Here is a 56,869-nt window from a genome sequence, read left to right as displayed (position 1 = left end):
GCCGGTGAACGGGTAGTGGTGCGTCTCCGCGCCGCCCTTGCCGGTCAGCGACTTGGCGATCACCGAGCCGTTGACCGGTCCGCCGCTGCCGAGGTCGAAGGCGGCGTTCGGCGCCAGCACGGTGCCGGCCCAGGCGGCCTGGCTGTTCTTGACCACCTTGGTGGCGGTCGGGAAGTTCCAGAGCAGCTTGGCCCGGACCGCCCCGCCCGACGCGCTCTGCAGCTTGTCGTCCAGGACGTAGGCCTTCTTGCCCTCGTCCCACAGGTGGAAGCCCGTGGTCCGGGCGGCGGCCATGTCGTAGCTGTCGCCGGTCACGGTGACGACGGTGACCGATCCGACCGGCACCTTCACGAAGACGTCGGTGGCGCCCTGGAGCGTCGCCGCGCTGACGGTGAAGCTGTTGAGCGTGGCGTCGGCGCTGCTCAGGTAGAGCTGCGCGCCCTTCGCCTCGACCTTGGCGCCGGCGGTCTGCGCCCCGGCCGCGAGGGCGGTGGCGGCCGAGCGGAGCTTGGCGAACTCGGCCTTGAAGTCGATCGGGGAGGCGCCCTGGCTGATCTTGCCCTGGTGGGCGTCCACCACGGCGCCGGGGGCCTTCGAGCCGTAGACGCCGTTGCCCTTCATCACCTGGGTGTTGTGCCCGGTGATCTTGCCGGCGACGACCAGCGCGTTGCCGCCGGGAAGCGCCGCGACCTGGTCCGCGGTCAGTTCCTGGCCGACCGAGAAGCCGCCGGTGAAGTCCGCGTTGCCGCCGACCGCCACCGCGCCCTCGGCGTCCGGCGTGTGGGTGTCGTCGCCCTCGATGAACTCCCCGTAGAGATTGGCGACGCCGAGGCTCTGGCACTGCCGGCCGGGCTCGGCCGCGTGCGCGGCCGGGGCGATCAGACCGGCCAGGGCGAGGGATCCGCCGAGTGCGAGCGCTGCGGCGGGTGTGGGTATGCGCATGTGCAGGATCTCCGCTTACGTGCGGGGGTGGGAGCGGTCCCGGAAAAAGGTATGGACCAAGCCGCACTCTTTCGGCCACCGAGTGATTGGTCAAGACCAATGTCCGCCTTGCCCGAACAGTCCCGTTCGGGCCGAACGGCCCGCCCGGGACCCGCCGGACGGCCCCCGGCGCGACGGACCGGACGGCACCCGCCCGGCGCGACCCCTCCCCGCCCCAAGATCGGCTGTAAGGCCGCCTACGATTGACCCCGTGCCTACCCCCTTCTCCCTGCTCGCCGACCGCTGGCAGCCGTCCGCCGCCATGGTCCGGCGCGCCGCGTTCGCCGCGCTGGTGATGAGCGTGGTGATCGTCGTGACCGGCGGAGCCGTCCGGCTCACCGCCTCCGGCCTCGGCTGCACCACCTGGCCCCGCTGCACCGGCGAGAGCATCACGCCGACGCCCGAAATGGGCCTCCACGGCATCATCGAGTTCACCAACCGGATGCTGACCTACGTGCTGAGCGCCGCGGTCGGCTGGGCGATCCTCGCCGCCCGCTGCCACCGGCCCTGGCGGCGCGGTCTGAGCAGGCTCGGCTGGGCCCAGTTCTGGCTGGTGATGAGCAACGCCGTGATCGGCGGCATCACCGTGCTGACCGGCCTCAACCCCTACACGGTCGCCGTCCACCTGATCTCCGCGATGGCCCTGGTCTGGGTCGCGCTGCTGATGTGGGAGCGCTCGCGCGAGGGCGACGGCCCGCCGCGGCCGGCGGTGGCCGGTCCGATCGTCCGGCTCTCCTACGTCCTGGTCACCGTGATCGGCCTGCTGGTGGCGGCCGGGACGCTGGTGACCGGTGCCGGGCACCACCCCGGGACGCCCAAGGACAACAAGCTGGTGCCGCGGATCCCCCTCGACTACGACCGCCTCGCCCAGGTGCACGCCGACCTGGCGTTCGTCTCGGTCGGCCTGGCGGTCGCGGTGCTCTTCGTGTTCGCCGCCGTGAAGGCCCCGCCGGCCGCCCGCGCGCGGGCCCGCGAGCTGCTCGCGGTGCTGCTGCTCCAGGGCGTGCTCGGCTTCGTCCAGTACTTCACGGACGTCCCGGAGCTGCTGGTCGGCATCCACATGCTGGGCGCCACGCTCACCTGGATCGCCGTCCTGCGCATCCCGCTGGCGCTGCGCGTGCGCGAGGGCGCCGCGCCCACCGCGCCGCTGCCCGCGCAGGCGCCGCGGACCGCCGCGGTCTGAGCGTGCGAGAGGGGCCCCGGGGAAACCCGGGGCCCCTCTCGCGCACTCGGCGCGGCCTCAGCCGCCGATCTGGATACCGGCCATCCGCTTCCACTCGTACGGGCCGGTCCTGACCTTCAGGCCCAGCTCGCCCTCGAAGCTGTCGTGCAGGGTGACCCCGGCCAGCTCGGCGGCCCGGCGGCCGACGGCGTAGCTCGGGGCGACCTGGTCGCCCCAGGCGCCGTCCGCGCCGACCACGACGATCCGGGTGGCGACGGTGCCCACGTACTCGACGACGCCGTCGGCGCTGCCGCCGTGCTGCTTGGCGAAGGCGGTCAGGTGCTTGGCGATGCGCTTGGCGCGGCGCTCGACGCGGGCGTCCGGCGCGGCGGGGGTGGCGGTCTCTGCGCTGCTCATGCCCGCATGCTACCGATCGGTAGCGGAGCTGGCGACGGGACCGGGCTGTGCACCGGACCACATACTGGAGCGGTGACCTTCCAAGGCTGGCCGGCCGAGGCCCTAGAGTTCTACGAGCACCTGGAGACCGACAACTCCAGGACCTTCTGGCAGTCCCACAAGGACCGGTACGAGCACGCCGTGCGGGAGCCGATGGAGCGACTGCTCGCCGAGCTGGAGCCAGGGTTCGGGCCGGGCAAGATCTTCCGCCCCAACCGGGACGTCCGGTTCAGCGCCGACAAGTCCCCGTACAAGACGCACATCGGCGCCCACCTGGAGGGCGGCGGCTACATCCAGCTCTCCGCCGACGGCCTGGCCTGCGGCAACGGGCTGTACCGGCTCGCCCCGGACCAGCTGGCGCGCTACCGGGCCGCCGTCGCCGAGGAGGTCGGCGGCGCCGAGCTGGAGCGGGTGATCGCCCGGGTCCGCGCGGCCGGGCCGGAGGTGGTCGGCCGGGACAGCCTCAGGTCCGCGCCGCGCGGCTACCCCCGGGACCACCCGCGGATCGAGCTGCTCCGCCACAAGGGGCTGGTCGCCTGGCAGGAGTGGCCGCCGGCGGCGTGGCTCGGCACCCGGGCCGCCCACGACCGGATCACCGGCTTCCTGCGGGCCTCCCAGCCGCTGCGGGACTGGCTGGACGACCGGGTGGGACCCTCCGAACTGCCCCCGCGCTGAGACGCGGAAGGGGCCCCGGTCCGAAGACCGGGGCCCCTTCTCCGCGTCGGCGGCTACTTCACGAACGGATCCACCGCGATCACCACGAACAGCAGCGTCAGGTAGGTGATCGACCAGTGGAAGAGGCGCATCTCCTTGAGCTTCGCGCCGACCACCCCGGCCTTGGCCCGGGCGTACAGTCCGTGCGCCTCCTTCAGCCAGGCCGCGCCCAGCACGACCGCCGAGACGGGGTACAGCCAGCTGGTCTCCGCCAGCGGCCAGAGCGCCAGCGAGACGGCGACCATCACCCAGGAGTAGAGGACGATCTGCTTGGCGACCGCCAGGTTGCCCTTGACCACCGGGAGCATCGGCACGCCGGCCCGCTCGTAGTCCTCGCGCACCTTCATCGACAGCGGCCAGTAGTGCGGCGGTGTCCAGAAGAAGATGACCAGGAAGAGCACCAGCGCCGACCAGGACACCGAGCCGGTGACCGCCGCCCAGCCGACGAAGACCGGCATGCAGCCGGCGATCCCGCCCCAGACGATGTTCTGCGCGGTGCGCCGCTTCAGCCCCAGCGTGTAGACGAACACGTAGAACAGCAGGGCCGACAGCGCCAGCAGCGAGGAGAGCGCGTTGACCAGGAAGCCGAGCCAGAGCGTGGAACCGACCGCCAGCGCGATGCCGAAGACCAGCGCCTCGCGCGGTGACACCATCCCGGTGACGAGCGGCCGCCGCTCGGTGCGCGACATCACCGCGTCGATGTCGCGGTCGATGTACATGTTGAGGGCGTTGGCGCCACCGGCCGACAGGTAGCCGCCGATGACCACCTTGAGGACCAGCAGCGGATCCGGGACACCGCGCTGCGCCAGGAACATCACCGGGACGGTGGTGATCAGCAGCAGTTCGATGATCCGAGGCTTGGTCAGTGCGACGAATGCGCCGACACGGGCCCCGAACGGCCGGTGCGCAGGCGTCGCCCCGGTGACCCCGGCGGGACGGGATTCGACGGCGGTCACTAACACCCCAACTGAAGATGAATCTTCGCAGGCGTCCACCGGAACGATGTTCCCGAATCGTCCGCTCTGCGCGTACCACGCCACCTTAGACGCTCCATATCTCCCCACCGGCTCCGGGGTCCCCCGGGCGGGGCGGAACGCACACCCCTGGGTGAACCCCTGGGCGAACACACGAAGCCGACCTGCTGCGATACCTGTCCCCCGCCCCGGCCCCCGAACGGGCAGAGGCCGTGAAACCGGGAGAGGCTGGGACAAAAGAACCCTTCGAACCCTCGTGGGAATCGCCATACGGAAATGCCCGTTGTCTCAGCACGGAGGGTGATCCCCGACCCGGACGGTAGGCTCGCACCGAGAAGCGGGATCTACCCTCCGTGACCGGCACCACCCAGCGTCCGGCCCCATCGACGTGGCCGACCCGGTCCCCTTCACGGGGTCACTCTTCACAACGGAAGGAGCCCTGAGACAGGGTGAGCACGACGCCGACGAATGCATTCGAGTGGTCCGAGCTGGACGAGCGGACGGTCGACACCGCCCGCGTCCTGGCCATGGACGCGGTCCAGAAGGTCGGCAACGGACACCCCGGGACGGCCATGTCGCTGGCCCCGGCGGCGTACCTGATCTTCCAGCGCTTCCTGCGCCACGACCCGACCGACCCGGCCTGGGTGGGCCGCGACCGTTTCGTCCTCTCTCCCGGGCACACCAGCCTGACCCTCTACACGCAGCTCTACTTCTCGGGCTACGGCCTGGAGCTGGACGACCTCAAGGCGTTCCGGGTCGCGGGCAGCCGCACCCCGGGCCACCCCGAGCACGGTCACACCGCGGGTGTCGAGACCACCACCGGCCCGCTCGGCCAGGGCATCGGCAACGCCGTGGGCATGGCGATGGCCGCCCGCTTCGAGCGCGGTCTGTTCGACCCGGACGCCCCCGCCGGCGAGTCGCCGTTCGACCACACCATCTGGGCCATCGTCTCCGACGGCGACCTGGAGGAGGGCATCTCCGCCGAGGCCTCCTCGCTGGCCGGCCACCAGAAGCTGGGCAACCTGGTCGCGCTCTACGACGACAACCACATCTCGATCGAGGGCGACACCGAGACCGCCTTCTCCGAGGACGTGCTCAAGCGCTACGAGGCGTACGGCTGGCACGTGCAGCGGGTCGCCCCGAAGTCCAACGGCGACATCGACGTGGCCCTCGTGGCCGAGGCGCTGGCCGCGGCCAAGGCCGAGACCTCCCGCCCGTCGATCATCGCGATGCGCACCATCATCGCCTGGCCGGCCCCGGACGCGCAGAACACCGCCAAGGCGCACGGTTCCGCGCTCGGCGCCGCCGAGATCGCCGCCACCAAGAAGGTCCTGGGCTTCGACCCGGAGAAGACCTTCGAGGTCAGCGACAAGGTCATCGAGCACGCCCGCCAGGTGATCAAGCGCGGCAAGGCCGCCCGCGACGAGTGGCAGCGCTCCCTCGACGCCTGGCGCGCCGCCCACCCGCACCGCGCCGCCGAGTTCGACCGTATCCAGGCCGGCGAGCTCCCCGACGGCTGGAAGAAGGCCGTCCCGGTCTTCGCGGCCGGCAAGGACGTCGCCACCCGCAAGGCCTCCGGCGAGACCCTCAAGGCGCTCGGCGCGGTGATCCCGGAGCTGTGGGGCGGCTCGGCCGACCTCGCGGAGTCCAACCTCACCACCATCGACGAGGACAGCTCCTTCCTCCCCGAGGGCAACCCGCTGAAGTCGGCCAGCCCCTACGGCCGGACGATCCACTTCGGCATCCGCGAGCACGCCATGGGCTCGACCATGAACGGCATCGCGCTGCACGGCGGGACCCGGGTCTTCGGCGGCACCTTCCTGGTCTTCGCCGACTACATGCGCCCGGCCGTCCGCCTGGCCGCGCTGATGAAGCTGCCGGTCACCTACGTCTGGACGCACGACTCGATCGGCCTCGGCGAGGACGGCCCGACCCACCAGCCCGTCGAGCACCTCGCCTCGCTGCGCGCCATCCCGGGCCTGTCGATGGTCCGCCCGGCCGACGCCAACGAGACGGCCGTCGCCTGGCGCACCATCGTCGAGCGGCACAGCAGCCACCCGGGCCCGGTCGGCCTGGCGCTCACCCGCCAGAACGTCCCGACCTTCGACCGCGAGGTCTTCGGCTCCGCCGAGGGCACCGCGAAGGGCGGCTACGTCCTGGCCGAGGCGTCGACCGGCGACCCGCAGCTGATCCTGCTCGCCACCGGCTCCGAGGTCCAGCTGGCCGTCAGGGCCCGCGAGGTCCTGGAGGCCGAGGGCGTCGCGACCCGCGTGGTCTCGCTGCCGTCCTTCGAGTGGTTCCAGGAGCAGGACCAGGCCTACCGCGACAGCGTGCTGCCGCCGTCGGTCCGGGCCCGCGTCTCGGTCGAGGCCGGCATCGCCCAGGGCTGGCGCGAGCTGGTCGGCGACCACGGCCGGATCGTCTCGCTGGAGCACTTCGGCGCCTCCGCCGACTACCAGGTGCTCTTCGAGGAGTTCGGTCTGACCGCCGAGCGGGTCGTCGCGGAGGCGCACAACGCCCTGCGCTCGCTCGAAGCCGTCAACCGCTAGTACCGCCTGGGCCGCGTGCCCGCCCGCACAGCGGGTACGCGGCCCGTCTGACGACCCCACAGACAGATGAAGACAGAAGAAGGACTGAGCACCATGACTGACGCACTGAAGCGCCTCAGCGACGAAGGCGTGGCGATCTGGCTGGACGACCTCAGCCGGAAGCGACTGAACACCGGCAACCTCGCCGAGCTGGTACAGAACAAGCACGTGGTGGGCGTCACCACCAACCCCACCATCTTCCAGAAGGCCATCGGCGGCGGGGACTCCTCCTACGACGGCCAGCTGCGCGACCTCGCCGTCCGCAAGGTCACCACCGACGAAGCCGTCCGCATGATCACCACCTCGGACGTCCGGGACGCCGCCGACGTGCTGCGCCCGGTCTACGACGCCTCCAACGGCCGCGACGGCCGGGTCTCCATCGAGGTCGACCCGCGGCTGGCCCACGAGACGGCCGCGACCGTCGCCGAGGCCAAGCAGCTCTGGTGGCTGGTCGACCGCCCGAACGTCTTCATCAAGATCCCCGCCACCGAGGCCGGCCTGCCCGCGATCGCCGAGGTCATCGGCAAGGGCATCAGCGTCAACGTCACGCTGATCTTCTCGCTGGAGCGCTACCGCGCGGTGATCGACGCCTTCCTGACCGGTCTGGAGGCCGCCAAGGCCAAGGGCCTGGACCTCTCGCAGATCGAGTCGGTCGCCTCCTTCTTCGTCTCCCGCGTGGACACCGAGATCGACAAGCGCCTCGACGAGGTCGGCGGCGACGCCAAGCAGTTGCGCTCCAAGGCCGCCCTGGCCAACGCCCGCCTGGCCTACCAGGCGTACGAGGAGGTCTTCGGCAGCGTCGACGGCAAGACCGCCGGCAGCGACCGCTGGAAGGCCCTGGAGGCCGCCGGCGCCAAGCCGCAGCGCCCGCTCTGGGCCTCCACCGGCGTCAAGGACCCGGCCCTGCCGGACACCCTCTACGTCACCGAGCTGGTCGCCCCCGGCACCGTCAACACGATGCCCGAGGCCACCCTGGAGGCCACCGGCGACCACGGCGTGATCACCGGCGGCACCATCGTCGCCAACTACGCCGACGCCACCGAGGTGATGGCCGCCATCGCCGCCGCCGGCGTGGACTACGACGACGTGGTCCAGGTCCTGGAGGACGAGGGCGTCCAGAAGTTCGAGCAGTCCTGGAACGAGCTGCTCGACACCGTCACCGCCTCGCTCGCCTCGTTCGCCGACGAGAAGTGACCCCTGCTCACAGCCAGCGCACGAAAGCGGAGCACATCCAGTGAGCACTGATTTCCCTGAGTTGACGTCGGACTCGGACCCGAGCGACGCTCCCGCCGCTCCCGTCAACCCGCTTCGTGACCCCACCGACCGGCGGCTCCCGCGCATCGCGGGGCCGTCCGGCCTGGTCATCTTCGGGGTCACCGGCGACCTGTCCCGCAAGAAGCTCATGCCGGCCATCTACGACCTGGCCAACCGCGGCCTGCTGCCGCCGGGCTTCTCGCTCGTCGGCTTCGCCCGCCGCGAGTGGAAGGACGAGGACTTCGCCAAGGAGGTCCACGACGCCGTCAAGGAGCACGCCCGGACCCCGTTCCGCGAGGAGGTCTGGCAGCAGCTCGCCAAGGGCATGCGCTTCGTCCACGGCACCTTCGACGACGACGACGCCTTCGACAAGCTCCGGGCGACCATCGAGGAGCTCGACAAGGCCCAGGGCACCGGCGGCAACTTCGCGTTCTACCTCTCGGTACCGCCGAAGTTCTTCCCGACCGTCGTCCAGCAGCTGAAGAAGCACGGCCTGGCCGACCCGCCCCAGGGCTCCTGGCGGCGCGCCGTCATCGAGAAGCCCTTCGGCCACGACCTGGAGAGCGCCCAGGAGCTGAACCGGATCGTCCACGAGGTCTTCCCCCGTGACGAGGTCTTCCGGATCGACCACTACCTGGGCAAGGAGACCGTCCAGAACATCCTGGCGCTGCGCTTCGCGAACCAGATGTTCGAGCCGATCTGGAACCGGTCGTACGTCGACCACGTGCAGATCACCATGGCCGAGGACATCGGCATCGGCGGCCGGGCCGGCTACTACGACGGGATCGGCTCGGCCCGCGACGTCATCCAGAACCACCTGCTCCAGCTGATGGCGCTCACCGCCATCGAGGAGCCGGCCTCGTTCCACCCCAAGGCGCTGGTGGCCGAGAAGCTCAAGGTGCTCAGCGCCGTCAAGCTCCCGGCCGATCTGGGCAAGCACACCGTGCGCGGCCAGTACGCGGCCGGCTGGCAGGGCGGCGAGGAGGTGCTCGGCTACCTCGACGAGGACGGCATCAACCCGGACTCCAAGACCGACACCTACGCGGCCATCAAGCTGGAGATCAACAACCGGCGCTGGGCCGGGGTGCCGTTCTACCTGCGCACCGGCAAGCGGCTCGGCCGCCGGGTCACCGAGATCGCGGTGGTCTTCCAGCGCGCCCCGTACCTGCCGTTCGACTCCTACGCGACCGAGGAGCTGGGGCAGAACGCCCTGGTCATCCGGGTCCAGCCGGACGAGGGCGTGACGGTGCGGTTCGGCTCCAAGGTGCCGGGGACCTCCTTCGAGGTCCGGGACGTCACGATGGACTTCGCCTACGGCGAGTCCTTCACCGAGTCCAGCCCGGAGGCCTACGAGCGGCTCATCCTCGACGTGCTGCTCGGCGACGCCAACCTGTTCCCGCGCCACCAGGAGGTCGAACTCTCCTGGCAGATCCTCGACCCGATCGAGAAGTACTGGGACGACCACGGCAAGCCCGCCCAGTACCCGGCAGGGACCTGGGGTCCGGTCGAGGCCGACGAGATGCTCGCACGAGACGGCAGGAGCTGGCGCCGGCCATGAAGATCGACCTCACGGACACCACGTCCAGCAAGATCAACGCAGCCCTGATGGAGGCGCGCCGCGCCAGCGGCTCCACCGCCGCCGGCATGGTGCTCACCCTGGTGATCGTGACCGACGAGGGCAGCGCCTACGACGCCCTCAAGGCCGCCAACGACGCCTCCCGCGAGCACCCCTCGCGCACCCTGGCGGTCATCAAGCGCGCCGGGCGCTCGCCCCGGGCGCGCGCGGAGACCCGTCTGGACGCCGAGATCCTGGTCGGCACCGCCGCCGGCTCCGGCGAGACGGTCGTCCTGCGCATGCACGGCGAGCTCGCCGCGCACGCCCAGTCGGTCGTCCTGCCGCTGCTCCTGCCGGACGCCCCGGTGGTGGTCTGGTGGCCCGAGAATGCGCCGCTGCACCCGGCACAGGACCCGCTGGGCTCGATCGCCCAGCGCAGGATCACCGACGCCGTCACCGCCGAGTCGCCGGTGGGCCAGCTCGCCCAGCGGGCCCAGAGCTACACCCCGGGCGACACCGACCTGGCCTGGACCAGGATCACCGGCTGGCGCTCGATGCTGGCCGCCGCACTGGACCAGCGACCCTCCGAGGTCACCTCCGCGGTGGTCGAGGGCGAGTCGTACAACCCCAGCGTCGAGCTGCTCGGCCTCTGGCTGCACAACCGGCTGCACGTGCCGGTCGAGCGGGTCGTCACCGGCGGCCCGGGCATCACCGCGGTGCACCTGCGCACCAAGGACGGGGACATCACCCTGGACCGCCCGGACGGCCTGATGGGCACCCTGTCGATGCCCGGCTCGCCGGACCGCCAGGTGGCGCTCAAGCGTCGCGAGACGTCCGAGCTGATCGCGGAGGAGCTGCGCCGGCTCGACCCGGACGACATCTACGCGACGGCCGTCCGCACGCCGGTCGAGCGGCTGAGCCAGCCGGACACCGCCGAGACCGAGGCGGCCGAGGAGGCCACCCGGGCGGTGGTCTCCGAGGCCGCGGTGGCCAACCCGACCCGGGTGACCGCCAAGGTCCAGGACGCGTCGGAGCCGGCCGGGGAGGCCGCCCCGGCGAAGAAGGCCCCGGCCAAGCGCACCGGCAAGAAGGCGTCCTCGTGACGGCGGCGACCCCGCAGTTGGTCGTCCACCGGGACAAGGAGCTGATGGCCCAGGCGGCCGCGGCCCGGCTGATCACCCGGATCGTGGACGCCCAGGCCGCCCGCGGCACCGCCTCGGTGGTGCTCACGGGCGGGCGCAACGGCAACGCGCTGCTCGCCGCCATCGCCGCCTCCCCCGCCCGGGACGCGGTCGACTGGGCCCGGCTGGACCTCTGGTGGGGCGACGAGCGCTTCGTCGCCGCCGACAACGCCGAGCGCAACGCCGTCCAGGCCCGGGCGGAACTGCTCGACGCCGTCCCGCTCGACCCGGCCCGGGTGCACGAGATGCCCGCCTCGGACGGCGTCGACGGCTCGGACGTCGAGGCCGCCGCGGCCCGGTACGCGGAGGAGCTGGCCAAGGCCGCCGGTCCGGGTGACCGCCTCGGCGTGCCCGCCTTCGACGTGCTGCTGCTCGGCGTCGGCCCGGACACCCATGTCGCCTCGCTCTTCCCCGAGCACCCGGGCGTCCGGGAGACCGGGCTGACAGTGGTCGGCGTGCGCGGTGCGCCCAAGCCCCCGCCGACCCGGATCTCGCTCACCCTCCCGGCCATCCGGGCGGCCCGCGAGGTCTGGCTGCTGGCGGCCGGCGAGGACAAGGCCGGCGCCGTGGCACTGGCCCTGTCCGGCCCGGGCGAGCTCCAGGCGCCCGCCTCGGGTGCCCACGGACGGAGCCGGACCTTGTGGCTGCTGGACCGCGCGGCGGCGGCTCAGCTCCCGCCGCAGCTGTACCCGCCGGCCTCGGCCTGACCGCGTTCGGCCCGACGGCATGACGAAGGGCGCCACCGTTCTCCACGGTGGCGCCCTTCGGCGTCGGTCAGGTGCTCAGATCTCACCGCGCAGCTTGGCCAGCGCCTCGGCGAGGATCGCCTCGCCGTCGGCGTCGGTGCGCCGCTCACGGACGTAGGCGAGGTGGGTCTTGTAGGGCTCGTTGCGCGAGGGGGCCGGCGGGTTGTGCTCGTCCTGACCGGCCGGAAACCCGCACCGCGGGCAGTCCCAGGTGTCCGGGATGACCGCCTCCGCGGCGAAGCTGGGACGGGTCTCGTGCTTGTTGGCACACCAGAAGGAGATCCGGTTGCGGGGGGCGGATTCGCCGCGCTCCGCCTCGCCCATCGGGCCGGCTCCGACCCTGCTGCCACGGATGGCGTTGCCACTTGCCACGGTCTGACTCCCTGCGTGCTGGTGCGCCGACCCGCCGCGGTGCGCGTCGGTGGCTAAAGTCGTCCTAGTGTAAGCAGGAGTTAAGGATGCACCGTCACCGACTCCGCCCCGGACCGTTCCAGCATAGGCCGCGGGGCGACAGGCCGTCAGAGATACGTCAGCTCTTGTACTTGAGCACCAGGCCGAGCACGATGATGCACGCGAACCAGGCGAAACCCACGATGACCGTGATGCGGTCCAGGTTGCGCTCGGCCACGGCCGAGCCGCCGCCGGTGGACATCGCGCCGCCACCGAACATGTCGGACAGGCCGCCGCCCTTCCCCTTGTGCAGCAGCACCAGGAGGATCATCAGCAGGCTGAAGATGATCAGGGCAATCGAGAACCCGAGAACCACGGCGGGACCAACTCTCTCGTATCTTCGGCGAAGGGGCCGGGCCGCACGATGCGGTCCGGCCCCAAAGCCTACGTTGCTGCGGCGGCGTTAGCCTACTGCCTGGTCACGGTACCGCACGATCTTGACGAACTCGTCGGCGTCCAGGGAGGCACCGCCGATCAGGCCGCCGTCGACGTCCGGCTTGGCCATCAGGCCGGCCGCGCTGGAGGACTTGACCGAGCCGCCGTAGAGCACCCGGACCTTCTCGGCCAGCGGGGCGTCGTACAGCTCGGCGATCCGCTTGCGGATGGCCGAGCAGACCTCCTGGGCGTCCTCGGGGGTCGCCACCTCGCCGGTGCCGATCGCCCAGACCGGCTCGTAGGCGACCACGACGGACTCGGCCTGGTCGGCCGGGACGTCCTGCAGGGCGCCGTCGAGCTGGGCCAGGGTGTACTCGACGTGGGTGCCGGCCTTGCGGATCTCCAGCGGCTCGCCGATGCAGAGGATCGGGGTGACCCCGCTGCGGTAGGCGGCCTTGACCTTGGCGTTGACGATCTCCTCGTTCTCGCCGTGGTACTGGCGGCGCTCCGAGTGGCCGATCACCGCGTAGGTGCACTTCAGCTTCGACAGCATCGGGCCGGAGATCTCGCCGGTGTAGGCACCGGAGTCGTGCTGCGAGATGTCCTGCGAGCCGTACTTGATCTTCAGCTTGTCGCCGTCGACCAGGGTCTGCACCGAGCGCAGGTCGGTGAACGGCACCAGAACGGCGACCTCGACCGACTCGTAGTCCTTGTCGGCCAGCGCGAACGCCAGCTTCTGGGTGTGCTGGATGGCCTCAAGGTGGTTGAGGTTCATCTTCCAGTTGCCCGCCATCAGCGGGAGACGCTCAGTCATTGCCTCAGCCTTCCAGGGCGGCGAGACCGGGGAGCGTCTTGCCCTCCAGGTACTCAAGGCTGGCGCCACCGCCGGTCGAGATGTGCCCGAACTTCGTCTCGTCGAAGCCCAGGATGCGGACGGCCGCGGCGGAGTCGCCGCCACCGACCACGGTGAACGCGTCGCTGTCGAGCAGGGCCTGCGCGACGGCCTTGGTGCCCTCGGCGAAGGTCGGGTGCTCGAAGACACCGACCGGACCGTTCCAGAACACCGTCTTGGCGTCGGCCAGCTTTGCCGCGAACAGCTCCCGGGTCTTCGGGCCGATGTCCAGGCCCTCCTTGTCCGCGGGGATCTTGTCGGCGTCGACGACCGCGAAGTCCTCGACCGGCTTGTGGGTCTTGGTGTCGGGGAACGACCCGGAGACCGCGATGTCCACCGGCAGCACGAACTCGACGCCGTTCGCCTTCGCCCGCTCCAGGTAGTCCAGGACGACCGGGATCTGGTCCTTCTGCAGCAGCGAGATGCCGACCTCGTGCCCCAGGGCCGCGAGGAAGGTGTACGCCATGCCGCCGCCGATGAGGATGCGGTCGGCCTTGCCGAGCAGGTTCTCGATCACGCCGACCTTGTCGGACACCTTGGACCCGCCCAGGACGACCACGTACGGCCGCTCGACCTCCTCGGTGAGCCGCTTGAGCACGGCCACCTCGGCGGCGATCAGGTCGCCGACGGCGTGCGGCAGGCGGGCCGGCAGGTCGTACACCGAGGCGTGCTTGCGGTGCACGGCGCCGAAGCCGTCGCCGACGTACAGCTCGGCCAGCGCGGCCAGCTCGTCGGCGAAGGCGCCGCGCTCGGCGTCGTCCTTGCTGGTCTCACCGGCGTTGAAGCGCAGGTTCTCGAGCAGCGTGACCTCGCCGTCGGCCAGGGCGGCGACGGTGGCCTTCGCGCTCTCGCCCACGGTGTCGGTCGCGAACGAGACCGGCGTGCCGAGGATCTCGCCGAGGCGGGCGGCCACCGGCGCGAGGGAGAACTGCGGGTCGGGCTCGCCCTTCGGGCGGCCGAGGTGGGAGGCGACGACGACCTTCGCACCGCGCTCGACGAGCTTGGCGATGGTCGGGGCGACGGCGCGGATCCGGCCGTCGTCGGTGATCGTGCCGTCGGACAGCGGGACGTTGAGGTCGGCGCGGACGAACACGCGCTTGCCGGCGACGTCGAGGTCTTCGATGGTCTTCACGGTCTTCGGTCTCCTGGGGAGATGGTTGCGCTGTTGGCAGCGGCACAACGGCGGGCCGCCTGGGAGTTGAGTTTCGAGGGTGCGCAGACGGAGGGCCCGGACGGCGTGCGGTGTCCGGGCCCTCCCCCCTACTTCACGTCAGCTCCCGCTGCGTCAGAGCTGGCCGCCGACGAGGGTGGTCAGGTTGACGAGGCGGTTCGAGTAGCCCCACTCGTTGTCGTACCAGCCGAAGACCTTGACCTGGTTGCCCTGGACCATGGTCATCAGCGAGTCGAAGATCGTGGAGAACGGCGAGTTCACGATGTCGGAGGAGACGATCGGGTCCTCGGTGTACTGCAGGATGCCCTTGAGGGAGCCCTCGGAGGCCTTCTGGAAGGCCGCGTTGACCTCCTCGACGGTGACGTCGCGCTCAAGGGTGACGACCAGGTCGGTGATCGAACCGGTCGGGACCGGGACGCGCAGCGAGGTGCCGTCCAGCTTGCCCTTCAGCTCCGGCAGGACCAGCGCGGTGGCCTTGGCGGCACCGGTGGACGTCGGGATGATGTTGAGGGCCGCGGCGCGGGCGCGACGCAGGTCCTTGTGCGGGAAGTCCAGGGTGACCTGGTCGTTGGTGTACGCGTGCACCGTGGTCATCAGACCCTTGACGATGCCGAAGTTCTCGTTGAGCACCTTCGCCAGCGGCGCCACGCAGTTGGTGGTGCAGGAGGCGTTGGAGATCACGTCGTGCTTGGCGGCGTCGTACTTCTCGTCGTTGACGCCCATCACGATGGTGACGTCCTCGTCGGTGGCGGGCGCCGAGATGATGACCTTCTTGGCACCGGCGGTGATGTGCTTCTTGGCCGCCTCGGCCTTGGTGAAGATGCCGGTGGACTCGATCACGATGTCCACGCCCAGCTCGCCCCAGGGGAGGTTGGCCGGGTCACGCTCGGCGATGACCTTGAAGGTCTTGCCGTCGACGGTGATGCTGTTCTCGGTGTGCGAGACCTCGCCCGGGAAGGTACCCAGGATCGAGTCGTACTTGAGCAGGTGCGCCAGGGTCTTGGTGTCGGTCAGGTCGTTGACACCGACGATCTCGATGTCCGCGCCCTGAGCCTTGACCGCACGGAAGAAGTTGCGGCCGATGCGGCCGAATCCGTTGATGCCTACCCGGATCGTCACGAACCGATCTCCTCGTTAGGTACGCCGGAGCTATGCCGACGGGGTGGAATTTGGGAGGTCCCCGACCGCCTATGACCCTACCTCTCCCAGGCCTGGGAGGGCACATCAGGCCGGGTCGGACGCCTTGGCGTGGCGTGTCAAGAGGGTGCGAGCAGGGCTTCCGTCCTTGCCGTCGGGGGCAGTTGGTCGCGGCCCGCGCGGACCGGTCCGAAGCCCCCCGGCCGCACCGTCCGGACACGGCACAGCCGGTGCCCGGAATCCGGACACCGGCTGGTCTGTCGTCACTGGCTGTGATCGCTAGTTGAGCGCCATCTCGTCGGTCAGATTGGCCTCGGTGCTCGGCAGGCCGAGCTCGGAGGCGCGCTTGTCGGCCATCGCCAGCAGCCGGCGGATCCGGCCGGCCACCGCGTCCTTGGTCAGCGGCGGGTCGGCCAGGGCGCCCAACTCCTCCAGCGAGGCCTGCTTGTGCTGCATCCGCAGCTGGCCGGCGGCGGCCAGGTGGTCCGGCACCTCCTCGCCGAGGATCTCCAGCGCGCGCTGCACCCGGGCGCCGGCCGCGACCGCGGCCCGGGCCGAGCGGCGCAGGTTGGCGTCGTCGAAGTTGGCCAGGCGGTTGGCGGTGGCCCGGACCTCGCGCCGCATCCGCCGCTCCTCCCACGCCAGCACCGACTCGTGGGCGCCGAGGCGGGTCAGCAGCGCGCCGATGGCGTCGCCGTCCCGGATCACCACCCGGTCGACGCCGCGCACCTCGCGGGCCTTGGCCGGGATGCCGAGCCGGCGGGCCGCGCCGACCAGGGCGAGGGCCGCCTCGGAGCCGGGGCAGGTGATCTCCAGCGAGGAGGAGCGGCCGGGCTCGGTGAGCGAGCCGTGCGCCAGGAAGGCGCCCCGCCAGGCCGCCTCCGCGTCACAGGTCGCCCCGGAGACGACGGCCGGGGGCAGGCCCCGGATCGGCCGGCCGCGGCCGTCCACCAGACCGGTCTGCCGCGCCAGCAGCTCGCCGTCCTTGACCACCCGCACCACGTAGCGGCTGCCGCGCCGCAGACCGCCGGGCGCCATCACCACCAGGTCCGAGGAGTGTCCGAAGATCTCCAGGAGGTCCTTGCGCAGGCGTCGCGCTGCCGCCCCGGTGTCCAGCTCCGCCTCGATCACGATGCGGCCGCTCACGATGTGCAGCCCGCCCGCGAAACGCAGGATCGCCGAGACCTCCGCCTTGCGGCAGCAGGCCCGGGTGACCGGGAGCCGGCTGATTTCGTCCTTCACCGCTGGAGTCATCGCCATGGCCCGATCCTTCCATGTGTCCGGAAAATCCGGTCGTACGCGGCGGCCAAGAGCTCCGGGTCGTGTCGCGGCGTGCCGTCGGTACGGGCGACCCGGCCGAGCACCAGGGCCGCGCCCATCCGCTCCGCGGCCTTCTCCAGGCCGGCCAGGTCCGCCTGGCCGAAGGCGCCGCCGGTGACGGCGCGCTCGTCCACCAGGATCGCATCCACCGCGAGGGCGGGTGCGTGGTCGGCGATGACCTCCAGGTGGCGCTGCGGGGTGAAGCCCTCCGTCTCGCCGGGCTGCGGGGCCAGGTTCAGGGTGAGCAGCCGGCGCGCGCGGGTCTCGGTGAGCGCCTCGGCGAGCTCGGGGACGAGCAGGTGGGGCAGCACGCTGGTGAACCAGGAGCCGGGCCCGAGCACCACCCAGTCCGCCTCCCGGACGGCCGTGACGGCCTCCGGGACGGCCGGCGGCCCGTCCGGCAGCAGCCGGATGGACTGCACGGTGCCGGGCGTCACGGCGACGCTCGCCTGGCCCCGGACGGCGGACAGCTCGCCCGGGCTGGCCGGGTCGTGGCCGCGCACGACCGCCTCGATGTCCAGCGGTACCGCCGACATCGGCAGCACCCGGCCCTGGACGTTCAGCAGCCGGCCCACCCAGTCCAGGGCGGCGACCGGGTCCCCCAGCTTCTCCCAGAGCGCGACGATCAGCAGGTTGCCGACGGCGTGGCCGCCCAGGCCGCCGGAGCCGGTGAAGCGCTGCTGGATCACCTCGGACCAGGTCCGGCCCCAGTCGTCGTCGCCGCAGAGCGCGGCCAGCGCCTTGCGGAGGTCGCCCGGGGGCAGCACCCCGAGCTCCTCGCGCAGCCGGCCGCTGGAGCCGCCGTCGTCGGCGACGGTGACCACGGCGGTGAGGTCGGTGGTGAGCCGGCGGAGGGCGGAGAGCGAGGCCGAGAGCCCCTGACCGCCGCCGAGGGCGGCGATCCGGGGCGCCTGGTTGCCGCGGGGTGCCTGGTTGGTACGGGCCGGGCTGGTGCGGACCTGGCCGGTCCGCGGCCGGTTGGGCGACGCGCCGCGCGACGGGACCCCCGTCCGGTCGGCGGTCTTGTTCTGCGGCTGCCGCCCGGGCACGTATCCCGTCACACCTACCTCGCGTTCCTCTTGCCCGCCGCCGGCCTCCACCGGCGGCCCGGCAGGGGGTGAGGCGGCTACTCCCGTCCCATGTCACGGTGGACCAGCACCGTTTCGACGCCGTCCGCGATCAGACGCTTGGTCAGCCGCTCGGACATCGCGACGCTGCGGTGCTTGCCACCGGTGCAGCCTACGGCAAGGGTCATGTAACGCTTCCCCTCGCGGCGGTACCCCTCGGTGATGATGCGCAGCAGCTCCGCGTAGCCGTTGAGGAACTCGTTGGCACCGGGCTGCTGGAACACGTAGTCGGCGACGTCGGCGTCGGTGCCCGTCCGGGCGCGGAGCTCCGGCACCCAGTGCGGATTCGGCAGGAAGCGGCAGTCCACCACGAGGTCGGCGTCGACCGGCAGGCCGTACTTGAAGCCGAAGGACATCACGGTGGCGCGCAGCTCGGGCTCGTCGTGGTCGGCGAACTGGGCGTCCAGCTTGGCCCGCAGCTGGTGCACGTTGAGGTTGGAGGTGTCGATCACCAGGTCGGCCTCGCCGCGCAGCTCGCGCAGGAGGTCGCGCTCCTGGGCGATGCCGTCCACGATCCGGCCGTCGGCCTGGAGCGGGTGCGGGCGGCGCACGCTCTCGAAGCGCCGGACCAGGGCGTCGTCGGAGGAGTCCAGGAAGACCACGCTCAGCCGGACGCCGCGCTTCTCCAGCTCGTCCAGCGAGGTGAGCAGGTCGTCGAAGAACTGGCGGCCGCGGACGTCGACCACGGCGCCGATCCGGGCGACGTTCCCCTGGGAACGGGCGCCGAGGTCGACCATGGTCGGGATGAGGGCCGGCGGCAGGTTGTCCACCACGAACCAGCCCAGGTCCTCCAGGCACTTGGCCGCCGTCGACCGGCCGGCTCCGGACATCCCGGAGATGATCACCAGCTCCGGCACGTTCTCGCCCGCGGCCAGTGGTCGGGCGGTGCCGCCATCGTCGGACATCGTCACTTCGGTTCCCCGCTCTCGGTGGTTCTGCTGTGGAGAACGCGCGCGGCACGGCCACGCTTCCCCTGCTCACTCGGGCGAGTGAACGCGGGGCGCGCCGGCTGACGGACGGCGTCGGCCGTCATGGCGTCTCCTGGAATGGTGCGGTCTGGGGTGCGGCGTCGGTCCCGGGGCCGGCCGCCGGGCCGGCCGCCGGGCCAGCCGGGACGGCGCCGTCATCGATGATCTCGCCGGTGGCGGTGTTCACGGCGGGTGTCGCGGATGGACGGGACGACAACGCCGCCGCAACAGTCTCCGCCGTCCGGCGTCCGATGCCGGGGACGGCGCAGAGTTCGTCGACGGTGGCCAGCCGGAGCTTCTTCAGCGAGCCGAAGTGCTTGAGCAGCGCCTGGCGGCGAGTCTCGCCGAGGCCGGGGACGGAGTCCAGCTCCCCGGCGGTGAGTCGCTTGGACCGCTTGCTGCGCTGGTAGGTGATGGCGAACCGGTGCGCCTCGTCGCGGACCCGCTGGAGCAGGTAGAGGCCCTCGCTGCTGCGCGGCAGGACCACCGGGTCCTCCTCGCCGGGCAGCCAGACCTCCTCCAGCCGCTTGGCCAGGCCGCAGAGGGCGACGTCGTCGATGCCGAGCTCGTCCAGGGCGCGCTTGGCGGCGGCGACCTGCGGCTGGCCGCCGTCGACGACCAGCAGCTGCGGCGGATAGGCGAAGCGGCGCGGGCGGCCAGTCTCCGGGTCCACCGGGCCGACCACGACCTCCGGGCCGTCGGGGTCGTCGGACCCGCAGGCGGCGCCGTGCGGCCCGGGTGCGCCGGCCTCCGCGGGCGCGCCGGGGTCGTCCGCCTCGGGAACGGCCCACTCCCCGGTCTGCTCGCGCTCCTGGAGGTAACGGCGGAACCGACGGCCGATCACCTCGTGCATCGAGCGGACATCGTCCTGGCCCTCGAAGCCCTTGATCTGGAACCGGCGGTACTCGCTCTTGCGGGCCAGGCCGTCCTCGAAGACCACCATCGAGGCGACCACGTCCTCGCCCTGGAGGTGCGAGATGTCGAAGCACTCGATCCGCAGCGGGACGGAGTCCAGCTCCAGCGCGTCGGCGATCTCCTGGAGGGCGCGGCTGCGGGTGGTGAGGTCGGAGGCGCGCTTGGTCTTGTGCAGCGCCAGCGCCTGCTGGGCGTTGCGCTGCACGGTCGCCATCAGGTCCTTCTTGTCGCCGCGCTGCGGGATCCGCAGGTCGACCTGGCTGCCGCGCAGGCCGGTCAGCCACTCCCGGACCGGTTCGGCGGGCTCCGGCAGCGCGGGCACCAGCACCTCGCGCGGCACGGCGCCGTCGCCGCCGCCGTAGAGCTGCTGCAGGGCGTGCTCGACCAGGGCCGCGGTGTCGACGTCCTCGACCTTGTCGGTGACCCAGCCGCGCTGGCCGCGGACCCGGCCGCCGCGGACGTGGAAGATCTGGACGGACGCCTCCAGCTCGTCCTCGGCGAGGGCGAGCAGGTCGGCGTCGGTGGCGTCGGCGAGGACGATGGCGTTCTTCTCCATCGCGCGCTTCAGCGCCCCGATGTCGTCCCGCAGCCGGCCCGCCTTCTCGTACTCCAGGTCGGCGGCGGCCTCCCGCATCTGCTCTTCCAGCCGGCGCAGGTAGTTGCCGGTGCGGCCGGCCATGAAGTCGCAGAAGTCCTCGGCCAGCTCGCGGTGTTCCTCGGCCGAGACCTTGCCGACGCAGGGCGCGGCGCACTTGCCGATGTAGCCGAGCAGACAGGGCCGGCCGACCTGGCGGGCCCGCTTGAAGACGCCGTTGGAGCAGGTGCGGACGGGGAAGACGCGCAGCAGCAGGTCGACCGTCTCGCGGATCGCCCAGGCGTGCCCGTAGGGGCCGAAGTAGCGCACGCCCTTCCTGTGCGCCCCGCGCATCACCTGGACCCGCGGGTACTCCTCGTTGAGGGTGACCGCGAGCTCCGGATAGCTCTTGTCGTCGCGGTACTTGACGTTGAAGCGGGGATCGAACTCCTTGATCCAGGAGTACTCCAGCTGGAGCGCCTCGACCTCGGTGGCGACGACCGTCCACTCCACCGAGGCGGCCGTGGTGACCATCGTCGCGGTCCGCGGGTGCAGCCCGGCGAGGTCCTGGAAGTAGGACGACAACCGGGGCCGCAGGCTCTTGGCCTTGCCGACGTAGATGACCCGCCCGTGGGCGTCGCGGAACTTGTAGACGCCCGGCGAGGTCGGGATCGCGCCCGGTGCGGGGCGGTAGGTGGACGGGTCAGCCATGGGTCCACCGTACCGAGTCGGGCCGGGGCTGCGGAGGGGAGATCAACTGGTTCAGCTCGGGGTCACCTTGAGGTTGCCGCCCTCGACCGCCACGGAGTAGGCGGGGAGCGGGGTGGGCGCAGGTCCGTCCAGCACCGCGCCGTCGGTGATGGCGAACATGCTGCCGTGACAGGGGCATTGGATCTTCTGGTTCTTGACCTGGTCGACGATGCAGCCGGCGTGGGTGCACGTGGCGCTGAACGCCTTGTACTCACCGGCGTTGGGCTGGGTCACCACGATCTTCTTGTCCCGGTAGACGGTGCCGCCGCCGACCGGCACGGCGGTGGCCGGGCCGACGTCCACCGGGGTCTTGGGCCCGGAGGAGGTGGAGGTGGAGGAGGACGACGAGGAGCAGCCGGCGACCGCCAGCGTGCCGCCTGCGGCGAGGACGGCCGCGGCACCGCAGAGCAGGGTGCGGCGGGAGGTGGCGGGGTTCTCGCCCAGCGGGCTCTCGGGGGCCTCGGACATGTGGTTCGCTCCTGGAGTCGCTGCGGTTCGCCGCGGGTCCCCCCGCGGCGCCGGTCGGCGGTGATTCTATGCGGCCCTTACCCGGCCGCCCCCCGAACGGGGGTCGGCCGGGCCGATGTCGTGCCGCCGACCTCGCGGCGCTACTTCTTCTTGGCGACCGCCCGCTTGCGCGGGGCCTTCACCGGCGCCGGGGCGTCGGTGAACTCGCCCGGGAGGATGTCCCGGAGGAACTTGCCGGTGTGGCTCTCGGAGACCGCCGCGATCTGCTCCGGTGTGCCCTCGGCCACCACCATGCCGCCGCCGGAGCCGCCCTCGGGGCCCATGTCGACGATCCAGTCGGCGGTCTTGATCACATCGAGGTTGTGCTCGATGACGATCACCGTGTTGCCCTTCTCCACCAGACCCGAGAGCACCTTGATCAGCTTGCTGATGTCCTCGAAGTGCAGACCGGTGGTGGGCTCGTCCAGCACGTAGACCGTCCGCCCGGTGGAGCGCTTCTGCAGCTCGGAGGCGAGCTTGACGCGCTGCGCCTCACCGCCGGAGAGGGTCGGCGCGGACTGGCCGAGCCGGACGTAGCCGAGGCCGACGTCGTTGAGCGTCCGCAGGTGCCGGGCGATCGCCGGGACGGCCTCGAAGAAGTCCATCGCCTCCTCGATCGGCATGTCCAGGACCTCGGCGATGGACTTGCCCTTGAAGTGGACCTCCAGCGTCTCCCGGTTGTACCGGGCGCCGTGGCAGACCTCGCACGGCACGTAGACGTCCGGCAGGAAGTTCATCTCGATCTTGATGGTGCCATCGCCGGAGCAGTTCTCGCAGCGGCCGCCCTTGACGTTGAACGAGAACCGGCCGGGCAGGTAGCCGCGGACCTTGGCCTCCTGCGTCTCGGCGAAGAGCCGCCGGACGTGGTCGAACACGCCGGTGTAGGTGGCCGGGTTGGAGCGCGGGGTGCGGCCGATCGGCGACTGGTCGACGTGCACGACCTTGTCCACCTGGTCGGTGCCGGTGATCCGGGTGTGCCGGCCCGGCACGCTGCGGGCGCCGTTCAGCTCCCGGGCGAGGTGGGTGTAGAGGATGTCGTTGACCAGCGTCGACTTACCGGAGCCGGAGACCCCGGTGATCGCGGTGAACGTCCCGAGCGGGAAGCCGACCGTGACGTCCTTGAGGTTGTGCTCGCGGGCGCCGTGGACGGTCAGCTGGCGCTTCTTGTCCCGCTCGCGGCGGGTGGCCGGGATCGGGATGGACCGCTTGCCGGAGAGGTACTGGCCGGTCAGCGACTCCTTGTTGGCGAGCAGCTGCTTGAGCGAGCCGGAGTGCACCACCTTGCCGCCGTGCTCACCGGCGCCCGGGCCGATGTCGACCACCCAGTCGGCCATCTTGATGGTGTCCTCGTCGTGCTCGACGACGATCAGGGTGTTGCCGATGTCCCGCAGCCGGACCAGGGTCTCGATCAGCCGGTGGTTGTCCCGCTGGTGCAGGCCGATCGAGGGCTCGTCCAGCACGTAGAGCACGCCGACCAGGCCGGAGCCGATCTGGGTGGCGAGCCGGATCCGCTGGGCCTCGCCGCCGGACAGGGTGCCGGCCGCGCGGTTCAGCGAGAGGTAGTCCAGGCCGACGTCGACCAGGAACCGCAGCCGCTCGTTGACCTCCTTCAGGACGCGCTCGGCGATCTGCTTGTCCCGCGCGTTGAGCTTCATCGCGCCGAGGAAGTCCGAGCAGTCGCTGATCGACATCGCCGAGACGTCCGCGATGGACCGGCCCTCGACGGTGACGGCCAGCACGACCGGCTTGAGTCGGGTGCCCCGGCAGGTCGGGCAGGGCACCTCGCGCATGTAGCCCTCGAAGCGCTCGCGGCTGCTGTCGCTCTCCGCCTCGGTGTGCCGGCGCTGGATGAACGGCACCGCGCCCTCGAAGCCCGTGGTGTAGGAGCGGTCCCGGCCGTAGCGGTTGCGGTAGCGCACCTCGACCTGGTGCTTGTGCCCGTACAGCAGCGCCTTCCTGGCGCGGGCCGGCAGCCCGGCCCAGGGGAGGTCCGTCCGGAAGCCCAGCTCGCCGGCGAGGGCGTCGATCAGGCGCTGGAAGTACTCCTTGGTGTGGCCGCCGGACCAGGGGTGGATGGCCCCCTCGTCCAGCGACTTCTCCTCGTCGGGGACGACCAGCTCCGGGTCGACCTCCATCCGGTTGCCCAGGCCGGAGCAGTCCGGGCAGGCGCCGAACGGCGAGTTGAAGGAGAACGAGCGCGGCTCCAGCTCCTCGAACGACACGTCGTCGTACGGGCAGTAGAGGTGCTCGGAGTACATCCGCTCGCGCTCCGGGTCGCCCTCCGGGAGGTCGACGAAGTCGAGCACGACCATGCCGCCGCCGAGCCGCAGGGCCGTCTCCACCGAGTCGGTCAGCCGGCGCTTGGCGCTGCTCTTCACGGTGAGGCGGTCGATGACCACCTCGATGGTGTGCTTCTCCTGCTTCTTGAGCTTGGGCGGCTCGGCGAGCTGGACCGTCTCGCCGTCCACCCGGGCCCGGGCGTAGCCCTTGGACTGGAGGTCGGCGAAGAGGTCGACGAACTCGCCCTTGCGCTCGCGCACCACCGGGCTGAGCACCTGGAACCGGGTGCCCTCGGTGAGCTCCAGCACCTTGTCCACGATCGCCTGCGGGGACTGCTTGGCGATCGGGCGGCCGCAGTGCGGGCAGTGCGGCTTGCCGATCCGCGCGAACAGCAGGCGCAGGTAGTCGTAGACCTCGGTGATGGTGCCGACGGTCGAGCGAGGGTTCCGGTTGGTGGACTTCTGGTCGATCGAGACGGCCGGGGAGAGGCCTTCGATGAAGTCGACGTCGGGCTTGTCCATCTGCCCGAGGAACTGACGGGCGTAGGAGGACAACGACTCGACGTATCGGCGCTGGCCCTCGGCGAAGATCGTGTCGAAGGCGAGCGAGGACTTGCCGGAGCCGGAGAGGCCCGTGAAGACGATGAGGGAGTCGCGGGGCAGGTCGAGCGAGACGTTCTTGAGGTTGTGCTCGCGAGCACCGCGGACGATGAGGCGGTCGGCCACTGCTTCTGGCGCCTTTCTCCGGGGCGAGATGGCTTTGCGTGAGAGATGTACTTCTTCCAGGATGCGCCTGCCAGCCTATAGCTCAGGCGTTCGATTCTCGACCTTGTCCAGCTGAGTCCACCCGATCGAGTGAGAGACCTGCTCGACGTTGACCGGGCCTGTTCGAGAAAAGCCCTGCTCAGCCGTGACATCGGAGATAGCGTCACCCTCGTCAACGAGCGAGTGCCCGTGCGGGCAACGCTGCCGACCACTCCGACGGAGGCCGCCACCGATGACCGACCCCCAGACCGCCGCCGACCTCGCCGACGAGCGGCTCCGGCTGGTCGCCACCAGCACCGGGCACCTGCTGCACACCGTGGCCGGACTGAAGCCCGAGGCCCTCGCGGAGCCCTCCGCCCTGCCGGGCTGGACCAGGGGCCACGTCCTGGCCCACCTGGCCCGCAACGCGGACTCGCTGGTCAATCTGCTCGACGGCGCCCGGACCGCCACCGACATCCCGCAGTACCCCAGCGACGAGGCCCGCGACCAGGGCATCGAGGACGGCGCCGACCGCCCGCTCGACGTCCAGCTCGACGACCTGCGCGACTCCGACGAGCGGTTCGCCGCGGCCGCCGCGGCGCTGGCGCCCGGGGCCTGGACGGCCTCGGTGCGCCACCGCACCGGCTACGTCTTCCCGGCCGCCGACATCCCGTGGAAGCGGCTGATGGAGGTCGAGTACCACCACGTCGACCTGGCCGCCGGCTACTCCCCCGCGCACTGGCCGGAGCTCTTCGCGGTGGCCGAGTTCCGGCGCCTGTCCGACCGGCTGGCGGGCGCCGAGGGCCTGCCCGCGGTCGAGCTGGTCGCCGACGACACCGAGGACCGGGCCGTGATCGGCACCGCCGGCGAGGGGCCCGGACTGACCGCCGAGGGCCCGGTGCGGGCGCTCGCCGCCTGGCTCTCCGGCCGCTCCGACGGCGACGGCCTGCAGGTCCACCGCGGCGGCGACCAGCTCGCCGACGGCCGCGCCGCGCTGCCCGCGCTCCCGCCGCTGGGCTGACGCGGGGCGGGCACCCGCACCGGGCCGGGCCCCGGCGCGGGAAGATCCACAAGACGCGGCCCGGCCGCGCGACGATGCTGGCAGCAGGGGCGATGCCGACGGCGGCCCCGGAACGACGAGGAGCGGACGGATGACGTACCACGGAGCGGTCAAGGTCGGCGGGCCGCCGGACGTGCGCGAGCTGGCCCACCTGATCATCACCAAGGCGGCCGTCGGCCCGTACGACAACAACGCCTACCTGCTGCGCTGCCGGGCCACCGACGAGCAGCTGCTGATCGACGCCGCCGCCGACGCGCCGGTGCTGCTGGAGACGGTCGGTGACGAGCTGACCACCGTGGTCACCACGCACCGCCACCACGACCACTGGGGCGCGCTCGCCGAGGTGGTCGCGGCGACCGGCGCCCGCACCGCCGCCGGGCGGTACGACGCCGAGGGCATCGACGTCCCGACCGAGCTGCTGCTGGAGGACGGCGAGCCGCTGCGGTTCGGGCAGATCGAGCTGACCGTCCGGCACCTGGTCGGGCACACCCCCGGGGCCATCGTGCTGGTCTACGACGACCCCCAGGGCCACCCGCACGTCTTCACCGGCGACTGCCTCTTCCCCGGCGGCGTCGGGAACACCTGGGACGACAGGGCCGCCTTCGAGAGCCTCTACCGGGACGTCAACGAGAAGATCTTCGACGTGCTGCCGGACGAGACCTGGGTGTACCCCGGCCACGGCAAGGACACCACCCTCGGCGCCGAGCGCCCGCACCTCCAGGAGTGGCGCGAGCGCGGCTGGTAGCCCCGGTACGACGAACGGCGGGCCCGCGACCACTGCTCGGTCGCGGGCCCGCCGCCCTGGACCCCGGGGGTCCCGGGGATCAGGGGATCAGGCGTCGATCTTCTCCGGGGCCTCGTCGGCCCGCTCCTGCTTCTTCGCGGCGATCAGGCTGGTCACCGTGGTGACGGCCAGCACCACCACGATGAAGCCCAGCGAGAACGGAATGCCGATCTCGGGGACGTGCACACCCTGCTCGTGCAGCGCGTGCAGCACCAGCTTCACGCCGATGAAGCCGAGGATCACCGACAGGCCGTAGGAGAGGTGGACCAGCTTCTTCAGCAGCCCGCCGATCAGGAAGTACAGCTGGCGCAGCCCCATCAGGGCGAAGGCGTTCGCGGTGAAGACGATGTACGGGTCCTGGGTCAGGCCGAAGATCGCCGGGATCGAGTCCAGCGCGAACAGGACGTCCGTGGTGCCGATCGCGAGCATCACGATCAGCATCGGCGTCATCAGCCGACGGCCGTTCTCCCGGATGAAGAGCGAGGTGCCGTGGTACTTGTCGGTCGACGGGAAGCGCTGCTCGATCGACTTGAGCAGCCGGTTCTCCTCGAACTCCTCGTCCTCCTCGTCGGCCCGGGCCTCCTTGATCAGCTTCCAGGCCGTCCAGACCAGGAAGCCGCCGAAGATGAAGAACACCCAGGAGAACTGCGCCACCAGGGCCGCGCCGCCGGCGATGAAGACCGCCCGCAGCACCAGGGCGATGATCACACCGAACATCAGCACGCGCTGCTGGTAGATCTTCGGCACCGCGAACTTGCCCATGATCAGGATGAACACGAACAGGTTGTCGACGCTGAGCGACTTCTCGGTGATGTACCCGGCGAAGAACTCACCGGCCGGCTTGGAGCCGGAGTGCCACCAGAGGAACCCGCCGAAGACGGCGGCCAGCACGATCCAGACCGTGGTCCAGACACCGGCTTCCTTGACCGACACCTCGTGCGGCTTGCGGCCGCCGATGAAGAAGTCGGCCACGATCAGGGCCAACAGCACACCGATCGTGCCGATCCACAAACTTACGGAAACGTCCACTACTGCTCCTCCGGCAGGTAGGCGAGACAGTCATCGTCACTGCCGGAGGTCTCTTCCGCCCGCCGGGCGCATGTGCGGCGCCCGCGGACCAGCGCCCCGGGACGCCGCCAGGTGGGCGCCCGTGATGACGGGACAACTGCGAGGGAATACTCCCCTCCGCTCCCACGAGGCTAACAGAAGAACCAAGAGAAGGTAAAGAAGGTAAAGAACGACCCGGGGCGCCTGCCGCCGGCCGGGGCCCCGCCCGCTAGAGGAAGGGCTCGATGGCCGGCAGCAGGTCCTGGAAGGTCCGGCCCCGGGCCGGCGCGCCGATCGCCTGCATCCCCCAGCCACCGGACGGCTCGCGGAACACCTTCGCCATGATCTGCCCGGTGTGCGGGCCGCCGCCGGCCAGCTCGTAGCGGGCCAGCTCCAGCCCGGTCGAGTCGTCCACCAGCCGGCAGTACGCGTTCTGCACCTCGGCGAAGGTCTGCCCGGTGTACGAGCTGACCGTGAACACCACCTGGGTGATGTGCACCGGTACGTGGGCCAGGTCGACCAGGATCGACTCGTCGTCCTCGCCCGCCCCGGTGCCGCCGACCAGGTTGTCCCCGGTGTGCCGGACGGAGCCGTCGTTGCTCTCCAGGTGCTGGAAGAAGACCACGTCGGACGGGGTCTGCTCGGCGTACAGCAGCGCCGAGGCGTCCAGGTCGATCTGTCGCGTCCGGCTGCCGAAGAGGCCGCGCTTGGGCGCCGCCTTCCAGCCCAGCCCCATCCGGACGACCGTCAGCGACTCGCCCGAACCCTTCTGCAGGCTGACCTGCTGCCCCTTGGCAAGGTTCACCGACACGGCCTTGTCCTCTCTGCCCAGCCGGGCGGTCGGTATCCGCGCCGGCTTCACGGTGGAACACCCCCTTGCCGTCCCCCGGCTGAGGCCCCCTGATGCGACCGCCCGTCCCGGGCGGCACCGCAGGCCAGCCTAGGGCCTGCGGTCGGCCGCGTCCGTCAGCGTCTACCCGTTTGTGGCAAGGCTGAGACACCGCCGGGCTTGACCGGTACCGGATCCGGCCAAGCCCGGCGCGGGCCGCGACCGGCGCTACGCGATACCCGCCTCGCGCATCTGGCGGAGCTCCTTCTTCAGCTCCTTGACCTCGTCGCGCAGCCGGGCCGCGACCTCGAACTGGAGGTCCGTCGCGGCCGCGTGCATCCGCTCGGTCATCGACTGGATCAGCTCGGCCAGCTCGGCCGCCGGCAGGCTCTTGGCGGGCTTGCGGTCCGCGCCCAGCGCCGGCACCGGGGCCTTGCCCTTGCCCCCCGCCCGGTAGCCGGAGGAGAGCAGCTCGTCGGTGTCGACCTCCTCGCGGGCGAGGGTGTCCAGGATGTCGCCGATCTTCTTGCGGAGCGGCTGCGGGTCGATCCCGTGCTTCTTGTTGTAGGCCTGCTGCACGGCCCGGCGGCGGTTGGTCTCGTCGATCGCCTTCGCCATCGAGGGGGTGATCCGGTCCGCGTACATGTGGACCTGGCCGGAGACGTTGCGGGCCGCGCGGCCGATGGTCTGGATCAGCGAGGTGCCGGAGCGCAGGAAGCCCTCCTTGTCCGCGTCCAGGATCGCCACCAGGGAGACCTCGGGCAGGTCGAGGCCCTCACGGAGCAGGTTGATGCCGACCAGCACGTCGTACCGGCCGGCCCGCAGCTCGCGCAGCAGCTCGACCCGGCGCAGCGTGTCGACGTCGCTGTGCAGGTACCGGACCCGGATGTCCAGACCGAGCATGTAGTCGGTGAGGTCCTCGGCCATCTTCTTGGTGAGGGTGGTGACCAGGACGCGCTCGTCCCGCTCCACCCGCGTCCGCACCTCGTGCACCAGGTCGTCGATCTGGCCCTCGGTCGGCTTGACGATCACCTCGGGGTCGATCAGGCCGGTCGGGCGGATGATCTGCTCGACCTGGCCGTCGCCGCGGGACAGCTCGTACGCGCCGGGGGTGGCCGAGAGGTAGACGGTCTGGTCGGTCCGCTCCAGGAACTCCTCCCACTTGAGCGGGCGGTTGTCCATCGCGGAGGGCAGCCGGAAGCCGTGCTCGACCAGGGTGCGCTTGCGGGAGGCGTCGCCCTCGTACATCGCGCCGATCTGCGGGACGGTGACGTGCGACTCGTCGATGACCAGGAGGAAGTCCTCCGGGAAGTAGTCGAGCAGGGTGTTCGGCGGGGAGCCGGGCGCGCGGCCGTCGAAGTGCATCGAGTAGTTCTCGACGCCCGAGCAGGTGCCGATCTGGCGGAGCATCTCGATGTCGTAGGTGGTGCGCATCCGCAGCCGCTGGGCCTCCAGCAGCTTGCCCTGCTTCTCCATCCGGGCCAGCGTCTCGGCCAGCTCCTTCTCGATGTCGTTGACCGCCCGCTCCATCCGCTCCGGTCCGGCCACGTAGTGCGAGGCGGGGAAGACGTGGACGGAGTCGTCCTGGCTGATGATCTCGCCGGTCAGCGGGTGCAGGGTGTACAGCGACTCGATCTCGTCGCCGAACATCTCGATCCGCAGGGCGAGCTCCTCGTAGACCGGGAAGATCTCGATGGTGTCGCCGCGGACCCGGAAGGTGCCGCGGGTGAAGGCGAGGTCGTTGCGGGTGTACTGGATGTCGACGAAGCGGCGCAGCAGCACGTCGCGGTCGATCTCCTCGCCCACCTTGAGCCGGACCATCCGGTCGACGTACTCCTGCGGGGTGCCGAGGCCGTAGATGCAGGAGACGGACGCGACGACGACCACGTCCCGGCGGGTGAGCAGCGAGTTGGTCGCGGAGTGGCGCAGCCGCTCGACCTCCTCGTTGATCGAGGAGTCCTTCTCGATGTAGGTGTCCGTCTGCGGGACGTACGCCTCAGGCTGGTAGTAGTCGTAGTACGAGACGAAGTACTCGACCGCGTTGTTCGGCAGGAGTTCCCGGAACTCGTTGGCCAGCTGGGCGGCCAGGGTCTTGTTCGGCGCCATCACCAGGGTGGGGCGCTGCAGCTTCTCGATCATCCAGGCCGTGGTGGCCGACTTGCCGGTGCCGGTGGCGCCGAGCAGGACGACGTCCTTCTCCCCCGCGCGGATCCGGCGCTCCAGCTCGGCGATCGCCGCCGGCTGGTCGCCATTGGGCTGGAAGGGGCTGACGACCTCGAAGGGCGTCTCTGAGCGCTCAATACTCGTGATGGGTCGCACGTGTCCACCGTACGACCCACCACTGACAACCGGTGCCTACTTGGCGCTGTCCCGGGCCAGCGCGACCAGCCGGGAGACCGCCCGGAGGTACTTCTTGCGGTAGCCGCCGCGCAGCATCTCCTCGGGGAAGACCTGGTCGAAGGGGATCCCGGAGGCGGTGATCGGCAGCTCGCGGTCGTACATCCGGTCGGCGAGGACGACCAGGCGCAGCGCGGTCGACTGGTCGTCGACCTGCCGCACGCCACGCAGGCAGACCGCCTGCACGTCGTCCAGCAGCGCGCCGTAGCGGCTCGGGTGGACGGCGGAGAGGTGGTCGAGCAGCCCGGAGAACTCGTCCAGCGAGGCGCCCGGGGTGCGGGCGGCGACGGCGGCGACGGTCTCGTCGTCGTACGGCGGCGGGGCGGCCGGCAGGCCGCGGTGGCGGTAGTCCTGGCCGTCGATCCGCATCGGGCGGAAGTGCGCGGAGAGGCCCTGGATCTCGCGCAGGAAGTCGGCGGCGGCGAACCGGCCCTCGCCGAGCTTCTCCGGCAGGGTGTTCGAGGTGGCGCAGAGCTTGACGCCGTTGTCGACCAGGCGGCCGAGCAGGGTGGAGACCAGCACCGTGTCGCCCGGGTCGTCCAGCTCGAACTCGTCGATGCAGAGCAGGCGGTGGTCGGAGAGGGTCCGGACGGCCTGCTGGAAGCCGAGCGCGCCGACCAGGTTGGTCAGCTCGACGAAGGTGCCGAACGCCTTGGGGCCGGGGGCGGCGTGCCAGAGCGAGGCCAGCAGGTGGGTCTTGCCGACGCCGTAGCCGCCGTCCAGGTAGACGCCGGCCGGGCCGGTGGGCACGGGGGCCGTACGGCGGAACCAGCTGCGCTTGGGGGCGCCGCCGTCTCCGGCGTTGAGCGTGCCGGCGAACTGCTCCAGGACCTGGACCGCCTCGTACTGGCTGGGCTGGTTCGGGTCCGGGAGGTACGTTCCGAAGCTGACGAGGGAGAAGCGCGGTGGCGGGACCATCTCGGCCACCAGGCGCTCGGCGGGGACGACGGGGCGCCGGTCGGTGAGCGCGAGGGGAGCGGTGGCCACGTCTGCGGTCGCTATCGGCTCGGTCGGCGCGTCGGGGAGTGGGGCTGCGGGCACGGTACTAGAGGGTACGCCTGCCGGCGCACCGCTCGGGCCGAGGGCCGCCGGTGGATCGCCGGGCCCCGGGCGACGAGACTGGACGGCATGCAACAGTTGATCAGTCCGCTGTCCCGGCCGTTCGCCGATCCCGCGTCGCTGGAGTCGCTCGCCGCCGTCTACGCGTACCCCGAGCAGGTGAATCACGGCCGGCCGTGGCTGCGGGCCAACATGGTGGCCGGCCTGGACGGCGGGGCGAAGCTGGCGGGCCTGTCCGAGGGGCTCTCGGGGGACGCCGACAAACGGATCTTCGGAGTGCTGCGGGCGCTGTCGGACGTGGTGCTGGTGGGCGCCGAGACGGTCCGCGCCGAGGGGTACCGGCCGGGCCGGGCCCGGGCCGACTTCGCCGCGGCGCGGGCGGCGGCCGGGCAGGCCCCGGCCCCGGTGATCGCGATCGTCAGCCGCTCGCTGGGGCTGGACCTCGCGGCGCCGCTGTTCACCGAGCCGCTGGTGCGGACGGTGGTGATCACCACCGAGGACGCGCCGGCGCGCAGCCGCCGGGCGGTGGCCGAGGTGGCCGACGTGGTGGTGGCCGGGAAGGGCTCGGTGGACCTGCCCGCCGCGGTCGCGGCCCTGGCCGAGCGGGGGTGGACGAGGCTGCTGAGCGAGGGCGGTCCGCGGCTGCTGGGGCAGCTGGCCGCCGCGGACCTGCTGGACGAGCTGTGCCTGTCGGTGGCACCGCTGATCACGGCCGGCGACGCGCCGCGCATCATCCACGATGCGGAAATGCCTGACGTGCAGCGGATGCGACTGGTCTCATTGATCGAGCAGAAAGGATTCCTCTTCACCCGCTACCTGCGTCTTCACCCGCAAGCCGCGTCACCGGCCCCCGTGACCGCCGGACAGTGATCCCGCTCTCCTTCGGGAGCTCCACCCGCGTGGCCCGCAGGGTCGCGGGGCAGCATGCGGAAAGCTTCCCGCCGGGCAGTATTGGGATGCGATGCCGGGGCCCGGGGGCCGGTCACTGGAAGGGACTCACGTGTTCAAGACGGTACTGATGATCGAAAAGGCGCTCTCCGACGCCGATGTGGAGCTCGTCACCACGCTCCACAGCGACGAGAAGGTGTCCTTCGTCGTCCTGATGCAGCCGCGCGGCAAACAGGACGAGCTGCTGAGGGCGCTGGACGACGTCGCCCTCGGCCACCTCGACAAGGTGGTGCGCGAGCACGACGAGTCCGAGCACGAGCCGACGGTGGCCGGCGAATCGCTCGCCCACAGCCTGCGCCACCTGCGCCAGGCCGGCGCGGAGGCGATCGGCGAGCTGGTCGAGGAGAAGCCGCTGGAGCGGCTGCGCGCGGTGGTCGAGGAGCACCGGGCCGACGAGGTCGTGGTGCTCACCTCGCCGCACTTCGTGGAGGAGTTCTTCCACCGCGACTGGGCCTCCCAGGCCCGGCACAAGGTGGGTGTCCCCGTCCTGCGACTGTTCGCCAGCGACTCCTGACCCGACCCGCCGGTGGTGCAGAATCGTCCTTGCGGCCCGTCCGCGAGGACGATTCGCCCGTTGGTCCGCCGACCGACGTACCCGCTGTACCCGCTCTGCCCCTTGTCTGCCCCCGCCCGTACGGAGCCTTGCCTTGAACGACGCCGCGCACGACCTGCACGCCCCGCACTTCATCGGTATCGGCGGCGCCGGGATGTCCGGCCTGGCGAAGATCCTCGCGGTGCGCGGCGCCAGCGTCTCCGGCAGCGACTCCAAGGAGTCCGAGACCGTCCTGGCGCTGCGCGCGCTCGGCGCCGTCGTGCACATCGGCCACGCCGCCGAGCACGTGCCGGACGGTGTCAGCAGCGTGGTCGTGTCCAGCGCCATCCGCGCGGACAACCCGGAGCTGGCCACCGCCCGCGAGCGGGGCGTCCCGGTGGTCCACCGCTCCGACGCGCTGGCCGCGCTGATGGGCGGCCGCCGGGCGCTGGCCGTGGCCGGCACCCACGGCAAGACCACCACCACCAGCATGCTCGCCGTCGCCCTCGGCGAGCTGGGCCTCGACCCCTCGTACGCGATCGGCGGCGACCTCGACGCGCCCGGCTCCAACGCCCACCACGGCACCGGCGAGATCTTCGTCGCGGAGGCCGACGAGAGCGACCGCAGCTTCCACAAGTACGCGCCCGAGGTGGCGATCGTGCTCAACGTCGAGCTCGACCACCACGCGAACTACGCCTCGATCGAGGAGATCTACGAGTCCTTCGAGACCTTCGTCGGCCGGATCGCCCCCGGCGGCACCCTGGTGGTCTCCGCCGACCACGACGGCGCCCGCGAGCTGACCTCCCGGGTGGCCGGCCGCGAGGGCCTGAACGTCGTCACCGTCGGCGCGGCCGAGGACGCCGACGTCCGCGTGCTGTCGGTGGTCGCGCACGGCATGACCAGCGAGGTCACCGTCCGGCTGGACGGCGCCGAGCTGACCTTCACCGTCTCGGTGCCCGGCCGGCACTACGCCCACAACGCGGTCGCGGCGCTGGCCGCCGGCGTCGCCCTGGGCGTGCCGGCCGCCGACCTCGCCAAGGCGCTCGGCGCCTACACCGGCGTGCGGCGGCGGCTCCAGCTCAAGGGCGAGGCGGCCGGCGTCCAGGTGATCGACTCCTATGCCCACCACCCCACCGAGATGACCGCCGACCTGGAGGCGATCCGGGAGGGCCTGGACGGCGCCGGGCGGGTGCTCGTGGTCTTCCAGCCGCACCTGTTCAGCCGCACCCAGCAGCTCGCCGAGGAGATGGGCCGGGCGCTCGCCCTGGCCGACGCCTCGGTGGTGCTGGACATCTACCCCGCCCGCGAGGACCCGATCCCCGGCGTCACCAGCGAGCTGATCATCGACGCGGCGAAGCGGGCCGGCGCCGAGGTCACCGCCGAGCACGCGTTCGACGCCGCCCCCGCCCTGCTGGCGGGCCTGACCCGCCCGGGCGACCTGCTGCTCACCATGGGCGCCGGTGACGTCACCAACCTCGGGCCGGAAATCCTCCGGCACCTCGCGAGCGTTGGCACCGACGTCCGAGACCTGCCGACCGGGAGTCTGCGATGAGCTACGAGATCGAGAAGAGCGACGCCGAGTGGCGCGCCGAGCTGAGCCCCGACGAGTACCACGTGCTCCGCGAAGCCGGCACCGAGCGCCCGTTCACGGGTGAGTACACCGACACCAAGACCGTCGGGGTCTACAGCTGCCGCGCCTGCGGGTCGGAGCTGTTCAGCTCGGAGACCAAGTTCGACAGCCACTGCGGCTGGCCGTCCTACTACGCCCCGCTCGCCGGGGACCGGGTGCAGTACATCGAGGACACCACGCTCGGCATGCGCCGGGTGGAGGTCCGCTGCGCGCGCTGCGGCGGGCACCTGGGCCACGTCTTCGAGGGCGAGGGCTACGGCACGCCGACCGACCAGCGCTACTGCATCAACAGCATCTCGCTGACGCTGCGCCCGGCCGACGGCAGCTGAGCACGGCACGCGGGCCCGGGAGCCGGTTCGGCGCCCGGGCCCGCGGCTATCCGCCGACCGGCTGGAAGCGCACCGGGAGGTGGAGCAGGGCGCGGTGGAACGGGCCCGGACGCCAGAGGAGGTCCTCGGCGCCGGTGCTCAGTTCGAGGTCGCTCAGCCGGCTGGTGAGCTGCTCGATCGCGGTGATCGCGATCAGCAGCGCCGGGTCCCGGGCCGGACAGGCGTGCGGGCCGGCCGCCCAGGCCAGGTGGGCGGACTCGCCGCTGCGCAGCTCGGTGCCGTCGGTGGGCGGCGCGGCCTGCGAGTTGGCGGCCCCGTAGGAGACCAGCACCAGCGAGCCGGCGGGGATCTCCCGGCCGTGGAAGGTGATGTCGTAGCGCGGGTAGTGGGCGGAGAGGTTGGCCAGCGGCGGGTCGTGCCAGAGCACCTCGTCGATCGCCTGGTAGGCCGTCATGGCGCCGCCGAACAGCGATCCCGCGTACCGGGCGTCGGTGAGCAGCCGCATCAGCGCGTTGCCGATCAGATTGGTGGTCGGCTGGTTCCCGGCGATCATGGTGAGGGTGATCTGCCGGACCACCTCGTCGTTGTCCAGCCCGGCCGGGTGGGTGAGGAACCACGAGGTGAGGTCGTGCCGGGGGCGCTCGCGCCGCTCGGCGACCATGCCGGTGACCACGGAGACGAGGTCGCCGTAGGCGGCGACGGCCTTCTCGGTGGACTCCATCATGCCGGCGATGCCGGCCACCAGCCGGGCGCTGTGCTCCTCGGGGACGCCGAACCAGGTGTTGAACACGGCCACCGGCAGCTGCCGGGCGTACTCGTCGATCAGATCGGCCGAACCGGTGGCCACGAAGGCGTCGATCAGCCGGTGCGCGACCTCGGCGACCCGGCGCTGCAGCCGGTGCGGTTCGAGCAGGGCCAGGCCGTCGGTGATCACCTGGCGGTAGCGGGCGTGCACCTCGCCGTCGCTGAAGAAGGCGGTGGGGCGGTAGCCGAGCACCGGCAGGAGCGGGGAGGTCGGCGGGACGGTCTGCTGCCAGGCCCGGGAGTCCTTGGAGAAGGTGTCGGTGTCGCGCAGCAGGTCCAGCGCGGCCTGGTAGTCGGTGACCAGCAGGGCCTCCACGCCGGGCGAGATCTCCACCGGGGCGACGGCGCCGTAGCGGCGCAGCCGCTCGTAGACGAGTTGCGGGTCGGCGGCGAAGGCCGGGCCGTAGATCGGCACCGGCCGGGTGCCGGGCACGCTGCCGGAGCCGGCGGCCGGGCCGGCGGCCGTGGGGGCCTCGTCGGTGGGGGCCTCGTCGGTGGCGGTCGCTTCGTCGGTGGCGGTCGCTTCGTCGGTGCTGGTCACGGCTGCTCCGGGGCGGCGTCGGGTGTGGCGGGCAGACCGTGCAGCACGTGCTCGGTCAGCGCGATCAGTGCGTCGAGGCTGGAACCGCGCTCACGGGCGTCGCAGAGCACCAGCGGGGTGGCGGCGTGCAGGTCCAGGTGGGCCCGGAGCACCTCGATCGGGTGCGCGGGCGCGCCCGGGAAGCAGTTGACGGCGACCGCGTAGGGCAGCCCCTGCTCCTCGACCATGTCCATGATCTCGAAGGAGTCGGCAAGCCGGCGGGTGTCGGCCAGCACCAGGGCACCGAGGGCGCCGCGGGCGATGTCCTGCCAGAGCGGGAAGAACCGGCGCTGCCCGGGGGTGCCGAACATGTAGAGCACCACCTGGCCGGGCAGCGTCAGGCGACCGAAGTCGACCGCCACCGTGGTGGTGGTCTTGCCCGGCAGACCCTCCGCATCGTCGACGGGGGCACCGGTCTCGGTCATCGCCTCCTCGGTGTGCAGCGTGGGGATCTCCGACAGGGTGCGGATCAGCGTGGTCTTCCCGACGCCGAACGGACCGGCGACCACCAGCTTCATCAGCGTCTGGTCCCGGTCGGGCAGGTAGCCCACCCGGTCGGTCCGGCCGGTCGGGCTACCGGAGCGTGCGGAGTCCAACGAGGAGCCTCTCGACGATGGAGCGGTCGGTCTGCTGTGCGCGGGGGATCGGGGCACGGGCCTGTAAGCAGCCCGCCTCGACCAGGTCGGCCGCGAGGAAGACGGTGGCGCTGACCGGCAGGCGCAGGTGGGCGGCGGCCTCCACCACGGTCAGTGCGCCCGGCCGCAGCAGCTCCCAGAGCCGCCGGTGTTCGTCCTCCACGTCCTGCGGCGGCTCCGCACCGGCCGCGTACAGGACGGTGAGCCGTTCGAAGCCCGCGGTGCCGGGCCTGGTCCGGCCGCCGGTGGCCAGGTAGGCGGGGACCATCCGCCTGCGGGGTACGGCGGTCATGACCGGGCGGTGGTGTCCTGCTGCCGGGCCGGGCTCGCCAGCGCGCGGCCCAGGGCGGCGACCTGCACCTGCATCTGGTAGGCCACGTTGCCAAGTTGGGCGTCCGGCGTGGTGAACACCGCCAGTGAGGTGTTCTCCCCGGCCGGGACGACGATGGCGAAGCCCAGCTCGGACTCCACCACCGTCTGCGCCAGCCGGGGCTGCTCGACGTCGGTGAAGGCGGTGGTGAACGCGCGGGCGGCGGCGTGCACGGTGGCGGTCATCGCGGCGACCCGCTCCGCCGAGGCCCGGCCGAGGCCGGCCGAGGCGCCCTCGACGAGGCCGTCACCGGTCGCGATCACCGCGTGCAGGACGCCCGGCAGCTCCAGCAGCGGGGTCAGCACCCATGAGATCTCATCGGTGGCGGTAGGGCTGGGCGTGCTCACTGCTCGGCTCCTTCGGAGGTCTGGGCGGGGTGGCGGCCGGTCCGGTCCGAGCGGTCGGCGGAGCCGGTGTGGTCGGCGGCCTCCGCTCCGCTGGCCTCGGCGCGGGTGGTGCTCGTGGTGGCGGCGCTCGTGGAGGTGTCGCTCGTGGTGGCGGCGCTCGTGGAGGTGTCCCCCTTGGTGGCGGTACCCGTCGTGCCGGTACCCCCCGGGTCGGTGGCGGCTCCGGTGGCGGTCGGGGCCGGGGCCCCGCCGGGCGAGGTGCCCGCGGCGGCCGCCTCCGCGACGGCGGCGCGGCCGGAGCCCGTGCCCTGCTGCAGGGCTTCCCAGCAGGCGGCCGCCCGCTCGGGCGTCCGGGCGGACCGGCCGGTGGCCGCGGACCGCGCCGCGCCGTCCGCGGCACCCTCCGGCGCGGCCGCCCCGCCGGAGGGCCGGGCCGCCTCCGGCACCTGCGGGCCGAGCGGTCGGCGCCGGCGCCGGCTCGGCAGACCGCTGTCGTCGGCGGTCACCCCCCGTACCGGCGGTACGACGTGCATGGCCGGCGCCGGGTGCCGGGTCGGCGTGTCGTGCCCGTCCGGCATGTCGTGCCACTCCGGCACGTCCTGCCCGGTGGGATCATCGGTTCCCGCACGCGGGGTCGGCACCGCCTGGACGGTGGGCGCGGGAGCCGGGCCGGCGCCCGCCCGCAGCGGCAGCGGGGTGAGCACCGAGAGCGGCTGCTCCTCGTCCACGACCGTCAGCAGGGCAGCCGGGATCCGCACGATGGTCCGCATGCCGCCGTACGGCGAGGGCTCGATGTGACAGGAGAACCCGTACTGCCGGGCGAGCTTGCCGACCACCGCGAAGCCGGTCTTCGGCGGGTTGCCGAGCTCCGTCAGCAGCACGTCCGAGGGACCGGCCAGCAGCCGGCGGGCCCGGCGCAGCTGGTCCTCCTCCATCCCGATGCCGCTGTCGTCGATGATCACCAGGGCGCCGCGGCCGCCCTGCTGGACGGTCACCGGCACATCGGTCTCCGGGTGCGAGTACGACGCGGCGTTGGCGAGCAGCTCGGCGATCGTGATGGCGAGCGGCTCGGCGGCCCGGGCGACCACCGCGAGCCGGTTCTCGCGCAGGTGGTTGGCCACCTTGATCCGGGCGTAGCCGGGCACCCGGGAGAGCGCCCCGACCACCACCTCGGCCAGGGGCGAGTCGGTCCGGGCCAGACCGGGCCAGGCCTCGCAGAGCACCGCGATGGTCTGGATCCGGCGCAGCGCGACCTCGTTGCGGAAGTCGACCTCCAGCAGCCGCGGGTCGTCGTTGTCGTGCTGGAGCTGCTGGACCAGGCTCTGGATCTGGTACAGCAGAGTCTGGATCTTGGAGGTGGCACCGCGCATCGCGGCCCGGGCGGCGGCGTCGACCCGCTCGCGCTCACCGGTGACGGCCGCGACCGAGGCGTCCAGCACGGCCTGGAGGGCGCGCACCGCCTCCGGACCGGCGGCCCGCGCGTCCAGCGGCCCGGTGTCCGGCGCGTTGGGGTGGCTGAGCCGCAGCGCGGCGGCCGCCACCCGCTCCTCGGCCAGGTGGCCGACCTCGGCCAGCAGGGCGGCCGACCGCCCCTGGGCGGCCGCGAGCTGCCGGCCGGCCTCCGCGGTCCGGTCCTCGGCCGCCCGGGCGTGCAGCTCCGCCTCGGCCGCACGGTGGTCGGCGGCCGCGGTGCGCTGCTCGGCCTCCCGGACCCGGCCCTCGGCGGCGAGCGCCCTGGTCTCGACCCGGCGGGCCTCCTCGTCCGCCCGCCGGGCGGCCGTCTGGGCCTCGCGCAGTTGCCGCTCGACCCGGGCCAGCCGGCCCTCGGCGGTGCGGGTGCGCTCCTCGCTGTGGACGGTGGCCGCCTCGGCGGCGGTGGCCCGGGCGAGTGCCCGGGCGCGTCCGCGGGCCAGGACGGCGGCCGCCGCGAGCGCGGCGACCGTGGCCACCGCGAGGGCCAGCAGCGCGATCTGGGTCATCGAAGTCCTCGGAAGTCCTCGCTCGAAGGGGTGGGGAGGTGCCGGTGGCGGAGCCTCGGCGACAGGTGGTCAGGCCGGCGAGGAGGGGAACCGCCGGGGGCGGGAGGACGGCACCCGGCCCGCGTCCTGGGCCAGCTCCCGCGCCACCAGGGCGACCTGGCCCATCGCCTCCAGGACGTTCGGCACCGCGCTGCCGTCCAGGTGCCGGTACTCGGCCGCGACGGTGAGCACCAGCCGCTCGGGCAGGCCGAGTTCGGGGTGGCGCTGCTCGGCGATGATCCGTCGGGCCGCGTCCAGGGCCGGTATCCCGGCGCGGTGCAGCGCGTGGGCGCGGCCACGCACGTACCCGAGGTAGCCGATGTGCTCCTCCACGCCGGACCGGTCGAGCACCGGACCGTGGCCGGGGACGAAGAGTTCGGCGCCGGTGGCCAGCGCCTGCTCGCAGGCGCCGATGATGTTCTCCAGCGGTCCGGCCCAGTGCGAGGGGTGGTCTCCGGGCTGCTCGGGCGTCGAGCCGAAGATCACGTCACCGGTGAACACCACCCGCTGGTGCGGCAGGTGGACCAGCAGGTCGCCGCCGGTGTGCGCGGCCGGCAGCCCGGTGATCCGCACGGGGTACTCCCCCACCCGCAGCTCCAGTTCACCGGTGAAGACGGTGTGCGGGTGGACGGGATCGGTCTGCGACCAGTCGAACGGGCCGAAGTGCTCCCGGAGGTAGCCGCCGAGCGGCGAGGCCGGGTCGCTGCCCGCGACCAGCGCGTGCTGCTGCTTCGGCGTCGGCTCCCAGTGGATGTGCTCCAGCGCCTCCCGGGTGGCGATCACCTCGGCGTCGGGCACCACCCCGGCGCCCCAGAGGTGGTCGCCGTTGGCGTGGGTGACGATCACCCGGTCGATGTCCACCCCGTCGGCCAGCCGCTGCCGGCTCTGCGCGAGGAACTCCGCGGCGAGGGAGGGATCGTAGGGCGTGTCGATCCAGAGCGCCGTCCGCGGTGAGGTGAGCAGCCCGCAGTTGGCCAGGCCCCAGCCGCGCTTCGGCGGAAGCCACACATACAGGTCCTCGGCAATCGCGCTCACGTTCGCGCGGCTGATCGTCATGGGCGCGATTATGCCGATGATGTGATGACAGTGAAGCAAAACACCGGCGATTCAAGCCACTTCCCGCCCCAGACCCTCCCGACCTGTCCCGTTTCGCACCCGTGCGGTCTGGACCACTTCGTCTCAAGGGGCAGGACGGGAAGGCCGCCCCGAGCTGCCGGAAAGGCCGGCGGCGCCGCAGCCGGGGCGCCGTCCGCTCACACCAACGGCAGCAACCGGCAGACCTCGACGGTCACATCGACGGTGTCCAGACCGATCACCCGGCCCTCGACCGCGACGAATCCTTTCTCCCCCGCGCGGAAGATCGCCGCCAGCGGCGACTTCCGGGTGGCGGCCGCCAGCGCCTCCACGGCCATCGCCGAGCCGAAGGCGAAGACCCCGCAGAGCACGACGCAGGGCGCCTGCCGCGACGTCCGGGTCACGAAGACGAAACCGTGGTCCCGGATCAACTCGTCGGCCGCGTTGTACTGCGCCTCGAAGGTCATTCCGCCCCAGCGGGCCCGGGCCGCGTCCGGGTACTCGATGCAGAAGTCCGGGAATCCCGCGCCGAGCACGGTCGCCGAGTACGGATTGACGCTCGGTCCGCCGATCGAGAAGGTCGGCATCCTCGGGTCCTGCGCCCCGGCGGTGACCAGTTCTATCGTCGCCTTCCGGTTGATCTTCCTCAGCAGATCGGTGAGTTGGGCTATCGCCCGGGCCTCGGCCATCGGCATGAAGAGGACGTTCTTCGGCCCCCGGCTGATCAGCGGGCGGCCGTCCTTCGCGAACGCGAACGCCGCCGCCTCGATGCTGGGGGTGACGATCTGGACCCGGCCGTACGGGGCGAGCAGCACCCGGAGGAAGCCGTACCGCAGGAACAGTCTGGTCCGGGCGAGGGAGCGGGCCGCGAGAAAGCCGATCACGGCCGGAACGAACCCGACCAGGACCTGAAGCAGGATCTCCATAGCATCCCCCACCGAGGAAGACTCGGGCACGAACTGTCTGCCGTGAGGTGATGCCCGCACAGAACGCCGGGGACTCCCGACACGGCGGTCCACCCGGCGCAGCGCCGGGGAAGTGCGCCGGATTCACTCTTTCGAGTGACCGAAATCGGCCGCTCCCTCCCGGCCCGTCACCCCTCCGACCGCTTGGTGAACTTCCGCTCGCTCGCGCACCGCTCGTACCCGAGCCACGCGTTGATCGCGAGCATCGGCGCGTTGGTGGCGTCGTTGCTGGTGTAGGCCCACCGGTAGCCGGCCGCCCGGGCCCGGTGCAGCGACTCGGTCTTGGCCAGCTTGCTCAGCCCCCGGCCCCGGAAGGCCCGCCGACAGGCGGTGAACGCCGACCAGTAGCGTTCCGCGCCGTCCGTCTGCACCGCGCTGAACGCGGCCGGCTCGCCGTCGACCACCGCCACCACGGTCAGCTCGCGGTCGAGGTCCGGGCGGGCCCAGTCCCCCGTCAGGAACGCCTCGTAGTCGGCGGCGTCCATCGCGATCTCGCCCGGCTCGTCCAGGGCCGCGTCCGCCTCGATCACGAAGATCGGGTACGGGTCGTCCGCCCAGTCGGTGGCCGGGCGCAGCTCGACCCCGGGCGGCAGTGCCGGGACGGCGGGCAGCGGCCGGGCGAGGTCCCGGCCGGCGAAGTGGGCCAGCCGCCCCTCGGTGAAGCCGCGGGCGACGGCGAAGGCGCGTGACGCCGGCTCCTCGTCCACCCAGCTGTGCAGCTCGACCACGCCGTGCCCGGCCAGGTGTCGCTCGGCCGCCGCCAGCAGGGCGGTGAAGACCCCGCGGCGCCGGAAGGCCGGCAGCACACTGCCGTTGGCGTACCCGATGCCCCGGGTGGTGGTGCCGACGACCACACCGCACCGGACCGAGCCGACCACCTCGCCGTCCAGCTCGGCGACGAAGGTGCGGAAGTGCTCCCCCGTGGCCCGGCGGGCGTTCAGCCAGGTGAAGACCTCGGGGGTGAGGAGCAGGTGCTCGCGGCCCGCCCGGTGGGCGGCCGCGGCGGCCTCGGCGTCGGCGGGGCGGAAGTCACGCACGGTCAGCGTCGTCATGGGCGGGTACCGTAACCGCCCCGCCGACCGGTTCGCCTCCGAATTTCCGCCCCGTCCGGGGGCCGGTGACAGGGACGGGACCAAAGTCCCTCATCACCGGGTCGACAAGCTCAAATAATGCTCTGAGAAGACCGGATGGGGCTTGGCAGCCGCCCCCACCGGGGACATCCTCAGCAGCACGGCCCGGCCCGACCCTGGCGACGATGCCCGCGTCGGCCGACGGCTTCCCACCCAGCCCTCCGAAGGGGGCGAACCCATGACCTCTCCTGCCGTCCGGCGCAGGACGCCCGCCGCTCCGACCGGGGCCACCGAACGACCGGCGGGTACGGCCGGTCCCGCACCCACCGCGCTCGGCGTCGGCCTGGGCTGGCGCGGCGAGATCGACACCGTCGTGGAGCGCCAGCCCGGCCTGGACTGGGTCGAGGTGGTCGCGGAGAACGTCTGCGCCGACCACCTCCCCGAGTCGCTGCGGATCCTGCGGGCCCGCGGCGTCACGGTGGTCCCGCACGGCGTCTCGCTCGGCCTCGGCGGCGCCGACCGGCCCGACCCGGCACGGCTCGACCGGCTCGCGGAGGCGGCCGGCGCGCTCGGCTCCCCGCTGGTGACCGAGCACCTGGCGTTCGTCCGGGCCGGTGGCCTGGAGGCCGGGCACCTGCTGCCGGTGCCCCGTTCGCGCGACGCCCTCAGGGTGATCGCCGAGAACGTCCGGATCGCGCAGGACCGGCTCCCGGTGCCGCTGGCCCTGGAGAACATCGCCGCCCAGCTGGCCTGGCCGGACGACGAACTGACCGAGGGACAGTTCCTCGCCGAGCTGGTCGAGCGCACCGGTGTCCGGCTCCTGATCGATGTCGCCAACCTGCACACCAACCGGGTCAACCTCGGTCTGGACCCGGCCGCGGAACTGGACCGCCTGCCGCTGGAGGCGCTGGCCTACGTCCACGTCGCCGGTGGCACCATGATCGACGGCGTCTGGCACGACACCCACGCCCACCCCGTCACCGAACCGGTGCTGGAGGTGCTGGCCGAGCTCTGCGACCGGGTCGCACCGCCCGGCGTCCTGCTGGAGCGGGACGCCAACTTCCCGCCGCCCGCCGAGCTGGCGGCCGAACTGGACGCCATCCGCCGCGTGCTGGACGGGGGACGGGCCGGATGACCGGCCCGACCGGCGAGGCCCACGGCCTCACCGCCGCCCGCGCCGCGCTGGCCCGGCGCCAGGAGGAACTGCTGGCCGCCCTGGTGGCCGGCGGGCCCGTCCCGCCCGGCTTCGACCCGGCCCAGGTCCGCGCCCAGTCGGCCGGTCTGGCCGCCAAGCGCCGGGACACCACCGCCAAGGTGGCCCCGGAGCTGCCCCGCCTGCTCGGCCGGCGGTACGGGCCGCTGTTCCTCGCCTACGCGCGGACGCACCCGCAGACCGGCGGCTACCGCGCCGACGCCCGCGCCTTCGCCGCGTGGGCGCTCACCGACGAGCCGGGCACCCGCCCGGACGCCGGGCGGCCCGGCACCGAGCCCGGCCCCGCGCTCGACCCAACGCTCGACCCCGAGCAGCGGCAGGCCCTGGAGCGGTGGCTCCACGGCCCCGCGCCCGAGCGCCCGCAGGGGCCGCTCGCCCGCCTGCGCCGGGCCCTGCGGCCCGGCCCGCGGCACTGAACCAGAACCACCCACACCATTCCGGGGGAACCGCCCATGTGGCACAACACCTTCTTCGTCGTACCGGCGCTGCTGCTGGTCGCGGCCGCGTCGTACGCCTCGTACACCAAGGGCCGGGTCCGGCGGGTACCGCAGGTCAAGGGCCTGCCCGGCCGCGGACTGCCGCTGCTGGACACCGCGTTCCTCTCCGGCGGCCCCGGCCGGGTCTTCGACACCGCCCTGGTCCGGATGCACCAGGCCGGCCGCGTCGTCGTCAACCGGGCCGGCCTGGTCACGCTGACCACCCGGAAGGCCTACGACGCCGTCGACGAGGCGATCATCGAGGCGGTCGGGCCGACCGGGCAGCGGGAGCTCGCCCCGCTGCGGCGCGCGGTGATGCGCGCCCTCGCCGTCCAGCAGCTCGGCGACGGGCTCGCCAACCGCGGGCTGCTGCGCAACCCCGCCCTGATGCACCGGGCCAAGGTGGCCCGTCGGCTGCTCTGGCTCGCCCTGCTGAGCGTGGTGGTGACCACCGTGGTCGCCCACGCGGTCGACCTCGGGGAGGCGGACCGCCCCGTCCTCTGGCTCCCGTCCGTGCTGGTGGTCCTCGGTCTGGTGTCGCTGCTGGTGACCTGGCCGTTCAAGGGGCGGATCACCCCGGCCGGCCGCCGTCAGCTCGCCCTGATGTCCGTCGGCAAGCCGTGGAAGCCCAGTGCCGGCCTGGCACCGCGGGCGGCCGGCGGCGTCCTGCTCGGCGCGGTCGCGCTCAGCGGGCTGGCCGCCTCCGGGCTGGACGACGCGGAGCTCCAGGAGGCGATGCTCGCCGCGGCGGCGGCCGACCTGGCGACCGCCAAGGCCGCGGCGACGGGCGGTTCCTCGTCCTCCACCTACACCTCGTGCTCCTCCGGCTCCTCCGGCACTTCCTGCGGCGGCGTCACCTGGTGCGGCAGCGGCTCCGATTCGGGCTCGGGCTCGTCCGGGTCGAGCTGCGGCGGCAGCAGCTGCGGCTCCTCCTCGTCGAGCTGTGGCTCCTCCTCGTCGAGCTGCGGCGGCGGCTCCAGCAGCTGCGGATCCTCCTCCAGCTGCGGCGGCGGGAGCAGCTGCGGATCCTGAGGCCCACCGTCCTCCCGAGTCACAGTTCGATATCGCGCACCGGAAAGGCGTTCCGCCCGGAGCGGGGGCAGGTCTACAACGGGCCCATGTGGTTGCTCTTCCTGATCCCGGCCTGCGTCAGCGCGGTGCTCTCCTGCATCCGGCTGGTCCGGATGACCGCCACCGCCGACGCGCTCGCCGGGCAGGAGGGGCCCCGGCCGCCCGAGGCGGTCGGCATCGGCCTGTACGAGACGGCCTACCTGGCGGGCGGCCCGGACCGGGTGGTCGAACTGGCCCTGGTCCTGATGGCCTCCCGGGGCCGGCTGCACCTCGCCCACACCGGCTGGACCACCGTCGTCGACCCCAGGGGCCGCAGCCGCCTGGAGCGGGCGGTGGTCGCCGCCGTCGGGCCCGGGGGCCAGTGCCGGACGGACGACCTGCGCCGGGTGATGTCCGTCCACCCGACCGTGCTGGAGATCGGCGGCCGCCTCGCACTGGCCGGTCTGGCCACCCCGGCGCCGGTGCAGCGGCAGACCGTCCTGGTGATCCGCCAGGTCCGGCAGGCGATGCTGCTCACGCTGGTGCTGCTGGCGGCCGCGCTGGCGGTCGGCGGCTTCTCCGGCGGCGACGCGCTGGCACCGCTGGCCTGGTTCTCCCTGCCGCTGGTGCTGACCGCGGGCACGCTGCTGATGGCCCGGGTCGACGTCTACCCCTACACCCGCTGGGCCTCCCCGGTCGGCCAGGAGGTGCTGCGCGAGGTCCGGCCGCCCCGCCAGCACGGCCTCACCGACGACGACGAGCGCGAGCTGCTCACCGCCGTCGCGATGATCGGCTCCGTCGCGCTGCCGGACGCCCGCCTCCGCGCGGCCCTGCGCCCGCACCGGAGCTGACCCGCCGACGGCCGAGGGGCCGGCCGCTCCCCTCGACGGGAACGGCCGGCCCCTCGGGCGGAGGCGTCAGACCAGGCCGTTGAGCAGCTCGCTGACCGGCTTGCGGCGACCCGTGTAGAAGGGGACCTCCTCGCGGACGTGCAGCCGGGCCCGGGACGGGCGCAGGTCGCGCATCAGGTCGACGATCCGGTGCAGCTCGTCCGCCTCGAAGGCGAGCAGCCACTCGTAGTCGCCGAGCGCGAACGAGGCGACCGTGTTGGCCCGCACGTCCGGGTAGCCGCGCGCCATCTGGCCGTGCTCGGCGAGCATCGCGCGCCGCTCGGCGTCCGGCAGCAGGTACCACTCGTAGGAGCGGACGAAGGGGTAGACGCAGACGTAGTCGCGCGCGCGCTCGTCGGCCAGGAAGGCCGGGATGTGCGACTTGTTGAACTCGGCCGGGCGGTGCAGCGCCATGTTGGACCAGACCGGCTCCAGCACCCGGCCGAGGCCGGTGCGGCGGAAGCGGTTGTACGCCTCCTGGAGGTCGTCGGAGTCCGCCGCGTGCCACCAGACCAGGATGTCGGCGTCCGCCCGCAGACCGGAGACGTCGTAGGTGCCGCGCACGGTGACGTCCTTCGCGGCGAGCTGCGCGAACAGCTCGTCGACCTCGGCGGCCAGCGCGGTGCGGTCCTCGGGCAGCTCGCCCTTGAGCTTGAACACCGACCACATGGTGTAGCGGATGACCTGGTTCAGGTCGCGCGCCTTCTTCTTCTCGGGCTGCTGCTCCGGCTGCTGCTCAACGGTCTCAGTCATGCGCCCATTGTCCTCTCCGTGACGTTCTCCCCGGTCGCCGGGGTCAACAGTTCGTCGAGCGCGGCGACGGCCGCCCGCGCGCTCGCGACGCAGGCCGGGATGCCCACGCCGTCGTAGGCCGCGCCGCAGACGGCCAGCCCGCCCACCCGGCCGACCGCGGCCCGGATCCGGGCCACCCGGTCGAGGTGGCCGACGGGGTACTGCGGCAGGCCGGCCCGCCAGCGGGTCACCGCGGTGTCGTACGGGCGGGCGGTCAGACCGATCGCCTCGCCCAGGTCGGCCAGCGACCGCGCCACCAGCTCCTCGTCCGACAGCTCCAGCGGCTGCTCCTCGCGCAGCCGGCCGAGCGAGGTGCGCAGCACGAAGCTGTCGGGGGCCGAACGCGCCAGCCAGCCCCACTTGTTGGAGGAGAAGGTGGACGCCTTGATCCGGCGGCCGTCCACCGGCGGCACCAGGAAACCGCTGCCGGCCGGCGGCGTGGGCAGCTCGGCCCGCCGGAACGCCAGGGTGACCAGTGCCATCCCCGCGTACTCGACCGCGTCCAGCTCGACGGCCGCCCCCGGCGCGTCCGCGCGCAGCAGCCGGGCGGCGGCGGGCGCGGGCACCGCGAGCACCACGGCGTCCGCCTCCAGCGCCCCGCCCCCGGCGGTCACCACCCGCCAGCCCCCCGGGGTCCGGTGCAGCCCCTCCACCGCGGTACGGGTACGAAGCTCGACACCGGCCCGGGCGCAGGCCTCGGCGACCGCCTCGGGCAGCGTGCCGAGTCCGCCGCGCAGGCCCTGGAAGACCGGGGTGCCGACGGTGCGCGGCCGGTTGGCGAGCTCGTGCACGCCCTCCACCAGCGAGCCCCCGCCGCGCGCGATCTCCAGCAGCTGGGGCACGGCCGCGCGCAGCGAGATCTCGTCGGCGTGCCCGGCGTAGACGCCGCCGAGCAGCGGTTCGACCAGCCGGTCGACCACCTCGCGCCCGAGCCGGTCCGCGACGTACCGCCCGATCGCGACATCGTCCCCGATCTCGGTGGCGCCCTCGTGCCGGGCCCGCTCCAGGCCATCGGCGCTGAGCACCCCGGAGGCGGCGAGCGCCACCAGGTCACCGGGGACGCCCATCACCTGGCCGCCGGGCAGCGGCCGCAGCGCGCCCCTGGTCCAGATCGCGGCCTTGGCGGTGGTGGGCGGCTCCAGCTCGCCGCCCAGCCCGACCGCCCGCGCCAGCTCGACCGCCTCCGGCCGCCGCGCCAGCATCGACTCGGCCCCGAGGTCCACCCGGACCCCGCCGACCTCTCCCCCGTACAGCTTCCCGCCGAGCCTGTCGGACGCCTCCAGCAGCGTCACCCGCGCCCGCGCGGCCCCGCCGGCCGCCCCGCTGAGAAAAGCGGCCGCGGCCAGCCCCGCGATACCGCCACCGATCACGACGACCTGTGCTTGCGACATGCCCCGCAGTCTCGCAGGTCCTTACATCAATGCCTCAATCCGCCCGCTTCCGGACAGGCACGAGACCGTCGAGGTCGAGATCGACGGCGAACGGCACCGGCCGCCGCAACCGCCCCCGGAAGATCCCGGCCGGCGCGTAGGAGGAGGCAATGGCTTCGAGCTCGAAGACGTGCACCACCGGCAGGCCGCTCTCCTCCTCGACCACCCAGTAGTGGGGGATCCCGGCCTCGGCGTACTTGCGGACCTTGACCACGCGGTCCCGACGGGCCGACTCCGGCGAGACGACCTCGACGACGAGCGACACCTGCTCCGGGGCGAACCAGGTGCGGTCAGGGTCGAACTCCGCGCTGACGGCCGGCAGATCCGGTTCCGGACGGTTGCGTCGGTCCAGCTTGACCGTCATCTCGCGCTCCACCATGACCCCGTCCGGCACGAACGCCTCCAGCGCTCCGGTCAGGACGGTGACGACCCGGCTGTGCCAGGAGCGCTGCGGCCGCGTCCTCAAGACCAGTGCTCCGTCGATCAGCTCGGTGTGGCGCGGCGCCCAGGACAGGTGGTCGAGGTCCTCGGCGAACCACCCCTCCGCGCGGGGCGCGTCCGTCCGGTCCGGCAGCTCACCCATGGGGCCACGCTAGCGGCGGAGGCGGCCTGCGGCCCTCCGCTGACCCGGACGAGCGACGGCGGGCCGGGGCCTTGACCGGCGTGCGGCCTAGTCGTGATCGAGCTGCGACCTCCGGGGCGGGTCCGATCGGGGGCGGCGGCCGTCGAATGGTCCGGGCGCCGGAGGACGCGGTGCCGCAACCGTGGACTGGGAGGGGTCGGTCGTGGGACGAGGACAGCGCGGAGCGGGGGCACTGGCGGCGGTGGCCGTGGTGGCGGTGCTGGCCGGTGGGTGCGGCGCGGACGGTGGCGGGGCGAGGGAGCGGTCGGCCGCGGCCCCGGCGGGCGATGCGGCGGCCCCGGGCCTGGCCGCGTCGGCGGCGCCGAAGGCCGCGCCCGCTCCGGGCGCCGCCGCCGGGGCGTCGGACGCGGTGCCGGTGGTGGACACCCGGCAGATCGCGTACAGCGCGCAGCTGTCGGTACGGGTGGCCGAGGCGGACGCCGCGCTGGCGCGGGCGCGCGAGCTGGCGCTGGCCGCCGGCGGGTACGTGGCGAGCGAGACGGTGACCGGCAGCGGCGGGCAGCCCGCCGACGGCGTGGCCGGACCGCAGAGCGGTCAGCTGACGCTGAAGGTGCCGTCGGCGGCGTTCCAGCAGACCCTGGACCAGCTGGCCGGGCTGGGCGAGGTGCTGTCCCGCCGCAGCCAGGCGGACGACCTGACCCAGCAGGTCGCCGATGTCGGCAGCCGGGTGCAGACCCAGCAGGCGAGCGTCGACCGGGTCCGGGCACTGATGGCGCAGGCGAAGACGCTGGCCGAGATCACCAGCCTGGAGGGCGAGTTGAGCCGCCGCGAGGCGGATCTGGAGTCGTTGCAGAAGCAGCTGAAGGAGCTGTCGGCGAAGACGTCGCTCTCCACGGTCACGCTGGACGTGCGGCAGAGGACGGAGACCGGGGCACCGGACGGGGAGGCCGCCCCGGCGAAGAAGGACGGCTTCTGGCACTCGGTCGGCGCGGGCCTCGGCGGCGGCTGGGACGTCCTGGTCGCGATCGTGCGCGCACTGGCGGTCGCGGTCGCGGCGGCGGCGCCGTTCCTGCTGGTGCTCGTGCCGGTGGTGGCGGTGCTCCGGCTGGTCCGGCGGCGCCGGACGCCCGCGCTGCCGCCGAAGCCCACCGAGCCGCCGCGGCGCGGGGAGAGCGGGGAGAGTGGGGAGGCGGCGAACGAGGAGGAGGCGCAGCGGCGGGAGGCCTGAGCGCGACGGTGGCGGGCCCCCGACACCAGGGGACCCGCCACGCCGTCGGTCAGCGCGCGCTGGCCTCGTGCACGAAGGCGACCAGCCGGCTGAGCGCGTCCGGGTCCATGCTGGGCAGCACGCCGTGGCCGAGGTTGAAGATGTGGCCACTGGTACCGAGCGCCTGGGCGGCGTGCAGCACCTCGCGGGCCTTGGTCTCGACCGCCTTGGTGGGCGCGAAGAGGACGGCCGGGTCCAGGTTGCCCTGGAGCCCCTTGCCGGGGCCGACCCGCTCGGCGGCGACGTTCAGCGGCACCCGCCAGTCCACGCCGACGATGTCCGCGCCGGCCTGGCCCATCAGACCGAGCAGCTCACCGGTGCCGACGCCGAAGTGGATCCGCGGCACGCCGTACCCGGCGACCGCGTCGAAGACCTTGGTGCTGGACGGCATCACCGAGCGGCGGTAGTCGTCGGGGGCGAGCGCGCCCACCCAGGAGTCGAAGAGCTGCACGGCGGAGGCGCCGGCCTCGATCTGCACCTTCAGGAAGGCGGAGGTGATGTCGGCCAGCCGGTCGAGCAGGGCGGCCCACAGCTCGGGCTGCCCGTACATCATGGCCTTGGTGTTCTCGTGGTTCTTGGACGGCCCGCCCTCGATCAGGTAGCTGGCGAGGGTGTAGGGCGCGCCGGCGAAGCCGATCAGCGGGGTACCGCCGAGCTCGTCGACGAGCAGGCCGACCGCCTCGGTGATGTAGGGGACGTCGTCCGGCTCCAGCGGGCGCAGCCGCTTGAGGTCCTCGGCGGTGCGGATCGGGTCGGCGATCACCGGGCCGATGCCGGGCTTGATGTCGACGTCGATGCCGACGGCCTTGAGCGGCACCACGATGTCGCTGAAGAAGATCGCCGCGTCGACCTTGTGCCGGCGGACCGGCTGCAGGGTGATCTCCTTGACCAGCTCGGGCCGCATGCAGGAGTCCAGCATCGGGATACCCTCGCGGACCTTCAGGTACTCGGGCAGCGAGCGGCCGGCCTGGCGCATGAACCACACCGGGGTGTGGGGCACCGGCTCGTGCCGGCAGGCCCGCAGGAACGCGGAGTCGTGCGCGGCGCCGCGTCGCACGGAGGGCTGCTGCCCGGTGGGGGTGCCTGCCTGAGTGACTGCCGTGGTGTCTGCCGTTGTCTCGCTCACGGTTCAAATCTTCGCACGCGCCCCGGACCCGGCTCCCCGCCCGGTCTCGTCGGTTCCTCCAAGATCTGGTCGGTTTGCCGTCCCGGCACGCCGCGCGGGCAGAAGTTGCGGCGATTACCCCGGCCTTCGACCTAGTCTTCGGGGCATGGCAGCGGTCGGCGGGCACCCCGCACAGGGTGGCGGAACAGGTGGCGGAACGGGTCGGGAGGCGGCGCCGAGCGAGTTCCGGGCCGCGGTCGAGGCTCTGACGGCGGCGCGGCTGCGCCCCGAGCTCGAACTCTCCCCCGCCCCGGCGCCGCGCCGGCTCGCCCCCCACGCGTTCGCCCTGACCGCCTCGGTGGAGGTGGACGGCGACGAGCTGGCCGACGGCCGGCTGGTGCTGCTGTACGACCCGGCCGGGCAGGAGGCCTGGAACGGGGACTTCCGCGTGGTGACCATGACCCGGGCCGAGCTGGAGCCGGAGATGGCCGGCGATCCGATGCTCTCCGAGGTCGGCTGGGCCTGGCTGATGGACGCGTTGCAGGCGCACGGCGCCGGGTACGCGGAGCCGTCCGGGACGGTGACCAGGTGCGCCTCGCAGTACTTCGGCGCCCTGGCGGACCGCGAGTCGTCCACCGAGATCGAGATCCGGGCCTCCTGGACGCCGGCCGACGGCCGCTTCGAGCGGCACCTGGCCGCCTGGGGGGACCTGCTCTGCATCAGCGCCGGTCTGCCCCCGGTCGCGCCCGCGCCGCAGTCGGCCGTCGACGTGCCGTCACTCGGTGGGGTGGTCCCGATGCCCGCCCGCCGGCGCCCGCGCTCGCACTGACGGGTGGTCCGCGGCCGCCGGCGGCGGTACCGGACCCAGCGCCACCCCCAGGGCTGACGGAGTGTGGCTTCGGACCCGCTCTGCGGCGATTTGTCCGGCCTGACGTGATGCCTGACGTGACCGATTCATGCCGACTCTGATCTATTTTGTACGAATTCCAGGCATGTCGCATCAGTCACCTGCGCGATTTGTCCGTATTGTTACTCACTAGATCGTGATCTTTCGCTAAAGCCGGGCACGGTAGCTGCCGAAGCAGACTGTGACCCTTTCCAAACGCGGAACACTCCGACCGCCCCATCGGGGTTCCGTCCGCCACTCCCCGCAGGAGGCCTGGTGTCGGTCCTTCTTGAGCACCCCGCAAACGTGGTCGCCTACCGGCCGACCAAGCCCACCGCCATGGTGGTCATCGCTGACCCCCGTGTCCGAAACACCGTCACCCGCCACCTCTGGGCGCTCGGCGTCCGAGACGTGATCGAGGTGTCCTCGATCGCCGAGGCCCGCCCCCGGGTCTCCACCCCACGCGACATCTGCGTCGCCGACGTCCACCTCCCGGACGGCTCCGGGCTGACCATCCTGGCCGAGACCCGCGCCGCGGGCTGGCCCAACGGCCTCGCGCTCTCCGCCGCCGACGACATCGGCGCGGTCCGCAGTGCGCTGGCCGGCGGCGTCAAGGGCTACGTGGTCACCGGTACCCGCACCAACGTGGCCATGCCGGGTCGCCCCGGCCTGCCGCTCGGCGCGGGTGGTCTGGCCGGCCGGATGCGCCGCCCCGGCATGCCGGGGATGCCCGGTGCCGCCGGTGCGCCGGGCGCCCCCGGAGCTCCCGGTGCGCCGGGCGCGCCGGGTACCCAGCAGTCCGCCTACCGCGAGCTCTCCGGCCGTGAGGTCGAGGTGCTGCGGCTGGTCGCCGAGGGCCAGTCCAACAAGGCCATCGGCGTCGCGATGGGCCTGTCCGCGCTCACCGTGAAGAGCCACCTGGCCCGGATCGCCCGCAAGCTGGGCACCGGTGACCGGGCCGGGATGGTCGCCGTCGCGCTGCGCACCGGCATCATCCACTGAGCGATCGGTGGGCCGCTGCGGCGGTCCTGGAGGAACGTTTCCTCCAGGACCGCCGCAGCGGCGTCCGGACGGCCCCGCGGCGGCGTCACCGCGGCCCCCGCGGCCGCTCCGGACCGCCCCCGGTCCCGGACCACGGGAGCGGGGACGGCGCAGGCCGCCCGGTGGCATAGTCACGGACCCGGTCTGACCAGTCCGACAACACTCCTGGCCCCGAGGTCCGTCGTACCCTTGGTGAGTGACCGACGCCGTAGCAGCCACCCAAGAAGAAGCAGCCCCGGTCCCGCTCCTCGAACCGAAGGAGGGGATCCCGCCAGTCGTGGCGGACGAGGAGGCGCTGGCCGCCACCGTCGCCGCCTTCGCAGCGGGCACCGGACCGGTCGCCGTGGACGCCGAGCGAGCCTCCGGCTACCGCTACGGCCAACGGGCGTACCTCATCCAGCTGCGCCGCGCGGGCGCCGGCACCGCGCTGATCGACCCGATCGCCTGCCCCGACCTCAGCGGGCTCGGCGCCGCCCTCGCGGACACCGAATGGGTGGTGCACGCCGCCACCCAGGACCTGCCCTGCCTGGCCGAGGTCGGGATGCGGCCGCAGCGGCTCTTCGACACCGAGCTGGCCGGACGGATCGCCGGCTTCGCCCGGGTCGGCCTCGGACCGATGACCGAGAGCGTGCTCGGGCTGAGCCTGGCCAAGGAGCACTCCGCCGTCGACTGGTCCACCCGCCCGCTGCCCGAGCCGTGGCTGCGCTACGCCGCTCTGGACGTCGAGGTGCTGGTCGAGCTGCGGGACGCACTCGAACAGGAGCTGGACGCCCAGGGCAAGCTCGGCTGGGCGCTGGAGGAGTTCGCGGCGATCGCCGCCGCACCCCGCCCGGCCCCGCGCACCGACCCCTGGCGCCGCACCTCGCAGCTGCACAAGGTCCGCCGGCGCCGCCAGCTCGCCGTGGTGCGCGAGCTCTGGCTGACCCGGGACCGGCTGGCGCAGGAGCGCGACGTCTCGCCCGGCCGGGTGCTCTCGGACGCGGCGATCGTCAACGCCGCGCTGGCCATGCCGCTGAACATCGCCGCCCTGCAGGCCGTCCAGGGCTTCGGGCCGCGGGTCCACCGCCGCCAGCTGGAGCAGTGGCTGGCCGCCGTCCAGCGGGGCCGGGAGGTCCCGGAGAACCAGCTGCCGCCGGCCGCCGCCCCGCACGACGGCCCGCCGCCGCCGCGCGCCTGGGCCGAGAAGGACCCGGTCGCGGCCGCCCGGCTGTCCGGGGCCCGGGCCGCGGTGAGCGAGCTGGCCGAGGCGCGCAACCTGCCGGCCGAGAACCTGATCACGCCGGACCTCGTCCGCCGGGTCTCCTGGGAGCCGCCGGCCGACCCGAGCGCGGTCGGCGTGGCCGCCGCGCTGCGCCGGCTGGGCGCCCGGCAGTGGCAGGTCGACCTGGTGGCACCGGTCGTGGCCGCGGCCTTCGTCAAGGCCGCGGAGGTCGAGCCGGAGTAGCCCGCGGGCCGGACCGGAGACCGTGACAGCGGCGGAACGCTGCCGCGGCGGAGGGGATGCCGTCGTGCGACGGCATCCCCTCCGTCGTGTCCGGGCGGCCGCCCGCGCGCCCCGGCGCCACCGCTCCCGGGCTCCGCCGGGAGGACGTGTCGGGGGACACACGGGGTGAACCGGCCGTCGGGCCTGGGCAGGTTGGTTACCGGCGGGTAGCATGACGGTGAAGCAGCGCCGCTCACGTGCCCCCGTGCGACGGACGGCGGCAGCCTGCCCACCTCAACCTGTTGGTCCCTGGGAGGAGAGCCCCCGTGCCTCGTACCGCGAGGGACGTCGTCTTCGTCGATGGCGTCCGCACCCCGTTCGGCAAGGCCGGCCCGAAGGGCATCTACCACGAGACGCGCGCCGACGACCTCGTCGTCAAGTGCATCCGGGAGCTCGTGCGCCGTAACCCGAACCTGCCCGTCGAGCGGATCGACGAGGTCGCCATCGCGGCCACCACGCAGATCGGCGACCAGGGTCTGACCATCGGCCGCACCGCGGCCCTGCTGTCCGGCCTGCCGAAGTCCGTTCCCGGTTACGCCATCGACCGCATGTGTGCGGGCGCGCTGACCGCCGTGACCACGACCGCCGGCGGCATCGCCTTCGGCGCGTACGACGTGGTCGTGGCCGGCGGCGTCGAGCACATGGGCCGTCACCCGATGGGCGAGGGCGTCGACCCGAACCCGCGCTTCGTGTCCGAGAAGCTCGTCGACGAGTCCGCCCTGTTCATGGGGATGACCGCGGAGAACCTGCACGACCGGTTCCCGCACATCACCAAGGAGCGCTGCGACGCCTACGCCGTGCGCTCGCAGGAGAAGGCCGCCAAGGCGTACGCCAACGGCGACATCCAGCCCGACCTGGTGCCGATCTCGGTCCGCAACTCCAACCCCGAGGTCGGCGAGACCGGCTGGGGCCTGTCGACCACGGACGAGCCGATGCGCCCGGGCACGACGATGGAGTCGCTGGCGGGTCTGAAGACCCCGTTCCGCCCGCACGGCAACATCACCGCGGGCAACTCGGCCGGTCTGAACGACGGCGCCACCGCGTCGCTGCTGGCCGCCGAGGACGTCGCCGAGGAGCTCGGCCTGCCGGTCAAGATGCGCCTGGTCTCGTTCGCCTTCGCGGGCGTCGAGCCCGAGGTGATGGGCATCGGCCCGGTGCCGGCCACCGAGAAGGCGCTGGCCAAGGCCGGTCTGACCATCGACGACATCCAGGCCTTCGAGGTCAACGAGGCCTTCGCCGTCCAGGTGCTGGCCTTCCTGGACCACTACGGCATCGCGGACGACGACGAGCGGGTCAACCCGTTCGGCGGTGCGATCGCCTTCGGCCACCCGCTGGCCTCCTCGGGCGTGCGCCTG

At 72.6% G+C, this 56,869-nt stretch carries 50 protein-coding genes and 1 pseudogene (2 of these 51 cut by a window edge); 21 read left to right on the top strand and 30 right to left on the bottom strand.

The annotated features are described in order from the left end of the window. Positions 1 to 942, bottom strand: the 5' portion of a protein-coding gene (locus ACIF6L_RS22405) for a choice-of-anchor A family protein (protein ID WP_396489975.1). 405 nt of this gene lie to the left of the window's left edge; 942 of the gene's 1,347 nt are visible here — the first part of the coding sequence; the start codon lies at positions 940 to 942; its stop codon lies off the left edge, out of view. 241 nt (positions 943 to 1,183) lie between these two features. Here ACIF6L_RS22405 and ACIF6L_RS22400 point away from each other — a divergent pair, with 241 nt between their 5' ends. Beyond that, positions 1,184 to 2,164, top strand: coding sequence for a heme A synthase (locus ACIF6L_RS22400; RefSeq protein ID WP_380386699.1), 981 nt, complete (start codon positions 1,184 to 1,186; stop codon positions 2,162 to 2,164). Positions 2,165 to 2,221: 57 nt separating this feature from the next. Here ACIF6L_RS22400 and ACIF6L_RS22395 read toward each other — a convergent pair whose 3' ends face one another. Beyond that, complete coding sequence (locus ACIF6L_RS22395) at positions 2,222 to 2,560, bottom strand: hypothetical protein (RefSeq protein ID WP_329490019.1); 339 nt, start codon at positions 2,558 to 2,560, stop codon at positions 2,222 to 2,224. 72 nt (positions 2,561 to 2,632) lie between these two features. On the opposite strand from ACIF6L_RS22395, the gene ACIF6L_RS22390 reads away from it, so the two are divergent. After that, positions 2,633 to 3,274: a DUF2461 domain-containing protein gene (locus tag ACIF6L_RS22390; protein ID WP_396489973.1), complete on the top strand. Its 642-nt coding sequence runs from the start codon at positions 2,633 to 2,635 to the stop codon at positions 3,272 to 3,274. Positions 3,275 to 3,327: 53 nt separating this feature from the next. Here the strand turns inward: ACIF6L_RS22390 and ACIF6L_RS22385 are convergent, their stop codons facing one another. Next, positions 3,328 to 4,269 (bottom strand): heme o synthase, encoded by a 942-nt coding sequence (locus ACIF6L_RS22385; protein WP_329490017.1) that lies wholly within the window; start codon positions 4,267 to 4,269, stop codon positions 3,328 to 3,330. 467 nt (positions 4,270 to 4,736) lie between these two features. Here ACIF6L_RS22385 and tkt point away from each other — a divergent pair, with 467 nt between their 5' ends. From tkt to pgl, 5 genes are all read left to right on the top strand, one after another. After that, complete coding sequence (tkt, locus tag ACIF6L_RS22380) at positions 4,737 to 6,836, top strand: transketolase (protein ID WP_329490016.1); 2,100 nt, start codon at positions 4,737 to 4,739, stop codon at positions 6,834 to 6,836. Positions 6,837 to 6,929: 93 nt separating this feature from the next. After that, on the top strand, positions 6,930 to 8,069 hold the full coding sequence (gene tal, locus ACIF6L_RS22375; RefSeq protein ID WP_396489971.1) for a transaldolase: 1,140 nt from the start codon (positions 6,930 to 6,932) through the stop codon (positions 8,067 to 8,069). Between the two features lie 61 nt (positions 8,070 to 8,130). After that, on the top strand, positions 8,131 to 9,687 hold the full coding sequence (zwf, locus tag ACIF6L_RS22370; RefSeq protein ID WP_329492285.1) for a glucose-6-phosphate dehydrogenase: 1,557 nt from the start codon (positions 8,131 to 8,133) through the stop codon (positions 9,685 to 9,687). Then, positions 9,684 to 10,787, top strand: a complete 1,104-nt coding sequence (opcA, locus tag ACIF6L_RS22365) for a glucose-6-phosphate dehydrogenase assembly protein OpcA (protein ID WP_359804429.1) — start codon at positions 9,684 to 9,686, stop codon at positions 10,785 to 10,787. The genes zwf and opcA overlap by 4 nt, the downstream gene beginning before the upstream one ends. Then, positions 10,784 to 11,572 carry a 6-phosphogluconolactonase gene (gene pgl / locus ACIF6L_RS22360; RefSeq protein ID WP_329490013.1) on the top strand — a complete coding sequence of 263 codons (789 nt, stop codon included), beginning with the start codon at positions 10,784 to 10,786 and terminating at the stop codon, positions 11,570 to 11,572. The genes opcA and pgl overlap by 4 nt, the downstream gene beginning before the upstream one ends. Before the next feature lie 75 nt (positions 11,573 to 11,647). On the opposite strand, the gene ACIF6L_RS22355 is transcribed toward pgl, so the two are convergent. The 11 genes from ACIF6L_RS22355 to uvrA all read right to left on the bottom strand — a co-directional run bounded on the left by ACIF6L_RS22355 (position 11,648) and on the right by uvrA (position 24,802). Continuing rightward, on the bottom strand, positions 11,648 to 11,935 hold the full coding sequence (locus ACIF6L_RS22355; RefSeq protein WP_030308030.1) for an RNA polymerase-binding protein RbpA: 288 nt from the start codon (positions 11,933 to 11,935) through the stop codon (positions 11,648 to 11,650). 205 nt (positions 11,936 to 12,140) lie between these two features. Then, on the bottom strand, positions 12,141 to 12,377 hold the full coding sequence (gene secG, locus ACIF6L_RS22350) for a preprotein translocase subunit SecG (RefSeq protein ID WP_329490012.1): 237 nt from the start codon (positions 12,375 to 12,377) through the stop codon (positions 12,141 to 12,143). Positions 12,378 to 12,464: 87 nt separating this feature from the next. Then, positions 12,465 to 13,250, bottom strand: coding sequence for a triose-phosphate isomerase (gene tpiA / locus ACIF6L_RS22345; RefSeq protein ID WP_329490011.1), 786 nt, complete (start codon positions 13,248 to 13,250; stop codon positions 12,465 to 12,467). A 4-nt stretch (positions 13,251 to 13,254) separates the two neighbouring features. After that, on the bottom strand, positions 13,255 to 14,460 hold the full coding sequence (locus ACIF6L_RS22340; RefSeq protein ID WP_329490010.1) for a phosphoglycerate kinase: 1,206 nt from the start codon (positions 14,458 to 14,460) through the stop codon (positions 13,255 to 13,257). A gap of 153 nt (positions 14,461 to 14,613) precedes the next feature. Further along, positions 14,614 to 15,618 carry a type I glyceraldehyde-3-phosphate dehydrogenase gene (gap, locus tag ACIF6L_RS22335; RefSeq protein WP_329490009.1) on the bottom strand — a complete coding sequence of 335 codons (1,005 nt, stop codon included), beginning with the start codon at positions 15,616 to 15,618 and terminating at the stop codon, positions 14,614 to 14,616. Positions 15,619 to 15,915: 297 nt separating this feature from the next. Continuing rightward, positions 15,916 to 16,896 carry a DNA-binding protein WhiA gene (whiA, locus tag ACIF6L_RS22330; protein WP_329490008.1) on the bottom strand — a complete coding sequence of 327 codons (981 nt, stop codon included), beginning with the start codon at positions 16,894 to 16,896 and terminating at the stop codon, positions 15,916 to 15,918. Further along, positions 16,887 to 18,005 carry a uridine diphosphate-N-acetylglucosamine-binding protein YvcK gene (yvcK, locus tag ACIF6L_RS22325; protein WP_396490095.1) on the bottom strand — a complete coding sequence of 373 codons (1,119 nt, stop codon included), beginning with the start codon at positions 18,003 to 18,005 and terminating at the stop codon, positions 16,887 to 16,889. The genes whiA and yvcK overlap by 10 nt, the downstream gene beginning before the upstream one ends. 77 nt (positions 18,006 to 18,082) lie before the next feature. After that, positions 18,083 to 18,988 (bottom strand): RNase adapter RapZ, encoded by a 906-nt coding sequence (gene rapZ / locus ACIF6L_RS22320; protein ID WP_329490007.1) that lies wholly within the window; start codon positions 18,986 to 18,988, stop codon positions 18,083 to 18,085. Between the two features lie 124 nt (positions 18,989 to 19,112). Continuing rightward, the gene (gene uvrC / locus ACIF6L_RS22315; protein ID WP_396489968.1) at positions 19,113 to 21,251 is read right to left on the bottom strand and encodes an excinuclease ABC subunit UvrC; all 2,139 of its coding nucleotides are present in this window, start codon (positions 21,249 to 21,251) and stop codon (positions 19,113 to 19,115) included. 51 nt (positions 21,252 to 21,302) lie between these two features. Next, a complete protein-coding gene (locus tag ACIF6L_RS22310; protein WP_396489966.1) occupies positions 21,303 to 21,758 on the bottom strand; it encodes a Rieske (2Fe-2S) protein in 456 nt (151 codons plus the stop codon). Positions 21,759 to 21,898: 140 nt separating this feature from the next. Continuing rightward, positions 21,899 to 24,802, bottom strand: coding sequence for an excinuclease ABC subunit UvrA (gene uvrA, locus ACIF6L_RS22305; protein ID WP_329490004.1), 2,904 nt, complete (start codon positions 24,800 to 24,802; stop codon positions 21,899 to 21,901). A 271-nt stretch (positions 24,803 to 25,073) separates the two neighbouring features. Here uvrA and ACIF6L_RS22300 point away from each other — a divergent pair, with 271 nt between their 5' ends. Together ACIF6L_RS22300 and ACIF6L_RS22295 are read left to right on the top strand one after the other, a co-directional pair. Next, a complete protein-coding gene (locus ACIF6L_RS22300) occupies positions 25,074 to 25,841 on the top strand; it encodes a maleylpyruvate isomerase family mycothiol-dependent enzyme (protein WP_396489964.1) in 768 nt (255 codons plus the stop codon). Positions 25,842 to 25,971: 130 nt separating this feature from the next. Then, the gene (locus ACIF6L_RS22295; RefSeq protein WP_329490002.1) at positions 25,972 to 26,625 is read left to right on the top strand and encodes an MBL fold metallo-hydrolase; all 654 of its coding nucleotides are present in this window, start codon (positions 25,972 to 25,974) and stop codon (positions 26,623 to 26,625) included. A gap of 87 nt (positions 26,626 to 26,712) precedes the next feature. Here the strand turns inward: ACIF6L_RS22295 and ACIF6L_RS22290 are convergent, their stop codons facing one another. The 4 genes from ACIF6L_RS22290 to zapE form a co-directional block, all read right to left on the bottom strand. Beyond that, positions 26,713 to 27,693 (bottom strand): TerC family protein, encoded by a 981-nt coding sequence (locus tag ACIF6L_RS22290; RefSeq protein WP_396489963.1) that lies wholly within the window; start codon positions 27,691 to 27,693, stop codon positions 26,713 to 26,715. A gap of 247 nt (positions 27,694 to 27,940) precedes the next feature. Further along, complete coding sequence (locus ACIF6L_RS22285; protein ID WP_329490000.1) at positions 27,941 to 28,522, bottom strand: TerD family protein; 582 nt, start codon at positions 28,520 to 28,522, stop codon at positions 27,941 to 27,943. A gap of 246 nt (positions 28,523 to 28,768) precedes the next feature. Beyond that, positions 28,769 to 30,859 carry an excinuclease ABC subunit UvrB gene (uvrB, locus tag ACIF6L_RS22280; protein WP_329489999.1) on the bottom strand — a complete coding sequence of 697 codons (2,091 nt, stop codon included), beginning with the start codon at positions 30,857 to 30,859 and terminating at the stop codon, positions 28,769 to 28,771. Between the two features lie 36 nt (positions 30,860 to 30,895). Beyond that, positions 30,896 to 31,978, bottom strand: coding sequence for a cell division protein ZapE (zapE, locus tag ACIF6L_RS22275; protein WP_396489961.1), 1,083 nt, complete (start codon positions 31,976 to 31,978; stop codon positions 30,896 to 30,898). A gap of 87 nt (positions 31,979 to 32,065) precedes the next feature. On the opposite strand from zapE, the gene ACIF6L_RS22270 reads away from it, so the two are divergent. From ACIF6L_RS22270 to msrB, 4 genes are all read left to right on the top strand, one after another. Further along, complete coding sequence (locus ACIF6L_RS22270) at positions 32,066 to 32,866, top strand: pyrimidine reductase family protein (RefSeq protein WP_329489998.1); 801 nt, start codon at positions 32,066 to 32,068, stop codon at positions 32,864 to 32,866. A gap of 130 nt (positions 32,867 to 32,996) precedes the next feature. Beyond that, entirely contained in the window at positions 32,997 to 33,458 is a 462-nt protein-coding gene (locus tag ACIF6L_RS22265) for an indole-3-glycerol phosphate synthase (protein ID WP_359804436.1), read from the top strand. 133 nt (positions 33,459 to 33,591) lie between these two features. Further along, a complete protein-coding gene (gene murC, locus ACIF6L_RS22260) occupies positions 33,592 to 35,028 on the top strand; it encodes a UDP-N-acetylmuramate--L-alanine ligase (RefSeq protein ID WP_329489996.1) in 1,437 nt (478 codons plus the stop codon). Beyond that, positions 35,025 to 35,435, top strand: a complete 411-nt coding sequence (msrB, locus tag ACIF6L_RS22255; protein WP_359804438.1) for a peptide-methionine (R)-S-oxide reductase MsrB — start codon at positions 35,025 to 35,027, stop codon at positions 35,433 to 35,435. Before murC ends, msrB begins: the two co-directional genes overlap by 4 nt. A 46-nt stretch (positions 35,436 to 35,481) precedes the next feature. On the opposite strand, the gene ACIF6L_RS22250 is transcribed toward msrB, so the two are convergent. The 8 genes from ACIF6L_RS22250 to ACIF6L_RS22215 all read right to left on the bottom strand — a co-directional run bounded on the left by ACIF6L_RS22250 (position 35,482) and on the right by ACIF6L_RS22215 (position 43,280). After that, a complete protein-coding gene (locus ACIF6L_RS22250) occupies positions 35,482 to 36,672 on the bottom strand; it encodes a cytochrome P450 (protein ID WP_396490093.1) in 1,191 nt (396 codons plus the stop codon). A 104-nt stretch (positions 36,673 to 36,776) separates the two neighbouring features. Continuing rightward, a complete protein-coding gene (locus tag ACIF6L_RS22245) occupies positions 36,777 to 37,415 on the bottom strand; it encodes an ATP/GTP-binding protein (RefSeq protein ID WP_380392916.1) in 639 nt (212 codons plus the stop codon). Next, positions 37,393 to 37,746 carry a DUF742 domain-containing protein gene (locus tag ACIF6L_RS22240; RefSeq protein WP_329489994.1) on the bottom strand — a complete coding sequence of 118 codons (354 nt, stop codon included), beginning with the start codon at positions 37,744 to 37,746 and terminating at the stop codon, positions 37,393 to 37,395. Before ACIF6L_RS22240 ends, ACIF6L_RS22245 begins: the two co-directional genes overlap by 23 nt. Next, complete coding sequence (locus tag ACIF6L_RS22235) at positions 37,743 to 38,171, bottom strand: roadblock/LC7 domain-containing protein (protein ID WP_396489958.1); 429 nt, start codon at positions 38,169 to 38,171, stop codon at positions 37,743 to 37,745. Before ACIF6L_RS22235 ends, ACIF6L_RS22240 begins: the two co-directional genes overlap by 4 nt. Beyond that, complete coding sequence (locus tag ACIF6L_RS22230; protein WP_396489956.1) at positions 38,168 to 40,150, bottom strand: ATP-binding protein; 1,983 nt, start codon at positions 40,148 to 40,150, stop codon at positions 38,168 to 38,170. Before ACIF6L_RS22230 ends, ACIF6L_RS22235 begins: the two co-directional genes overlap by 4 nt. Positions 40,151 to 40,219: 69 nt before the next feature. Further along, positions 40,220 to 41,245 carry an MBL fold metallo-hydrolase gene (locus ACIF6L_RS22225; RefSeq protein WP_396489954.1) on the bottom strand — a complete coding sequence of 342 codons (1,026 nt, stop codon included), beginning with the start codon at positions 41,243 to 41,245 and terminating at the stop codon, positions 40,220 to 40,222. Positions 41,246 to 41,442: 197 nt separating this feature from the next. Beyond that, a complete protein-coding gene (locus ACIF6L_RS22220; protein WP_396489952.1) occupies positions 41,443 to 42,189 on the bottom strand; it encodes a hypothetical protein in 747 nt (248 codons plus the stop codon). 167 nt (positions 42,190 to 42,356) lie between these two features. Next, complete coding sequence (locus ACIF6L_RS22215) at positions 42,357 to 43,280, bottom strand: GNAT family N-acetyltransferase (RefSeq protein WP_329489989.1); 924 nt, start codon at positions 43,278 to 43,280, stop codon at positions 42,357 to 42,359. A 256-nt stretch (positions 43,281 to 43,536) separates the two neighbouring features. Here ACIF6L_RS22215 and ACIF6L_RS22210 point away from each other — a divergent pair. From ACIF6L_RS22210 to ACIF6L_RS22200, 3 genes and pseudogenes are all read left to right on the top strand, one after another. After that, positions 43,537 to 44,927: pseudogene (locus ACIF6L_RS22210) on the top strand (DUF692 domain-containing protein). A gap of 36 nt (positions 44,928 to 44,963) precedes the next feature. Further along, on the top strand, positions 44,964 to 46,019 hold the full coding sequence (locus ACIF6L_RS22205; protein ID WP_396489950.1) for a TIGR04222 domain-containing membrane protein: 1,056 nt from the start codon (positions 44,964 to 44,966) through the stop codon (positions 46,017 to 46,019). Between the two features lie 86 nt (positions 46,020 to 46,105). Continuing rightward, the gene (locus tag ACIF6L_RS22200) at positions 46,106 to 46,888 is read left to right on the top strand and encodes a TIGR04222 domain-containing membrane protein (protein ID WP_329489987.1); all 783 of its coding nucleotides are present in this window, start codon (positions 46,106 to 46,108) and stop codon (positions 46,886 to 46,888) included. A gap of 66 nt (positions 46,889 to 46,954) precedes the next feature. Here the strand turns inward: ACIF6L_RS22200 and hemQ are convergent, their stop codons facing one another. The 3 genes from hemQ to ACIF6L_RS22185 are packed head-to-tail and all read right to left on the bottom strand — an operon-like array spanning position 46,955 to position 49,732. Then, on the bottom strand, positions 46,955 to 47,680 hold the full coding sequence (gene hemQ, locus ACIF6L_RS22195) for a hydrogen peroxide-dependent heme synthase (protein WP_329489986.1): 726 nt from the start codon (positions 47,678 to 47,680) through the stop codon (positions 46,955 to 46,957). Next, the gene (hemG, locus tag ACIF6L_RS22190) at positions 47,677 to 49,110 is read right to left on the bottom strand and encodes a protoporphyrinogen oxidase (RefSeq protein ID WP_396489947.1); all 1,434 of its coding nucleotides are present in this window, start codon (positions 49,108 to 49,110) and stop codon (positions 47,677 to 47,679) included. The genes hemQ and hemG overlap by 4 nt, the downstream gene beginning before the upstream one ends. Before the next feature lie 34 nt (positions 49,111 to 49,144). After that, the gene (locus ACIF6L_RS22185; RefSeq protein WP_396489945.1) at positions 49,145 to 49,732 is read right to left on the bottom strand and encodes a Uma2 family endonuclease; all 588 of its coding nucleotides are present in this window, start codon (positions 49,730 to 49,732) and stop codon (positions 49,145 to 49,147) included. 202 nt (positions 49,733 to 49,934) lie between these two features. Here ACIF6L_RS22185 and ACIF6L_RS22180 point away from each other — a divergent pair, with 202 nt between their 5' ends. Beyond that, on the top strand, positions 49,935 to 50,960 hold the full coding sequence (locus ACIF6L_RS22180; protein WP_396489943.1) for a DUF4349 domain-containing protein: 1,026 nt from the start codon (positions 49,935 to 49,937) through the stop codon (positions 50,958 to 50,960). 49 nt (positions 50,961 to 51,009) lie between these two features. Here the strand turns inward: ACIF6L_RS22180 and hemE are convergent, their stop codons facing one another. After that, entirely contained in the window at positions 51,010 to 52,125 is a 1,116-nt protein-coding gene (gene hemE / locus ACIF6L_RS22175; protein ID WP_380392239.1) for a uroporphyrinogen decarboxylase, read from the bottom strand. A 145-nt stretch (positions 52,126 to 52,270) separates the two neighbouring features. Here hemE and ACIF6L_RS22170 point away from each other — a divergent pair, with 145 nt between their 5' ends. From ACIF6L_RS22170 to ACIF6L_RS22155, 4 genes are all read left to right on the top strand, one after another. After that, positions 52,271 to 52,933, top strand: coding sequence for a DUF3000 domain-containing protein (locus tag ACIF6L_RS22170; protein WP_396489940.1), 663 nt, complete (start codon positions 52,271 to 52,273; stop codon positions 52,931 to 52,933). Between the two features lie 333 nt (positions 52,934 to 53,266). Continuing rightward, entirely contained in the window at positions 53,267 to 53,992 is a 726-nt protein-coding gene (locus ACIF6L_RS22165) for a response regulator transcription factor (protein WP_329489982.1), read from the top strand. A gap of 235 nt (positions 53,993 to 54,227) precedes the next feature. Further along, entirely contained in the window at positions 54,228 to 55,475 is a 1,248-nt protein-coding gene (locus ACIF6L_RS22160) for a ribonuclease D (RefSeq protein ID WP_352288091.1), read from the top strand. A 305-nt stretch (positions 55,476 to 55,780) separates the two neighbouring features. After that, positions 55,781 to 56,869 carry the 5' portion of an acetyl-CoA C-acyltransferase gene (locus tag ACIF6L_RS22155; protein ID WP_329489980.1) on the top strand. Its footprint extends 129 nt past the window's final position, so only the first 1,089 of its 1,218 coding nucleotides appear in the window; its start codon is at positions 55,781 to 55,783; its stop codon lies off the right edge, out of view.

This window comes from Kitasatospora sp. NPDC086009 (assembly GCF_044540385.1).
GTDB lineage: Bacteria > Actinomycetota > Actinomycetes > Streptomycetales > Streptomycetaceae > Kitasatospora.
Note: the sequence above shows the minus strand (reverse complement) of the source record. Positions and strands in the feature narration are given on the sequence as shown.

What these genes read in the sequence shown, in the direction of transcription:
- ACIF6L_RS22395 (WP_329490019.1), bottom strand. Translation starts at nt 2,560, where the DNA reads ATGAGCAGCGCAGAGACCGCCACCCCCGCCGCGCCGGACGCCCGCGTC.
- tal (WP_396489971.1), top strand. Translation starts at nt 6,930, where the DNA reads ATGACTGACGCACTGAAGCGCCTCAGCGACGAAGGCGTGGCGATCTGG.
- opcA (WP_359804429.1), top strand. Translation starts at nt 9,684, where the DNA reads ATGAAGATCGACCTCACGGACACCACGTCCAGCAAGATCAACGCAGCC.
- ACIF6L_RS22355 (WP_030308030.1), bottom strand. Translation starts at nt 11,935, where the DNA reads ATGGGCGAGGCGGAGCGCGGCGAATCCGCCCCCCGCAACCGGATCTCC.
- tpiA (WP_329490011.1), bottom strand. Translation starts at nt 13,250, where the DNA reads ATGACTGAGCGTCTCCCGCTGATGGCGGGCAACTGGAAGATGAACCTC.
- whiA (WP_329490008.1), bottom strand. Translation starts at nt 16,896, where the DNA reads ATGGCGATGACTCCAGCGGTGAAGGACGAAATCAGCCGGCTCCCGGTC.
- rapZ (WP_329490007.1), bottom strand. Translation starts at nt 18,988, where the DNA reads ATGTCCGACGATGGCGGCACCGCCCGACCACTGGCCGCGGGCGAGAAC.
- uvrC (WP_396489968.1), bottom strand. Translation starts at nt 21,251, where the DNA reads ATGGCTGACCCGTCCACCTACCGCCCCGCACCGGGCGCGATCCCGACC.
- ACIF6L_RS22310 (WP_396489966.1), bottom strand. Translation starts at nt 21,758, where the DNA reads ATGTCCGAGGCCCCCGAGAGCCCGCTGGGCGAGAACCCCGCCACCTCC.
- ACIF6L_RS22300 (WP_396489964.1), top strand. Translation starts at nt 25,074, where the DNA reads ATGACCGACCCCCAGACCGCCGCCGACCTCGCCGACGAGCGGCTCCGG.
- ACIF6L_RS22295 (WP_329490002.1), top strand. Translation starts at nt 25,972, where the DNA reads ATGACGTACCACGGAGCGGTCAAGGTCGGCGGGCCGCCGGACGTGCGC.
- ACIF6L_RS22270 (WP_329489998.1), top strand. Translation starts at nt 32,066, where the DNA reads ATGCAACAGTTGATCAGTCCGCTGTCCCGGCCGTTCGCCGATCCCGCG.
- msrB (WP_359804438.1), top strand. Translation starts at nt 35,025, where the DNA reads ATGAGCTACGAGATCGAGAAGAGCGACGCCGAGTGGCGCGCCGAGCTG.
- ACIF6L_RS22240 (WP_329489994.1), bottom strand. Translation starts at nt 37,746, where the DNA reads ATGACCGCCGTACCCCGCAGGCGGATGGTCCCCGCCTACCTGGCCACC.
- ACIF6L_RS22230 (WP_396489956.1), bottom strand. Translation starts at nt 40,150, where the DNA reads ATGACCCAGATCGCGCTGCTGGCCCTCGCGGTGGCCACGGTCGCCGCG.
- ACIF6L_RS22225 (WP_396489954.1), bottom strand. Translation starts at nt 41,245, where the DNA reads ATGACGATCAGCCGCGCGAACGTGAGCGCGATTGCCGAGGACCTGTAT.
- ACIF6L_RS22220 (WP_396489952.1), bottom strand. Translation starts at nt 42,189, where the DNA reads ATGGAGATCCTGCTTCAGGTCCTGGTCGGGTTCGTTCCGGCCGTGATC.
- ACIF6L_RS22215 (WP_329489989.1), bottom strand. Translation starts at nt 43,280, where the DNA reads ATGACGACGCTGACCGTGCGTGACTTCCGCCCCGCCGACGCCGAGGCC.
- ACIF6L_RS22205 (WP_396489950.1), top strand. Translation starts at nt 44,964, where the DNA reads ATGTGGCACAACACCTTCTTCGTCGTACCGGCGCTGCTGCTGGTCGCG.
- ACIF6L_RS22200 (WP_329489987.1), top strand. Translation starts at nt 46,106, where the DNA reads ATGTGGTTGCTCTTCCTGATCCCGGCCTGCGTCAGCGCGGTGCTCTCC.
- hemQ (WP_329489986.1), bottom strand. Translation starts at nt 47,680, where the DNA reads ATGACTGAGACCGTTGAGCAGCAGCCGGAGCAGCAGCCCGAGAAGAAG.
- hemG (WP_396489947.1), bottom strand. Translation starts at nt 49,110, where the DNA reads ATGTCGCAAGCACAGGTCGTCGTGATCGGTGGCGGTATCGCGGGGCTG.
- ACIF6L_RS22185 (WP_396489945.1), bottom strand. Translation starts at nt 49,732, where the DNA reads ATGGGTGAGCTGCCGGACCGGACGGACGCGCCCCGCGCGGAGGGGTGG.
- ACIF6L_RS22170 (WP_396489940.1), top strand. Translation starts at nt 52,271, where the DNA reads ATGGCAGCGGTCGGCGGGCACCCCGCACAGGGTGGCGGAACAGGTGGC.